Origin of the sequence: Eggerthella sp. 1_3_56FAA (assembly GCF_000185625.1) — a bacterium.
Lineage (GTDB): Bacteria > Actinomycetota > Coriobacteriia > Coriobacteriales > Eggerthellaceae > Eggerthella > Eggerthella lenta.
Genome location: NZ_GL622580.1, coordinates 602,482 through 644,196 on the forward strand (window position 1 = coordinate 602,482; position 41,715 = coordinate 644,196).

26 protein-coding genes, 1 tRNA gene and 1 pseudogene are annotated in these 41,715 nt (G+C 63.2%); 22 read left to right on the forward strand and 6 right to left on the reverse strand.

The window, feature by feature from the left end; all coding sequences use genetic code 11:
* From HMPREF1023_RS07960 to rlmH, 3 genes are all read left to right on the forward strand, one after another.
* Positions 1-655, forward strand: a 655-nt coding sequence (locus HMPREF1023_RS07960) for a 4Fe-4S dicluster domain-containing protein (protein WP_083802133.1), incomplete at its 5' end; no start/stop codon positions are given.
* Between the two features lies 1 nt (position 656).
* Positions 657-1,613: a 4Fe-4S binding protein gene (locus tag HMPREF1023_RS07965; RefSeq protein WP_009305700.1), complete on the forward strand. Its 957-nt coding sequence runs from the start codon at positions 657-659 to the stop codon at positions 1,611-1,613.
* Positions 1,614-1,703: 90 nt separating this feature from the next.
* Positions 1,704-2,174, forward strand: coding sequence for a 23S rRNA (pseudouridine(1915)-N(3))-methyltransferase RlmH (gene rlmH / locus HMPREF1023_RS07970; RefSeq protein ID WP_009305701.1), 471 nt, complete (start codon positions 1,704-1,706; stop codon positions 2,172-2,174).
* 68 nt (positions 2,175-2,242) lie between these two features.
* Here the strand turns inward: rlmH and HMPREF1023_RS07975 are convergent, their stop codons facing one another.
* Entirely contained in the window at positions 2,243-5,587 is a 3,345-nt protein-coding gene (locus tag HMPREF1023_RS07975; protein ID WP_009305702.1) for a peptidase M6, read from the reverse strand.
* 243 nt (positions 5,588-5,830) lie between these two features.
* Here HMPREF1023_RS07975 and HMPREF1023_RS07980 point away from each other — a divergent pair, with 243 nt between their 5' ends.
* From HMPREF1023_RS07980 to HMPREF1023_RS07995, 3 genes are all read left to right on the forward strand, one after another.
* Positions 5,831-6,688: an exodeoxyribonuclease III gene (locus tag HMPREF1023_RS07980; protein WP_009305703.1), complete on the forward strand. Its 858-nt coding sequence runs from the start codon at positions 5,831-5,833 to the stop codon at positions 6,686-6,688.
* Between the two features lie 509 nt (positions 6,689-7,197).
* Positions 7,198-7,767 (forward strand): GTP cyclohydrolase I FolE, encoded by a 570-nt coding sequence (gene folE, locus HMPREF1023_RS07990; RefSeq protein ID WP_009305704.1) that lies wholly within the window; start codon positions 7,198-7,200, stop codon positions 7,765-7,767.
* A 91-nt stretch (positions 7,768-7,858) separates the two neighbouring features.
* Positions 7,859-8,128, forward strand: a complete 270-nt coding sequence (locus HMPREF1023_RS07995) for an ACT domain-containing protein (protein WP_009305705.1) — start codon at positions 7,859-7,861, stop codon at positions 8,126-8,128.
* 234 nt (positions 8,129-8,362) lie between these two features.
* On the opposite strand, the gene HMPREF1023_RS08000 is transcribed toward HMPREF1023_RS07995, so the two are convergent.
* On the reverse strand, positions 8,363-9,841 hold the full coding sequence (locus HMPREF1023_RS08000) for a helix-turn-helix transcriptional regulator (RefSeq protein ID WP_009305706.1): 1,479 nt from the start codon (positions 9,839-9,841) through the stop codon (positions 8,363-8,365).
* Between the two features lie 316 nt (positions 9,842-10,157).
* Here HMPREF1023_RS08000 and HMPREF1023_RS08005 point away from each other — a divergent pair, with 316 nt between their 5' ends.
* A complete protein-coding gene (locus tag HMPREF1023_RS08005) occupies positions 10,158-11,651 on the forward strand; it encodes an FAD-dependent oxidoreductase (protein ID WP_009305707.1) in 1,494 nt (497 codons plus the stop codon).
* A gap of 218 nt (positions 11,652-11,869) precedes the next feature.
* On the opposite strand, the gene HMPREF1023_RS08010 is transcribed toward HMPREF1023_RS08005, so the two are convergent.
* Positions 11,870-13,594 carry an FAD-binding protein gene (locus tag HMPREF1023_RS08010; protein ID WP_009305708.1) on the reverse strand — a complete coding sequence of 575 codons (1,725 nt, stop codon included), beginning with the start codon at positions 13,592-13,594 and terminating at the stop codon, positions 11,870-11,872.
* 256 nt (positions 13,595-13,850) lie between these two features.
* On the opposite strand from HMPREF1023_RS08010, the gene HMPREF1023_RS08015 reads away from it, so the two are divergent.
* The 6 genes from HMPREF1023_RS08015 to HMPREF1023_RS08040 all read left to right on the forward strand — a co-directional run bounded on the left by HMPREF1023_RS08015 (position 13,851) and on the right by HMPREF1023_RS08040 (position 22,348).
* Entirely contained in the window at positions 13,851-15,305 is a 1,455-nt protein-coding gene (locus HMPREF1023_RS08015) for a helix-turn-helix transcriptional regulator (RefSeq protein ID WP_035578721.1), read from the forward strand.
* 218 nt (positions 15,306-15,523) lie between these two features.
* The gene (locus tag HMPREF1023_RS08020; protein WP_009305710.1) at positions 15,524-16,855 is read left to right on the forward strand and encodes a DNA-binding protein; all 1,332 of its coding nucleotides are present in this window, start codon (positions 15,524-15,526) and stop codon (positions 16,853-16,855) included.
* A gap of 252 nt (positions 16,856-17,107) precedes the next feature.
* Positions 17,108-18,661 (forward strand): catalase, encoded by a 1,554-nt coding sequence (locus tag HMPREF1023_RS08025; RefSeq protein ID WP_009305711.1) that lies wholly within the window; start codon positions 17,108-17,110, stop codon positions 18,659-18,661.
* 250 nt (positions 18,662-18,911) lie between these two features.
* Positions 18,912-20,609, forward strand: coding sequence for an RNA-binding domain-containing protein (locus HMPREF1023_RS08030; RefSeq protein ID WP_009305712.1), 1,698 nt, complete (start codon positions 18,912-18,914; stop codon positions 20,607-20,609).
* A 105-nt stretch (positions 20,610-20,714) separates the two neighbouring features.
* The gene (locus HMPREF1023_RS08035; RefSeq protein WP_009305713.1) at positions 20,715-20,936 is read left to right on the forward strand and encodes a hypothetical protein; all 222 of its coding nucleotides are present in this window, start codon (positions 20,715-20,717) and stop codon (positions 20,934-20,936) included.
* A gap of 74 nt (positions 20,937-21,010) precedes the next feature.
* Positions 21,011-22,348: a serpin family protein gene (locus HMPREF1023_RS08040; protein WP_009305714.1), complete on the forward strand. Its 1,338-nt coding sequence runs from the start codon at positions 21,011-21,013 to the stop codon at positions 22,346-22,348.
* Between the two features lie 717 nt (positions 22,349-23,065).
* On the opposite strand, the gene HMPREF1023_RS08045 is transcribed toward HMPREF1023_RS08040, so the two are convergent.
* A tRNA-Leu gene (locus tag HMPREF1023_RS08045) sits at positions 23,066-23,148 on the reverse strand.
* A gap of 58 nt (positions 23,149-23,206) precedes the next feature.
* Positions 23,207-25,816, reverse strand: a complete 2,610-nt coding sequence (locus tag HMPREF1023_RS08050) for an immune inhibitor A domain-containing protein (RefSeq protein WP_009305715.1) — start codon at positions 25,814-25,816, stop codon at positions 23,207-23,209.
* 217 nt (positions 25,817-26,033) lie between these two features.
* Between HMPREF1023_RS08050 and HMPREF1023_RS08055 the strand changes: the two genes are divergently transcribed.
* From HMPREF1023_RS08055 to HMPREF1023_RS08070, 4 genes are all read left to right on the forward strand, one after another.
* On the forward strand, positions 26,034-29,549 hold the full coding sequence (locus tag HMPREF1023_RS08055) for a S8 family serine peptidase (protein WP_009305716.1): 3,516 nt from the start codon (positions 26,034-26,036) through the stop codon (positions 29,547-29,549).
* Positions 29,550-29,766: 217 nt separating this feature from the next.
* Positions 29,767-31,188, forward strand: coding sequence for a Sapep family Mn(2+)-dependent dipeptidase (locus tag HMPREF1023_RS08060; protein WP_009305717.1), 1,422 nt, complete (start codon positions 29,767-29,769; stop codon positions 31,186-31,188).
* Positions 31,189-31,367: 179 nt separating this feature from the next.
* A complete protein-coding gene (locus tag HMPREF1023_RS08065; protein ID WP_009305718.1) occupies positions 31,368-32,255 on the forward strand; it encodes a tyrosine-protein phosphatase in 888 nt (295 codons plus the stop codon).
* A gap of 139 nt (positions 32,256-32,394) precedes the next feature.
* Complete coding sequence (locus HMPREF1023_RS08070; RefSeq protein ID WP_009305719.1) at positions 32,395-33,108, forward strand: LytTR family DNA-binding domain-containing protein; 714 nt, start codon at positions 32,395-32,397, stop codon at positions 33,106-33,108.
* Between the two features lie 561 nt (positions 33,109-33,669).
* On the opposite strand, the gene ngr is transcribed toward HMPREF1023_RS08070, so the two are convergent.
* Positions 33,670-34,461 carry a nigerythrin gene (gene ngr / locus HMPREF1023_RS08075; RefSeq protein ID WP_009305720.1) on the reverse strand — a complete coding sequence of 264 codons (792 nt, stop codon included), beginning with the start codon at positions 34,459-34,461 and terminating at the stop codon, positions 33,670-33,672.
* A gap of 242 nt (positions 34,462-34,703) precedes the next feature.
* Between ngr and HMPREF1023_RS08080 the strand changes: the two genes are divergently transcribed.
* From HMPREF1023_RS08080 to HMPREF1023_RS08100, 5 genes and pseudogenes are all read left to right on the forward strand, one after another.
* The gene (locus tag HMPREF1023_RS08080; RefSeq protein WP_009609026.1) at positions 34,704-36,422 is read left to right on the forward strand and encodes a glucose-6-phosphate isomerase; all 1,719 of its coding nucleotides are present in this window, start codon (positions 34,704-34,706) and stop codon (positions 36,420-36,422) included.
* Between the two features lie 96 nt (positions 36,423-36,518).
* Positions 36,519-39,281: a carbamoyltransferase HypF gene (locus HMPREF1023_RS08085; RefSeq protein ID WP_009305722.1), complete on the forward strand. Its 2,763-nt coding sequence runs from the start codon at positions 36,519-36,521 to the stop codon at positions 39,279-39,281.
* Positions 39,272-39,529, forward strand: a complete 258-nt coding sequence (locus HMPREF1023_RS08090) for a HypC/HybG/HupF family hydrogenase formation chaperone (protein ID WP_009305723.1) — start codon at positions 39,272-39,274, stop codon at positions 39,527-39,529. Before HMPREF1023_RS08085 ends, HMPREF1023_RS08090 begins: the two co-directional genes overlap by 10 nt.
* On the forward strand, positions 39,526-40,707 hold the full coding sequence (gene hypD, locus HMPREF1023_RS08095; RefSeq protein ID WP_009305724.1) for a hydrogenase formation protein HypD: 1,182 nt from the start codon (positions 39,526-39,528) through the stop codon (positions 40,705-40,707). Before HMPREF1023_RS08090 ends, hypD begins: the two co-directional genes overlap by 4 nt.
* A gap of 548 nt (positions 40,708-41,255) precedes the next feature.
* A pseudogene (locus tag HMPREF1023_RS08100) lies at positions 41,256-41,715 on the forward strand (serine/threonine protein kinase); the annotation flags it as partial.

Sequence of the window (41,715 nt, forward strand, 5' to 3'; positions counted from 1 at the left end):
GGTGTCGCGCCAGGCCGACGCCGCGTTCGTGCGCCCGCCCGGCGCGGAGTCGAACGCGCAGCTGGTGGCGGCGTGCGACCGCTGCGGGCGCTGCCTGCAGGCGTGCCCCTACGGCATCGTGACGCCGGTTCCGCTGGCCGAGAACCTGGTGGCCTACGGCACGCCGACGCTCGCCTTCGATCACGGGTGCTGCGACTTCTGCATGCAGTGCGTTGACGCGTGCCCCACCGGCGCGCTCGCCTACGGCGGCCCGCGCGAGCGCGACCTGGGCGTTGCCGTGGTGGTGAAGGACGCGTGCGTGGCCTGGGACTGGGCCGGCTGCACCGTGTGCAAGGACGAGTGCCCGGTGGAGGGCGCCATCACGCTGGACGACCACGACCGGCCGGTGGTGCATCCCGAGTACTGCGACGGCTGCGGCAAGTGCGAGCAAGTATGCCCCTCGGCCTCGCTGCGCGCCTACGATGCGAGCGTCGAGGACAAGGGCATCGTGGTGGTGTCGCGCTCGAGCGAGGCGGCACAGGCGACGGGCGCCGTGTCCAGCGAGGAGCTTGCGTCCAAGCGCACGGTGGCCGTGGCGCAGGCGAACGCGGCGAGCCCCCACACCAAGGGCGTCCATCCCGACGGCCCCGACGCGACGCGAGAGGCGGGAGCCTGACATGAAGACGCGCATCAAAACCATCCGCATCCTCGTGGCGACCGGCGTGCTGGCGCTGGCCGTCGTCGCGGCGCATCTCGGCGGCAACGCCGCCATCGGCACCCTGTGCGCGCTGTGTCCCGTGGGCTTCGCGCAGATCGTCGTCGCTTCGGGCACCGTGCCGTGGGGTCTCGTGCCCGGCGTGCTGGCCGTGCTGGTCATCGTGTTCCTGCTGGGCCGGGCGTTCTGCTCGTGGCTCTGCCCCTCGCAGCTTCTGAAGAACGTGTTCGGCGGCCATACCCCGCGCGGCGTTCTCGGCCGCAGCGGCGAAGCGGTGCCCGTCTCCCGCGGCGGGTCGGAGGCGAACGGCCCGTCCGAGCCTCCCGCATCGGTTGGAAAATCCTCCGGCTCCGGCTGCTCCACCTGCTCGTCCTGTGGTACTTCCAGCCTCAAGACCCAAGGACTCGTCCTGGTCGTTCTGCTGGTTGTGTCTTTCGCCGTGGGGTTCCCGGTGTTCTGCCTGCTGTGCCCCATCGGTCTCGTGTTCGGCACGCTGTGGGCCCTCAACCGCGTGTTCGTGCTGCTGCAGCCGGGCTGGGAGCTGATCGTCTTCCCGCTCATGCTGCTGGCGGAGTTGTTCCTGTTCAAGCGTTGGTGCTCGTCCATCTGCCCGCTCGGCTTCTTCTTCGGGCTCATGGGCAAGCTGCGCGCGAAGCTCGGCTTCGGCGCCCGCCCTCAGGCCGGCTGCGCCACCTGCATCTCGAAGGAGGGCTGCCGAACCTGCTCCACCGTGTGCCCCGAGGGCATCGACGTGGCGGATCCCGGCAAGGCGACGCTGGAGGCCTGCACCTTCTGCCTCGACTGCGTGGAGAACTGCCCCACGAAGTCCATCAAGGTCAAGGCGAGGGCGGGGAAGCCGATACCCGGCTCTTTCGACGAGCTTTCCGACGTTGAGGAGGTCGAACCGTCCGTCAGATAGCGCACGAGTCCGATCTCGTTTCCGTCTTGGCAAGTCGGGCTTCCGCTATCATGAGTGCGAGCCATGATAGCGGGGTCGAAGGGACGGCGTATGAAGTTCACCATAGTGGCGGTGGGAAAGCTGAAGGAAAAGTTCTGGACGGCTGCGTGCGCCGAGTACCTGAAGCGCATGCAGCCGTACGGTAAGACCGAGGTGCGCGAGATCGCCGACATCGATCCTGCGCGCGCGGGCGGCGTGGATGCAGCGCGCGACCGCGAGGGCGCCGCCATCTTGGCCGCGCTCGGGCCCTCGGAGCATGTGGTGCTGCTGGCCATCGACGGCAAGCAGCGTTCGAGCGAGAGCTTCTCGCAGCGCATCGACACGCTCAAGCTGAACGGCGCGAGCGATATCGCGTTCGTCATCGGCGGCTCCGACGGCGTGAGCGCCGCGGTGCGTCAGCGTGCCGACGAGACGCTGTCGTTCGGCCCTATCACGCTGCCGCACAACCTGGCTCGTGTGGTGCTGCTGGAACAGCTCTACCGCGCCCAGAAAATCTCACGCGGCGAGCCATACCATAAATGAGACAAAGGGACGGGTTAATGTCTCGTCGTCGCAAGAGCGCCCGTCCCCTTTGTCCCCCGAATGAGTCATCAACCCCATTCCTTTGCCTCATTTTGCCTCATGAGTGCGAGGAGCGCGGTGGCCAGCGCTGCCGTTGCCAGGGCGGCAAGCGCGAGCGCATTCGCGCGGTCGCCGGTAGGCGCGAGCTTGCTTGGGCTGTCGGGCTGGTCGTCGGCTGGTTGCGGGAGCGGTTGCGGTTGAATGCCGGGATCGGCGGGGTCATCGCCTGGGTTTGCAGGAGTTTTGTCAAGTTGCGTCGTTACCACGTATCGGGCGCGCTTGGATTCGTCGACCTCGCCGCCTTCGGTTGCGCCGCCGGATTCCGTTGCGACGGGCGACCCCTTCGGCCCGTTTGCCGCTGCAACGCTCATTCCCACGTCGAGCCAGCGTCCGTCGTCGAGCCATGTGCCCAAGCCGGTGGATGCTGTAGTAAGCACGGAGAGCGGTTGCAGGTTCACATCGCAGAACAAAACGTCGCTGCGGGAGATGGGCGGTTTCGTCATGTCGATGCGCCGCGACAGCGCCACGGTGCCGTGGCGAGCGACCCGAAGTTGCATGTATACGTCGGATCCGTCCACCTCGATAGGAGATCGCGCCCGTTCCGCTCCCGTGCTGTCGAACTCGATCAGCAGGTTCGTCAGCTTCGCGGGATCCAAGTAGTCCGAAGAAAGCAGCGCGTAGAAGCCTTCCTTCGCGCGCTCGACGGCCAGCAGCATGCGGCTGGCGCGCAGAGGCAGCGTGGCCGCGGCGCGCTCGGGCGTGCACAGCTCGCCATTGTCGGCGGCATGCTCGAGAAGGGTTGCGCCATCGCGCAGCGCCGCGACGATGGCGTCGGCGGGCAGGATGCGCGCTTCCTCCGTCAAAGCGCCTGCGTCGTCCATGAACCCGAAGGCGAACGCGTCGGCGTCGACGGGAACCACGGTTTCGGCCTGGGTCCATCCGTAGCGCGCTTCCACGGTTCCGTCTTCAAGCGGGGTGAGCGCGGCGATCGTTCGGCCGCCGCCTGGATAGAAAGACGCCGCTAATACGGTGGACCCGCTGCCTGCAAGCGAGAGGGAAGCGGCTTGGTCGAAGGGATAGGACGCGATAACGGTTCCGCGCTGGAGATCGATCCAGTATCCCGCGCTTTCGCCTCCCGCTGCAGGCATGAGCACGAACGCGGTCTCGTTCGATAGCGGCACGACGCGAAACGAAGGGCGGTAGTCCAAGACGGCAGGAACGGGAACGCCCTCGACCGTGCGCGAGGATACGCGTGCGACATCGGCGGGGTCGATGGCGTGCAGCTTGAGCTGGCCGTCGGCTATCTGGAAGAACCGTTTGCTTCCGTCGGGGCAGGCGAACACGTTGCTGAGCACCGTGGAATCTTCGGTGTACTCGGTGCCCAGGTAGCCGCCCGCGCAGTCGACGGGGGTGAGCAGCGGGCTTGCTTTCAGCTCGAGGCGCACTTCGGGAGAATATGCAGTCGTGCCGCCTGTTTGAGCCAAGACGAACATGCCGGCAGGGAACACGATCTCGCACGTTGACGAGGGCCCGATATCGCCGGCATCGAGAAAGTACGGAAGGCTGACCGTGGTGCCGTCCGTCTCGATGTTCAGCAGGGCGTGGGGCTGGCCGTCCACGATGAGCTGCGTTGCCGCGGGCAGCGGCGTGGCGAGGGCGGGCTTCGTGGACGCTTCGAACGACAGCGTCCCCGTGTTCGAGACGCTGTCGAACAGGGGCGTAAGCGTGAAATCGTCGGGCGGTTCCGGCTTGCCGGCGTTCGAGTACGAGATGTTCAGCGTGCCGCCATCCGCACGGCTTTCGGTGACGGCGATGGTCAGGCCGGTGAATCCGACGTTGGCGTTTTCGAAAAAGTTGGTTGAAGGGTAACCTCGGGGAGACACCTCGTCGCCTGCGTACAGCATGCAGCCGTATTCTCTCGAGCCGATTGCGGCTGGGACGAGGTCGGTGCTTTCCGCGTGCGGTTCGTTCATATCAGGGTCGACCAGCTCGATCAGCTGGTTGTGCACGGTTCCGTACGTGTTCGAATGAACGAAATACGGTCCGCCCGATCCTAGGTCGGCCTGAACTCTGAAGAGGCGAAATCCCGACGGAAGCTCGGCGGGTTGGCCATCTTGCTCGTAGCGAACGCTTTGGTTGCCGGCGAAGCGGTCGTACTGCAGCAGGTAGTAGGACGAGAACATGCTTGCGTCTTGGTTCGCCACCACGACGATACCGCCGGTTTCATCGATGTCGTTCGAAGCGAACGCTTCTAAAGCTGCTTCTACGGACGAGCTGCCGTCGGCGGTTGCGTCCACGTGTTGCACCACCTTGCCGTCGCGTTTGACGTCGATGCCCGTCTCGTTCGCGAAGATGCGGGTGATCTTGCTGTCGGGCAGCCAGCCCAGCATCCATTTCGAGAATCCATTGTGATCGCCCTGGTTCTGCATCATGATGTCAAAGGTGAGGATTCCCGTGCGGTCGGTGGAGCCTCCTTGCTGGCTGGCGTACTGGTAGTAGTCGGGCAGGCCCAGCACGTGACCCGTTTCGTGGATGATGGTCTGCGCGGCCCACGGCTGGTCGCACGGATTCGACAGCGCCACGGCGTTCCATAGGCGCACTGTGCCGTCAGCGTACACGGCGTCGGGGACGTCGAGCACCTGCTCGTTGCTCCACCAGACGCTGCCCCAGCCGGTGTCGCCGCCGGCGAAGTGCAGGTAGACGGCATCGATGCGCCCGTCGCCGTTCGCGTCGAATCGCGCGAGATCGATGCCGGATGCCTCGAGGTGGTCGAGCGCCTCCTTGTACAGTTGCCCGATGTTCGCCGTGTAGAAATCGCGCTCGTGCTGGGCCGCGTAGTCGAACGCTTCGCCGGTGACGGTAAGCGCGCCGTACGACGCGCGGAGGTAGTAGTCGTGCAGGTTCTCGTAGGGAAAGCCGCCGGCGCTCGGCAGCGCGGCCTCGCCGACGGCGCGCGGGCCTATGAGCGTCTGAAGCGCTTCCAGCGTATCTCCTTCCGCGAAGGGGCGGTCGGGGAACGACACGCGCAGCGCCACCACGTGTGCGTTGCCGATAGCGGCCATGCCGCCGTCGTCGCCGGGAACCGCGTTCGGGGCGATGCCGTTTTGTGCCTGCTCGCGCGCGAGGGCCTGTTGGACGAGGCCGGGGGAGGGCTCGTCGTTGCCGAGGCTTTCCTGGAAGGCTTCTCGTTCGTCCAGCGTGCCGTCTGCGGCATAGGCGGCGCGTTGCTCGACGGTGGCGATGCAGGGCGAGTGCGCCGCGTCCTGCGCATGAGCCGACGCGGGCGCGAGCGCACCTGCGAAGGCCGCTGCTAGAAGCGCGGTCAGCAAAAACGCGGCCCAGCGCGCGGCCTTTGAACGAGCGAAGCATTGCATGCGGTTCCCTTCGTCTTCCGGTGTGATGGAACCATACTACCCGCTGCCGCCCCGCTCGACACGTGCTTTTTGAGAATGAGGCAAAGGGGCGGGGTTAACGTCTCGTTTGGGGATATGGGGGACGGGCGCTCTCGCGACGACGAGACGCCAACCCCTCCCCTTTGCCTCATTCCGCCCGTCATCCGTGTTGGTGATCTGCGCGGTATAATGACCGAGTCGTTGGCGAATCGGGAAAGGAACTATATGCGCTTCGTCTCGTGGAACGTGAACGGCTTGCGCGCCGTGCTGAAAAAAGGCTTCGAAGACATCGTGTGCGAGCTGGACGCCGACATCGTTGCCTTGCAGGAAACGAAGCTGCAAGAGGGCCAGGCCACGCTCGACCTGCCGCAGTACCGCGAGTACTGGAGCTATGCCGAGAAGAAGGGTTACTCCGGCACGGCCATATTCTGCAAAGAGCAGCCGCTGCAGGCGCTGCACGGCCTGGGCTTCCCGCACCTGGATACCGAGGGGCGCATCGTGGCGCTGGAGTTCCCGAAATTCTGGTTCGTGGACGTGTACACGCCGAACGCGCAGAACGAGCTGGCGCGCATCGACCATCGCATGGAGTGGGACGACGCGTTCCGCGACTTCTGCAAGGGGCTCGAAGAAGGCGTGCTGCCCGCCGGCGTGCCGGTGGAGCGGCCGGCGTTGGGCGAGGGGCACGTGGCCATTTCCGAGCTGCCGCTGACGCAGCCGGGCGAGACGGCCGACCCGAAGCCCGTCGTCATGTGCGGCGACTTCAACGTGGCTCACCAGGAGATCGACCTCAAGAACCCGGGTCCGAACCGCGGCAAGGCCGGTTTCTCGGACGAGGAGCGCGGCAAGTTCACCGACTTGCTGGAGGTCGGGTTCGTCGACTCGTTCCGCCACCTGCATCCTGACGTGACGGGCGCGTACTCGTGGTGGAGCTACCGCTTCAAAGCGCGCCAGACGAACGCGGGGTGGCGCATCGACTACTTCCTGGTCAGCGACGAGTTGGCTCCGAAGATCCAAAGCGCCTGCATCTACGACGAAGTCTACGGCAGCGACCACTGCCCCGTGGGGATAGAGCTGGAGCTGTAGGATCGCTTGCAGCTCGAATGCTCCGTCTGGGGCGTTCGAGCTGCGGCCGGTGACGCCGAAAATGCTTCCGTATGGTAAAAGCGGGGGAGTTTGGTAATCCTATGAAAACCGTGGGATATCTCTCGGCTCTTCTTCACCTGGGGATATGCAGGATGCTGCGTTCGGTCCTTGGAAATTCGGGTCGGAAGGCAGGCGGGAGATTGCCAAACCGCCCCGTTTCTGCCGCCGAGCTTCGATTTCTCCGTCATCCTCCGCCCCGCCCCCGCTCCCCCCGCCCCCCGCTCCCCGTTTTCCACTTTCCAAGAAGCTGACTGTCCGAAGGATCCTTGTCTCTCGAGGCGGCGGGGAGCTTGCCGATCTTGACGTCGCGAATGACGGGGCGCGCGGCAAGCGGTTCTGCAACGGCGTTCGCGGACACCGCGTCATCTAGAGTCCCTGTGGCGTGTGCCTCAGCGGAAAGAGCGCTCATGGTATGATGCTTCTCGTTGTATGACGGCAGAAAGACGGTTATGGATAGAGCGAAAATCGAAGAGGGCGTGCGGCTGATCCTCGAAGGCGTGGGCGAGGATCCCGGCCGCGAGGGCCTGGTCAAAACTCCCGAGCGCGTGGCGAAGATGTACGAGGAGGTGTTCGCGGGCCTCACCGAGGATCCGGCGCAGCATTTCGAAACCACGTTCGACGAGCACCACGAGGAAATGGTTCTCGTGCGCGACATCCCCTTCTATTCCATGTGCGAGCATCATCTCGCGCCGTTTTTCGGCGTGGCGCATGTGGCGTACATTCCGGCATCCGATGGACGCATCTGCGGATTGTCGAAGCTCGCGCGCCTGGTGGATGCTTTCGCGAAACGACCGCAAGTGCAGGAACGTCTGACCTCGCAAATCGCCGACACGCTGATCGAACAGCTGCACCCGCAGGGCGTGATCGTGGTTTTGGAGGCCGAGCACATGTGCATGAGCATGCGCGGTGTGAAGAAGCCCGGCACGACCACCACCACCAGCGCCGTGCGCGGCGCCTTCGAGAAAAGCCAGGCGACGCGCGCCGAGGCACTGTCGCTCATCTTCGCGCGACGGAACTAGGGCGCCCCCCCGAAAGGGCCATCGCGAATGTTTCACGTGAAACATTCGTTCGCAATCAGGTAGCGCAGCAGGCAAGGAAAGGAACCAGCCAATGAAGTGTGTAGTCTCCGTTCTGGGCAAGGACCGCAGCGGCATCGTCGCGGAGGTTGCCACCGCGCTTGCCGAGTGCGGCGCGAACATCGACGACATCAGCCAGACCATCCTGGACGACATCTTCTCGATGACCATGCTGACCACGCTCAATCCCGAGGTGGCCGACTTCAACACGGTGCAGGAGAAGCTGGAAGCTGTGGGCGAATCCCTGGGTGTCCAAATCATCGTCCAGCGCGAAGACGTCTTCCAGATGATGTACAAGATCTAACGTCCTAAAAGGGGCAATTCCCATCTGGGGCGTTTTCGTGGGCATCGGCTAGGGCTCTATAGCGAAAGGCGGCCTTTGGATGTTAGGGATGGAGCGAGGCGGGCGGTTCTACCGGCTGTTCGACGCGCTTTTTGGTGCACGCGAACGCGATGTTCAACTTGACGGTCGAAGATGCTTCGACGCTACGGATGTCCTAAAAGGGAACAGATTCCTTTTAGGACATTTTCGTGAAGGTCAAGCGGTGAACAGATCGATTATCTCCTGCTTGGAGTGTACGCCCAGCTTCGCGTAGATGTTCTTGATATGTCCTCGCACGGTGTTGGGAGACAGGTACAGAGCCTCGCCGATATAGGTGGAGCTCCTGCCGCGAGCCAGCAGCAGGAGGATTTCCGATTCGCGGTCCGTCAGGCCATGCCGAACCGTCACTTCGGTGCCTTTGGCGTCGAATGCGTCTTCGCCTCGGACGGGCTCGCCGGACGCGGCCGGCCGTTGCTCGCGTTCCGAGCGCTTCCTGATGCGCAGCATGAATAGCAGGACGATGGAAAGCAGGTACAACGCGATGCAGAACACCAGCATCGTCTTGAACGACGGGTTGAGATCGAGCCCCGCGATAACCGTGCCGCCTACGATCCCCGACACCGATGCAAGCCTGATCAGCAGCACCGACGCACCCATGAACGCATACGGGTTCAAATCGCTTTCGTGCGCTTCGCGAATGATGAGGTACATCACGCTGGTGGAGATCAGGCTGTGGCCGGCGACGAACGCCGCGCCCACGAAGTAGCTGTACTGGAAGTTCGCGAACGGCCAAATGATCAGCACGCCGGTGAGCAGGGGGAAGAGCGCGCGATAGGCGCGGGAGGCGCTGAACGTCTTCGGAAAGCCGTACGCCATGACGAAGAACGCCATCGAGGCTGCGGCGATGCCCATCGCCGATGCCAAAGACGAGCCGTCGAAGTCGTAGTGCTGCACCACCATGAATCCGTTGATGATGCCCACGACGCATCCGAGCACCAGCAGCGACAGCAGGCCTTCCCCGATGGACACGAATCCCCGAAGGTACGGTCGCAGGGAGGTTCGATCCCTCTTCTGCTCCGCACCCGCCGCCGCCTCGTCGCCTCCCATCGTCTTGCCGCTGGCAAGCGCGTTGCCCGCTATGCCTTTCGCGCGTCGATAGAGCAGTGCGCTCGCCACTAGCGTCGCAACGACGCAGGGAAGCATGACCAGCGAAGGGCTGTTCTGCAAGGCCAAAGTGACCGCGGCGGCCAGCAGCATCGACGAGGCCAGCGTCTTCATGCTGATGGTGGGCTCCATTTCCGTCATGATTTCTACCCAAGCCAACGTGAGCATGACCGTGGCGGTTCCCTGCGCGAAAGCAAGCGCCATCAGCGAGACTACTGGATCGACGGACGAGAGAGCGCCGCTGTACGACAACACCGCGGTGGCCGCCAGCACCAACGAGGGCGCGATCACTGGCATGGATAGCCTGGGCAGCCGACCAAGCAGGGCCAGCGCGACGATGACCGCTTCCGTGAGGACGACGAAAGCCGCCGACGCGATGCTGAAGTCCAATCCCGCTATGAGGACGGTGGTCGTTTCCGACGTCAGCATGGCCGTGGAGTATAGGGACGACTGGGCGACTTTGAACGAGGCGAATCCAAGCGCGCAGCACGCGACGAACAGACGGCGCTTGTCGAAGCGCGAAACATCCATCGGCCGACCCCTCCCCTCGATACGTCGCCGAATCTGCGCTCATTGTCCGATAGTATCGTCTCTCTGCCAACCCCTGTTCGTGCAAAAAAGCCCTGTTGGAGGCAATTCAACCCAAAATGAGGGAGGGGTCGAGTCGCCGATTCGACCCAGAATGGGAGATGCGTCGCGCCTGTTCTCCGGCCTATGCTGAGCGGGTCGTCAAGTAGGGCGGGAAGAGCTCCGACGACAAGGATAGCAATCGAAACTGAACGGTCGCCAGGGGAGGGCATTGTGCCCGCAGGAGCGGCGGTTCGGCCCGAGCAACAGGAGGGATGTCATGAACGAAGGAATTTCACGGCGCAACTTCATCGGCGGTGCGGCGCTGGGCGGCGCAGCGCTCGCATTGGGCGCGCTTGCGGGCTGCGCTCCGCAAGGCGACAAGCCCACGGGTTCCGAGGGCACCTGGGATGCCGAGGTCGACCTGCTGGTGTGCGGCTGCGGCGGCGCCGGCATGGCGTGCGCGGTCGAAGCCAAGGACAATGGCGTGGAGAACGTGCTGATCATCGAAAAGGGTGACCAGATCGGCGGCACTACGGCCATGTCCCAGGGCATGATCGCCGGTTGGGATACCCAGCTGCAGAAGTCGCAGGGCGTCGAGCTCACCTACGACGCGATGTATGCGAACCTGATGAACAACGCGTCGTATCATCTTGACCCGGCGCTCACTAAGATCACGGTGGAGAACAGCGGCAAGACCATCGACTGGCTGATCGACCGCGTGGGCGTCAAGTTCACGGATCAGATCGACATCTACTACGGCCCCCTGCAAATGATGCATAACGTCGACGGCGCGGGCGGCGGTTTCGTCGCGGCTTTCACCGCCTGCCTGGACCAGCTGGGCGTGGAGATCCAGAAGGGCACGAAGCTGGTGGAGGTTCTGCTGGACGCCGAGGGCAAGACGGAAGGCGCGGTGGTCGAGGCGAAGGGAAAGACGCAGCGTATCAAGGCGCGCGCTATCATGATCGCCACCGGCGGCTACGCCTACAACGCCGAGCTGGCGGCGCGCTTCGATCCCGAGAAGGCGGGTACGTTCGGCATCGGGCACCCGAATTGCGAGGGCGAGGGCCTGGTGGCCGCTTCGAACGCAGGCGCGCTCCTGTCGCACACCAACGACATGATGTGCGTGGTGAAGGACTACACCATCATGAGCGAGCACAACGGCACCTCGGCCAGCGCTAACCTCAACGGTTTCACGAACCTTCCCAACATGATCTTGGTGGGCGCCGACGGCAAGCGCTTCGTCGACGAGGGCAAAAAAGGCTTCATGAGCCAGAACCTGAACGGCCCCATTTTCGACAAGATCCATCGCGACGGCATGGGCTACGTATGGGAGATCTCCGACGAGGCCACGGTGGCAGCAGCCGGCGGCAAAGTGAAGCGCGGCGAAGGACTCGAATACATCAAGGGTGCCGATGCGACTGAGCTCGCGGCCAACATGGGCGTGGATGCCGCAGCGCTTGCCGAGACCATCGAGGCCTACAACGCTGCGGTGGACTCGGGCGTGGACCGCGAGATCGGCGGCTTCCCCACGGCCAAGCTGGAGGCTCCTTTCCTGGCCGTGCCCGTCGTGCCGTGCGAGATCATCACGTACGGCGGCGTGGCTCGCACCGAGCAGGGCGAGGTCATCCGTGCTGATGGCGAAGTGATGCCGGGCCTGTTCGTGGGCGGCGAGGCTAGCTGCAACTCCGCCTACATGGGATTCACGCTTTCCAACTGCTTCACGTGGGGTCGCATCGGCGCCCAGAGCGCGGCGGCGTACCTGAAAGCCTAGACCCTTTCCTCCTTCATCCCCTCCCTGATGCGGGTGCGGCGCAAGCGCGTTGCACCCGCATTTTTTTCGCGTGCGCAGCGTTGCCTCGCTTTCGGCCGAAACCTGCCAGAAACGGCAAGCCTTTTCGCACGGGCGCCGTCGAACGCACGCAGCAAAGCGCGTCGACCCGATCCAGCGGGACCCGGTCGACGCGCTTCGGGAGGAGGGGTGCGTACGGGTTAGTTGAGCTTGCCAGAACCTAGATCCTTGCCCAAAACGTAGGGCAGCGTAATGCAGGTGGCTCCGTAGTTCATGCCTTCCATCGCGAACGTGTAGGTGCCGGAGTAGAAGTTGCCGATCATGCATCCGGCGTTGAACAGGCCTTCGATCGGCTGGTCGTTCTCGTCGAGCACCCGAAGATCGCTGTCGGTGCGCAGGCCGCCCAGAGAAGTCAGGAAGCCGGGAGAGAAGGATGCGCCGTAGAAGGGACCGTCGTCTGCCCCAATGGAGATGAGCTTGTCGGCGGTCTTGTAGAAATCAGTGTCCACGCCTGCTTCGCACATCTTGTTGTAGCGCTCGACGGTGTCGATAGTCGCCGCCGGCAAGCCGAGCTTCGAGATGACCTCTTCGCGCGTGTCTGCCTTGACGATGCCGAAGCCGTCGGCATCCGTATCCCAGCGTTCGATAACCTCTTCCGTCGTGAAGTATTCGCCGTGAGGGTAGTTGATGGCGCCCCAGGGCCCACCTGCTTCGGCGCGATTAGCGCCCCAGATGCAATAGGCGGTCTTCTCGGACAAATGCATGATGGTCGCGCAGGCGAGGCCTCCCAACGCGTCCTCGTTCATGAAGCGCTGTCCCATGTTGTCCACCATGAGGCCGGTGTGGCTCGTGTAAGGTTGGTCGCCGGGAAGGTTGGGGCGGCCGAGCATGATGTTGTTGGGCTCCTTTTGCCAGGCGCCGCCCACCCAAAGCTCCATTTTGTGGCCGTCTCCGGGCATGAGCCCGCCCATCCAAATGCCCTGATCGTAGTTGATGTCGGTTGTGAAATCGCACAGCTCGACGGCCTGGGGGCAATAGCGCTCCATCATATCCTTGTCATGGGAGAAGTCGCCGGTTGCCATGATGACGGCTTTGGTGCCGACGTATTTGGTGTAGGCGCCGTCGGCATCGGACGCGATGATCGCGTCCACGCGACCTTCCTTGCCGTTGGCAACGCCGCCGCGAACCAGCTGCTCGCCTTTGACGTTCCAGCGCACGTCTACTCCCAGGTCTTTGGTCACGTACCTCCCCATCTCCGCAGCGATATGCCCTTCGCCGTTTCCGATGGAGCCTTTCAGCTCGCTGTCGTCAACGTAGAACGCGTGAGCTGCGGGCGGGGTGAACATCGGGTCGCCTTCTTTGTATTCCGGACCCGACTCGATGGTGGTCTTGATGCCGGCCTTGGCCGCGATGTCGATGATCCAGTTGATGGCCTCCTCGGAGTTGTTGTAGAACTTGTACCACAGAGCCGGTTTGAAGTTGCCGCCGTTGGCGAGGTACTCCTTGCGGTAGAACCACGTGGGATCCATGCGGGGGATGCCCATCTCTTCCATGACCTTCGAATACACGCCGTTGTTGGATCCGCCGCGGCTCACAGGAGCCTTCGACGCGCTGATGAGCGTCACCTTCAATCCGTTTTCAGCGCATGATGCAGCTGCGACCAGACCGCTCATGCCGCCTCCCACCACCACGACATCGGTTTCAACCGTTTCGGTGACGAGGTCGTCGCCGATAGGATCGGGCGCGATCTCGAAGCTCCACCGCTGTTCGGCGTTGTTCGCGCCCGTCGTTTGGGCGGAGTCGGACTTGCTTTCGGATGTTCCTGCTGCGGGCGAGCATGCGGCCAGCGCGCCTCCCGCAATGAGGCCTGCAGCGCTCAATGCCGCCCCTTTGACGAAGCTGCGACGGTTCAGATTTCCCTCCATGATGAACTCCCTTTCCTAGCTTATCTCACCAAGGCGCTGCTTGCCTTGCGGGCGCTGTTTGCGCCTTGGACTGATCGCAGCCTAATCGATCAGGGAAAACAAGGCCTCACCCAGCCTAGGTGGTTTTTCGTCCAGAAGGTCGGACGTCGCGAGCGTCCGCTAAGGAGGTCGAGGGGTGCGGTACAATGGGCGCGCGGACAGCTGGCGCGGAAGTTCGAGCGCATGCTGTTCGCGCGCGGAGGGGAGGTGCGGATCCATGAGATTCATTCTGAAAAACATGAAGCGAGAGCAGGTGCTGGCCGCGCTCGCCTACGGGTTCTTCCTGGCGTGCACCTCGGTGACGCTGTGGGGAGGGTATGTGCGGTTTCTGACCGGGCAGGTGGATCCGGGCTCTTTCATGCTCGAGTATTTCGTGCGAAGCGCGACCCTGCCTCTCTCGCTTGCGGTTTCCGGCTTGGCCGCCTTCTATTGGCCGAAGGCTCGGCTGTGGCGTTCTCCGATACTGGCGCTGGGGTTTTTTCTTGCGGGTTCGCTGCTGGTTGCCTTGCAGCATGGCGGCGTGGTTTCGTCCGAGTGGTCGCTTGTCGTGGTGGGCGCGTGCTTCGGATGGGGAAGCGGGATCATGTTCGGCGCCTTGCAGGAAATCGTGGCTGCGCAAAAGGTGTTCACGGCCGGTATCGTCGTGTTTGCCGCCGCTGGGATTTCGGCGTTGCTGTTTTTCGCTGTTGAGGTTTTGCCCGCCGATGCAGTACCGTGGATGTCGCTGTTCGTGTTCGTCGGCGCGGCGGTGGCGCTAACCTGTGCTGCATGGAAATGCGCTCCGAAGGTGCATCCCATGTTCGACACGGTTCCCGATCAGCGGCGCGATCGGTGCCGCGAAGCGGTTTCCGAGTTGTGGCGCCCTTTGCTCTGCGTCGCTTTCTCCGCGTTCATTGTGGGTATCGTGCGCGTCGGTTCGGCTTCGGGTGGCGGGTCGATAGGGCAAACGAATGAAAGCAACATGATCGGGCTGCTTGCCGCTTCGGTCGCGCTGCTGGCAACTTGGAGGTTCTTGTACGAGCGCGTTACGCTCATGCGTTTGTATCAGATTCTGTTTCCGCTTACGGCGACGGCGTTTCTGCTGTTGCCGCTTCTTGAGGGAACGTTTCGCCAGGTGGTGTACTCCCTCGTGTTCCTGGTGTTTTCGGTCACGTCTTCGCTCATGGTAGTGTCGTGCGCTCGGACGGCGCGCAACCAATCGCTCACTCCCGTGCTCGTGTACGGCACCTTCGCCAGCATCGTGTATGCAAGCTCGCTGGCGGGTTCCGTCGTGGGCTTGTTCGTGGGCGCGGGTCGAGGCGTTGGGCTGGCGGAGCTGTCCGTGGTGGCATTGGTGGCGGTGTACGCGCTGTCGGTAGCGATGGTGGCGCCGCATGGGAGGAAGGCGGGTAGCGTGAAAGCCGCTTCGGGAGAGAAGCTGGCTCCTGTAGTCGGAGCTGTAGGCGATTCCGTGACTGCAGGCTGCGCGGTTGCTGTCGAGCGTTACGGTCTGTCGCGTCGCGAGGCCGAGGTTCTCGACCTCCTTGCCCGTGGCCGCGATGTGCCGTATGTGGCCGAAGAGCTGGTCATATCGAAGAACACCGTGCGGACCCACACGAAGAGCATTTTCGCAAAAACAGGGGTTCATTCGCGCCAGGAGCTTATCGACTTGGTGGAGTCCATCGAAGCGTGAGCACGTTCCTGCCGAACGCGAACTTTGCATCGCGAAAGGTCCTGCGCGCCCCATTAGCCATATGTCCCGCAGCGCAGAGGAATGCTTCACGTGAAACATTCTTGCATTGGATTTCCCCTGTCGAAAATACTAGTTTTTAATATAGTATTTTATGCAAATTGCAAATCGTATAAAATACTATACAAGAATATAGTATTAACGATAGCACGGAGGCGACGATGTTCAACTTGACGGTCGAAGATGCTTCCAAGCGCCTTGGCGTGGGGCGCGCACGCGTCAACCAGCTCATCCGCAGCGGCATGCTGGCTGCCGAGAAAGTGGGCGGGATATGGCTCATCGACGAGCAGAGCGTGGAAGCGCGTCGCAACGCCGCTCCGAAGGCGGGGCGTCCTCCTGCAAGTTCCAGCAAAGGGGATGTGGGGCGCTACGTGCTGATGAATCGCACGCACGAGGTGCTTTCGTTTCGCTACGATGAGGCGGCCGGTGCGTTCGTCGACGCAGGGGACATCGTCGATCCTGCGCGAGCCCCGCTGGGCATGATCTCCCCCCGAGGTCGAAAAGTCTCGAAAGACGCGCTGTCGTTCTGGTGGAAGCATCGCTGCATCCCCGGAACTAGAGAAGGCATCGACGCGAAGCTGGCCGAGCTGGGCGTCGATTCACCTGCGAGGATTCCCTTCAAGAGCCTTGGGCTGTCTTTGTCGGATCAGTATTGGATTCGTCCCGAAAACTGTGAAATCGCCTGGGAGGACGTGAACTATTTCGACAACGATTTCTGCGAGATGCGAAGCGGCAGAGGCTGGCTCGACGGGGTGGGGCTCGACTCCCCGGACAACACCTCGGAAGGCGAACTCCCGAAAAAATGGGTATGCGACGGTGCGAAGCGCTTGCTGGTGAAGGGCGGATCGGTTCTCAACCAGGAGCCGTTCAACGAGGCGGCAGCGAGCGCTCTATACTCACGGCTGCTTGCCCCGGACGAGTATGTGAAATATCGCTTGGAGAGCCGGGCGGGCGGTGCCGTCTGCATCTGCGAAAATTTCGTCGGCTCCACCGAAGAGTACATCCCGTCCTACTATGTTCGCCAGACTATGCGTCAGCCGAACCATCGCAACGATTACCAACACTACCTGGAATGCTGCTCGGCGCTTGATGCGGAGCACGTCGAGATCGCGTTGTCCAAGATGATCGTGTGCGACGACATCTTGGGAAACTCCGATCGGCATTGGCGAAACTTCGGGCTTGTGCGAGACGTGGAAACGCTGCGCTACCGTATCGCGCCGCTGTTCGATACGGGCGGCAGCCTCTGGTGCTCGTCGACGCTCGAAAGCCTGCGAGCGCACGATTTCTCGTTCACGACCAAGCCGTTCTACGAAGACGCCAACCGTCAGCTTCGGTTGGTGAACGACTACTCGTGGTTCGATCCGGCTGCGCTCGAAGGGTTTGCAGACGAGCTTTCGGCCATCCTTTCGGACAATCCCGCGTTGGCCGAGCGCGTGGACTATATCTGCTGCGCCGTCCAAAAACGCATCGATCGCATTGTAAGGATGCTGTAGTCGGCGGGGCCGTGAGGGGCGTTTCACGTGAAGCATTTGTACGATGGCCTCTTTCCGGCGCATCTTCGCTCCAAAAACACGCCTCAGCGCCGGGAGCGTGTTTTCCGAGCGAAGATGCTCCTCCGAACTGTCAAATTGTGCCTTTAATGAGAATTAATATCAATTAGTATTCCATTTCGAAACGGATTGCCGTATCGTAGCCCCCATCAAACAGAACGCCGCCAATGCGGCTAAAGGGAAAGGCTCGATACCATGGCCGACCGAATCGACACCACAAGGCTCACGAACGAGGTGGGCAACCCCGTCGCCGACAACAACCATACGCTGACCGCGGGCGAGCGCGGCCCCATGATGCTCCAGGACAACTGGATGATCGAGAAGCTGGCGCACTTCGACCGCGAGGTCATCCCCGAGCGACGCATGCACGCGAAGGGTTCGGGCGCGTACGGCACCTTCAAGGTGACCGGCGATATCAGCAAGTACACGAAGGCGAAGGTGTTTCAGCCGGGCGCCGAGACCGAGGTGTTCGTCCGCTTCTCCACCGTGGCGGGCGAGCGCGGCGCGGCTGACGCCGAGCGAGACATCCGCGGCTTCGCCATGAAGTTCTACACGCCCGACGGCAACTGGGACCTCGTGGGCAACAACACGCCCGTCTTCTTCCTGCGCGATCCCAAGAAGTTCATCGACCTCAACCACGTGGTGAAGCGCGATCCGCACACCAACATGCACTCGGCGCAGAGCAACTGGGACTTCTGGTCCAGCTTGCCCGAGGCGCTGCACCAGGTGACCATCGTCATGTCCGACCGCGGCATCCCGGCCAGTTACCGGCACATGCACGGCTTCGGCAGCCACACGTTCAGCCTGATCAACGAGGACAACGAGCGCGTGTGGGTGAAGTTCCACCTCAAGACCAACCAGGGCATCAAGAACCTCACCGACGCCGAGGCCGGCCAGATCATCGCGGGCGACCGCGAGAGCCACCAGCGCGACCTGTTCAACGCCATCGAGCGCGGCGAGTTCCCCAGCTGGCGCTTCTGCGTCCAGATCATGGACGAGGCCACGGCGAAGAACTACAAGGAGAACCCGTTCGACATCACGAAGACGTGGAGCCAGAAGGAGTTCCCGCTGATCGAGGTGGGCACGCTGGAGCTGAACCGCAACCCCGAGAACTACTTCGCCGAGGTGGAGCAGGCCGCGTTCGCGCCGACGCACCTCGTGCCGGGCATCGGGCTGTCGCCCGACAAGCTGCTGCAGGGCCGCCTGTTCGCGTACGGCGACGCGCAGCGCTACCGCCTGGGCGTGAACCACAACCACATCCCGGTGAACCGGCCGCGCTGCCCCTACGCCGAGTTCCATCGCGACGGCATGATGCGCACCGACGGCAACTTCGGCGGTACCATCGGCTACGAGCCGAACAGCTACGGGCAGTGGCAGCAACAGGCCGACGCGGCCGAGCCGCCGCTGGACCTGTTCGGACCGATGGACGCGTGGGATCCCGCCGACGACCCCACCGACGACACGTTCTACCAGCCGGGCGACCTGTATCGTCTGATGGGCGAGGATCAGCGCGCTGCCCTCATCGACAACACGGCGCGCAACATGGACGGCGTGACCGAGAACATCCGCCTGCGCCATGCGGCGCACTGCTACAAGGCCGATCCCGAGTACGGCGATCGTTTGGCCGCAGCGCTGGTCGTGGACGTTGAGCGCGTGCACGAACTGGCCGCGATGACTCACGAAGAGCGCATGGCCGCCACCGGCCAGCAGGTTCCCGCCCGCAAGATCGGCGGCGAGGTGCGCGCCTAGCGCTACGCGCCTGAAAGGCGCCCGCCATGTTTCGGGCGCCACCTAACCAAGCTATTCCGTTGACGGTCGCTTCTGCTCCTCCCTCTTGCAGAAGCGACCCGTTTTGTTTTCCGGCTTATTGGAGAAGTTATTAGGCGCAAAAGCTCAAAAATAGCTTTAAGTAAACATTAATGATTTGATAAAAGCTATTAATTGCTTTTATATGCTATTCTTCAAGGAAAAACAAAGCGAATCAAAACGGAGGCGTCCAATGGATATCCCTTCAAAAGAAAGCCTCACGGTTGAATTCAAAAGCGACACAACGGGAAACGCCTCGAAACACGGGGTTGATGAAAGTTTGCTTGTTGAAGCAGTGGTTGCGATGTTCAATTCCGAAGGAGGGGTCCTGTATCTCGGAGTCGAAGATGACGGAACTCCTACCGGACTGAACCGAAAGCATGCCGACCCAGTCGGTCTGGCGGCTTTGCTTGCCAACAAAACGATGCCTCCCATCAGGGTCGAGTCTGAGCTCAATACGATGTCTGGCGTCGAAGTCCTCAGGATCGTCGTTCCGAAGGGCACTGTCGTGGGCGCTACCTCGGATGGGCGTATTTTGAAAAGGGTCGTGAGGGTTGATGGTTCTCCCGAGAACATTCCAATGTACCCTTTTGAAATAGCAACGCGACTTGGCAACCTTGGCAAGCTCGATTTTTCAAACGAAGCAGTTTCAGATGCAAGCGTGGAGGATTTCGATCCTGTAGAAGTAAGCCGTCTTCGCCGGCTCATCGGAAGCCTGCCCGATTCCGACAGAACGCTGTTGGATTTGGACGATGCAGAACTGTTCAAGGCTCTTGGCCTCGTTCGATCCTTCGGAGACCGCATGTATCCCACCGTTGCAGGCCTTCTTATGGTGGGCAAGGAGGACGCCCTTTCTCGTCATGTGCCGACGGCAAAAAGCAGCTTTCAAGTTTTGGAGGACACCGAAGTGAGGTTGAACGTCGAGACGGCGCTTCCTCTCCTCGCCGTTTTCGAGAAATTCGAACAGTACTTCTCTGCGCAGAATGCTTCACGGGAGGTCGACCGAGGTCTTTTCCGCTTGTCTATCTCTGATTACGATGCACGTGCATTTCGCGAGGCTCTGGTGAACGCCTTTGCCCACCGCGATTATACTATTCTGCGGCCGACCCGCGTGCTTATGGACTCCGAGGGGATGACCATTTCGAATCCTGGAGGTTTTGTCGAAGGCATCACGTACGAGAACCTTCTTACGGTGCCCCCTCATGGACGAAATCCCCTGCTGGCCGAAGCGCTAAAGCGCGTTGGGCTCGCGGAAAAAACGGGCCGCGGTGTGGATCGTATATACGAAGGTTCCCTGCGGTTTGGCCGGCCGCTTCCCGATTATTCTGCTTCTACCGTGAATGACGTCGTCCTCTTCACGCCTCGTGCTCCTTTCGATGCGGCGTTCACAACGATGATATTTGACGAGGAGCGTCAATCGGGGCGTCCGTTCACGGTGTTTGCCTTGATGGTGCTCTCGGTCATTCGCGATGAGCGCAAGGTGAATTTCGGGGCTTTGCGAGAAGCGACCCATATCGATCAGGGGCGATTGCACCGAGTGCTTGGAGAGCTTGTGGAGCGAGGGTTGATCGAGTCGCACGGTACAGGGCGAGCTACCACCTATCTTCTCTCGGCGCGCGTTTACAGAGAAACGGGTCATGCGCTCGGGTACGTGAGGCAAAAAGGAATCGATGATGTTCGCCATCCGGAACTGGTCATGGAGTTGGCTCGCGTTCAGGGCTCTCTGATGCGCTCCGATGTGGCGGAGTTACTTCGCGTCTCGCCCTCGAAAGCTGGATCGATCATCAAAGAAATGACTGCGTCGGGAAAGCTGCGACTTGAGGGGCATGGGCGAGGAGCGCGCTATTACCCTGCCGACCCTGATGGGGAACGTCGAGAATCTGCAATCTAAACGAATGGAAGCCATCCTGCATCAGCTGCGTCACAAACGCCGTTCCTTGCATTGCGCTCCACGCACTCGGTATACGCTCGTCCTTTCAAGCGAAAGGAGCGTCTCATGCGCGAGATATCCGGTTTGGCAAAATTCGGCTACTTCTGCGTCGGCCTCTTCGGCGGCCTGTTCGGCGTGTTGGCCGCATGGTTCATGGGCAAGGATGGTTGGGGTTGGAGCGAGGGCGGCAAGCTGTTTGCCTGGTTCGGCTGCCTGTTCTGGCTCATCGTGTGGGTTGTCATGGTCGTGACGGGAGGCATCGCGGCGTTTCTGGGCATGCTGTTTTAACGCGTTCCCGACAATTCGGTCGCTTCGATCGTGTTACCCTTTGACGGATCAAATAGCCGAACGGAGGGAACGCCATGGATGGACGGGCGAAGCGGGGCGAAAGCCTTGCAGGAAAGACGATCGCGTTGGCTGCAGTGCTGGTGACGCTGCTGGCAGCCGGCACATTGTTGAGCGCATGCGCGCAACAACGTGCGACGAGCCAGTTCGCCGTGGCGCAGCCTGCTATTCCTCAGAAGGCGTCTGAGAACAATCCCGAAGCATGGCTGGACGCGCTCGAGCAGAACCCGATCGATCAATCCTTCGTAGACTCGCTTGCAGCGTTCGCCTACCGCAGCACCGCTTCGGTGTTGGGCGACGGCGCGGACGGTGCCAAGGCGAACCGCATGTATTCTCCGCTCAGTTTGTACTACGCCCTGGCGCTTGCGAACGAAGGCGCTGCTGGTCAGACACGCGACGAGATCGCCTCGGTGTTGGGTGCGCCCAGCACCGTCGACGTGCCCCAGCAGTGCGGCAACCTGTTCCGCGTGCTGGCAACCGATCCTTTCTCCACGGTCGATCTGGCGAATTCCATATGGATGGCGAAGGACGCCTCCTTCGAGCAATCGTTCATCGACACGGCGATCGGCCAGTTCTACGCCACGCCGTTTTCGGTGGAGTTCGGCACTGACGCTGCCGACCAGGCCATGGCCGCATGGATTTCCGAGAATACGGGCGGCACCATCGACCCCCAGGTGAAAACCGAGAGCGACCTTCTGCTGTCCATCATCAACGCGGTGTACTTCAAAGGCGGTTGGATGGATACGTTCGATGCGGCGAACACCGCGCCCGCCGTGTTTCACGCCGCATCGGGCGACGTCGAAACCCAGTTCATGACGCAGCGTATCGACTCGCTGCAAGGCTTTCGCCAGACCGACGACTTCCTGCGCGCACGTCTGGCGTTCACGGGCGGCACGATGATGACGTTCGTGCTGCCGGCCGAAGGCGTGTCGGTGGACGACCTGCTTGCCGATGAGCAGCGCTTGGCCCAGGCTTTTGCCGTTGACGCGAACGAGGACGAGTACGGCTTCATAACCTACGTGGTGCCCAAGGTCGCCTTCGATACCGAACTTGATCTGATTCCGGCTCTCGAGCGCTTGGGTATGAAGACGCCGTTTAGCGACAAGGCGGATTTCTCGAACCTTACGGCCACCCCGGCCTTCATCTCGATGGTGAAGCAGGAAAGCCATATCTCCTGGGATGAGGAGGGCGCCGAAGCCAGTGCGTACACGGATATGGGAATCAGCGCCACATCGGCGATGATCCCCGAAGGCGAGGAAGTGGAGCTGCGCCTCGACCGCCCGTTCCTGTTCCAGATCACGTCGTCGCAGGGCATCCCGCTGTTCATGGGCGTATGCGGCAACCCAGCTGCGTAGCCTGACAGGTTGCCGTGCAGTCGTCCATCGGCTGCACGGCGCCTGGCAGAGCGCCCGTCCCGTCCCGTCCCGTCCCGTCCCGTCCCGTCCCGTCCCGTCCCGTCCCGTCCCGTCCCGTCCCGTCCCGTCCCGTCCCGTCCCGTCCCGGTGGGATCCTTCGATGCCGATGTTTCACGTGAAACACTCGTTCGGTTTACTATTCGAAACATGCTTTGCCCGCAACGCCGCCTCAGCGGCGCACTGCGTGCGGCGCTTCTTGCGAGCCGGCTCGTGTGCAGTGACCCGTTAAGCGCCCTTGCGGAAGCGGCGGGGGAAAGCGCGTTCTTTGCTTGATAGCTGCTTTCGGTAGTCTGTCGGTGGAGACGGCCTCGCTGATTCTTCAAGCGCGGTCGAAAGAAGAACCCCGATCGTCCCAGCAAGGGGACGAACCGGGCCCAAAATAGAATCCGAACCGCCAAAGCGGGTTCGAGAGCCGTGGGGAGTAAGCAGTTCCCTGCGGCTCGCCTGCTATTGTAGACAAAACGCCGTTGCCCGCAAGGCGCTCCCGGCTTTCGCGCACCCGGGCCGATGCCGTTGCGTCTCGTCTGCGTCAGCCGTCGGGCGTGTCGCAGCTGCCGTACTGCCGCTGCGGGACGACGTTGCCCCGCTCGTGCTTGAGCCGCGATGCAAAACGAGCTCCTGAAACGCAAGGTTTCAGGAGCTCGTTCATCTGCGAAGTGGTGCCCGAGGCGGGATTTGAACCCGCACGTCTAGGACAACGGTTTTTGAGACCGCCGCGTCTGCCATTCCGCCACTCGGGCGCAGGATGACAGTATACCGGAAGTCCACGAAAGCTTCGAGCAAAAATATCGTCGAGTCTTACCGGTTGAGCGAATCGTGGCGGCGGCGAAGCTTTGTCTGCGCGATCATCGCCGCAACGGCGGCGGCTATCGCCAGCGCGAGGGCAGCGGGTGCCGCCGCGCTGTCGCCGGTGGAGGCGAGCGCCTTGCCGGGCAGCGGTTCGACCTGCGTGTCGCCGGAGGGCTCTTCGCCGCCAGGGCTGCCGGACGGGGGCACGTTCCCGTCGTCGCCGGGAATGGCTGCCTTTTGCTCGAACACGGCGAACGGCGACAGCTCATCGACGGTCATGCTCGCGAGACCTCCTTCCACCGCAGCCTTCGTCGCTTCGAGCGAGCCGTCGGCTTTCCGGTGGACCATCCAGACGCTCTTCCCCTCGTAGCGCTTGTCGACCGAGAACGACACGGAGAGCTTGCCCTCGTGCGCGGCCTTCTCGCTGGTCGCCGCGTCCACCACCGACGCGTCCGCGCTGACGATGAGCGCGCCCAGCTGGTCGGACGCCTTTGCCATTTCGGCCTTCTGCTCATCGGTCAGGGCCGAGAGCGCCAAGGAGAGCTCGGCGCCTGCGGGGAACGATCCCGACACTTCCACGCGCGATCCGGCGATCTCACCGACGTGCGAGCTCTCCTCGTAGCCGCCGCCCGGCTCGTCCGGCTCGGGCAGGTCCACCGTCACGCTCATGACGTCGCCCACGGTGTCGCCCACCGAAAGGACGATACCGGAGTCCACGCGCTCGTCGGGTGTGTCGCAGCCGTTGTACTGCAGCAGCGGGACGACGTTGCCCTCCATGCCGAACGTCTCGCAGGCGCTGGTGTTGAAGAACGGGCGAGTGTAAAGCGCCTGGCCGTCCCGGTACTCCGTATTCTCCGGATAGACGGGCATGACGCCCGGACGGTGGTCGACCGTGTTCACGGTGTTGCTCAAAAGGGGATCGTCGGTCATGCTGCGCGCGTCCGCGATTCCCCGGTCGATATGCCAGATGACGATGCCGCCCGTTTCGTTGTAGTATTGCGGCTTTTCTTTATTGTGGTCGACCCGGTACCCGGATGTCAGCCCTAGGTCGAAGCTCTCGTACTGGCGGTTCTCCACCAGGTAGTATTCGCCCTCGGTGCTGGTGGGGACGCGCAGGCATTGGTAGCCCTTGCCGCTCCAGAACGTGGACGCGTCGTGCGTGCCGTCGGCGGCTACCTCGACGGGCTCTATGTAGCCGAGCCGTTCCAAACAGTAGGGGTCGAGGCTGACGGGGACGAAGACGGTATCGCCGCTATCGGTGATGTATCTGCCCCATGATCCGCCTGCCATCAAGCTGAGTTCGCTCACGTCGTAGGCCAACCAGGGGAATTGATCGACGGTCGCTTCGGGGTCGTTTGCCGTGTAGTTGATGTCGTACAGGTCGGGCAGTCCCAGATAGTGTCCCAGTTCGTGCGCGACGGTGCTCGTGGGCATGGGCTGGGCGGGGATCATGTCGTTCATAAGGGTTTCCCCTATGGAGATGTAGTCGTTGACCTCGATTTTGCTGCCCGTTTCGGGGTTGACGATTTCTTCGGGTTCGAAGTTGTCTCTGTCCATGCTGGACAGCTCCCATCGGCAGGCCCAGGTTGACGGTGTGCCTCCGGCCCCTGAGGCTTCGTAGCCCGCCACGATGAACAGCAGCCCCGCCTCGGTCGGTTCGAGCACGCCGTTGCGGTTCGTATCGTAGGTCGCGAAGTCGATGTACTGGGAGGCTTCGTTGAGCGCGTCGACGTACGCGTCGCGCTGGTCCTTGGCCGCGTCGCTCAGGTATTCGACTGATTCCCAGTTGCCGTGGTCGCGCTTGAGCGTCACGTGGATCACGCCGTCGCCCGCCTTGTCGTGCAGGTTGGTGTTGCCGCCCGTGCCGTACGCGCTGGTCTCCTCGGTCGCCGGCGTCCAGGAGAACTTGCCGTTCGACATGGTTGCGTAGTAGCTGGTGATGCTGTTCTCGCCGCTGTAGAGCAGCTTGTTCCAATCGTAGCCGTCGCGGTAGCGCTGATCGGCGGCGTTCCAGCTCGCGACGACGTTGCCGTCGTCGTCCTTCTGCACGACCTCGGCGCCGGGGTCCTCCGGGTTCTCGAACCCGATGACGATGGTGATCAGCGGAAGCGACGTCTCGGTCTGCGCCGCCGACCGCGCGCCGAGGGCGTTGGCACCGGACGCGGCCTGGGCGGCCTCGATGTCGGAGAGCGTCACCGCCTCGCCGACGCCCCGGTCTCGGGGAACGTAGGCGCCTCCGCCCAGCGCGGAGTAGGCCATCTTGCCGGTATCGTTTGCCAGCACCGAGGGCGTCAGAGCGTTCGCCGGTGCGGCCTCGTCGGCGCGCGGCCCGAGCGCGAGGCCGAAGCCCTCGCTCGTCACGTAGTACCACGTCTGGTCGGCGGGGCTCTTCTGCACGAGGCGCCCCTCGGCCGTCCGAACGTAGTGGAAGAACTCGTCGCCGCGCTGCCCGGCCTGGAAGGTGGCGCCGTCGGGCTGGACGTAGCCCTGCTCGATCTCCAAGGCCGGACCGGCGTAGGCCGCGCTGGGCGCGAGGCACAGCGCGAGGGCCAGCATGAGGAAGGCGAGAAGCGGGGCGCGCTTTGCGCGGCGGGCCGTCTCGCGGGTCTTGTGCTGCATAGTTCCCTCTCTTCAATGGGGATTTCTACGTTTCGCATTAATAATGTCAGAATACCATAGCGTATTTCCATTCGACGGCCGCGCCCGCGAAGGGGCTTGGCGCTCGTTGCGCGTTTTCGCGCGTTCGTGCCTCCGGGTTTCCAACGCGCTTTTGCCGGGTCGTTTCCCTGATACAATCAAAAGCAATCGCGTTCGTTTTCGCAAAGGATGGAGTGCCATGAAACGCTTCCTTTCGATCCTTCTCGCCGCGGCCCTTTCGCTTATGGCCGTGCCCGCGTCCGCGCTCGCGGACGAGGTTTCCGAGACCGCGGGTTCCGACAACCCGACGGTCGGATCGGGAGAGGAGGCGCGTTCGCTCGACGAGTTGCTACAGGCGGGCGACTACGTTCCGGGTCGCGTGCTGGCGCACGTGAACGACGACTTCGCTCCGGTGAGCGCCTATTCTTCCAACGGGGGAGGCTGGTCGGCCAGCAACCTGTACACCTTCGACCCCCAGCCCGAAGCCGGGGCCGAAGCCGATGTGCCGCTCGCTCGCTCGATGCCAACGCCCGAGCAGGTGATCCTCATCGAGTCCGGAACGCAGTCCACCGAGGATCTGCTGCGCGATCTGGCCGATACGCCGGGCGTGCTGGCGGCCCAGCCCGACTACGTGCGTTATATCGACGACCTGGAGACCCAGGCGAAGCCGGTCGAAGAGCCGGCTGCCGCCCTGTCCGCGGATACCGCCCCTACGGACGACCCGTTGATCGGCCTCCAATGGCACCTCGCCCCCACGGACGAGATCGCCGGCGCCGCCAACGTCGAAACCCTGTGGGGTGACGAGGGCATTCCCGGCAGGCCGTGGCAAGGGAAGGAAGAAGTGGTGGTGGCCGTGGTCGACACGGGCGTGGATTGCACCAATCCCGACTTGAAGGACGTCATGTGGGAGAATCCGGGTAACATCGGCCTGGAGGGCGAGCATGGCTACGACTACGGCATGGGCGACGACGACCCGATGGACAATGACGGCCACGGCACGCATGTGGCCGGCATCATCGCGGCCTCCGTCAACAACGGCGAAGGCGTTGCCGGCGTGGCTCCGAACGCGAAGATCATGGCGCTGCGCGTCGCCAATGAAAGCGGCGGCTTTCTCACGTCTGCTGTGCTCGGGGCGTACTCGTATATGAAGAAGGCGGCGCAGGCCAGGGTGAACTTGGTCGCGGCGAACAATTCGTGGATGGGCGCGGGTGAGAGTCCTCTGCTGACCGAGGTGATGGACGATCTGTACCGATCGAACGGCGTGCTGTCTGTCTGCGCATCGGGAAACTATGCCGCCGACCTCGACCAATCGCTGAACCTTCCGGCCGGCGCCCCCACCGACGGGGCCATTGCCGTGAACGCCGTCGATCGAGAGGGCAGGCTGGCTTCCTTCTCCGATTACGGCGCCGCGGCCACCGATCTGGCGGCTCCGGGCACGGACATCCTGTCCACGGCTCCTCAGGGCCAGGGGATAGTTGATGGGGACGATCCGGAGCTGACGGTGGCGTTCGACGATTTCGAATCCGAGGACAGGATGTTCTCGTTCCAGGCGTCCGGCGATGCGGAGCCTTCGGTTTCGCGGGCGGAGGTCCCGCAGGTTGTGGGCGACGCCCCAAGCCAGGGCGTGCTTATGTCCATCAAGCAGGCGAAGGCGGGGCAGAAGGCGTCCGTCGTGTTCACGGCGAAAAAGGGCGCGGTCAAGCAGGGCCTCGCGGCGGCGGACAAGACCGTCGACGACCTGCAGTGCCTGGCCTTCGATGCCGGCGTCGCGGACTCCAAGGAGAGCGATATGGGCCGTTTGCTGCGCGTCAGCGTGCACGGCATCGACGGCAGCTGGATCGACCTGACGCCTGAAAGCTTCGGCACTGGCGGCGCCATCCCGCTTTCGCTCAGGGTTCCCATTCCAAAAGACAAGCGGGACGAAATCAACTGGGACGAGTTCTCTTTCAAATTGGAGCGCACGTTCACTTCGTTCGACGACGGGATGGACCTGGACTTCTTTTTCGACAACGTGGCGCTTGTCAGCGACGTCGCGCCGTACGTCTACATGGATGGAACGTCCATGGCGGCTCCGGTGGTGACGGGCTCGTGCGCCCTGCTCGCGGGGCTGTTCCCTAACGACGGCGCCGAGCAACTGCGAGCGCGCATCCTGGGAGGCGTCAAGCGGGCGGACGCTCTGGCCGGGACGTGCACGTCCGACGGGCAGCTGGACGTCGTCCGCGCGGCAACCGACCCGTACCCGGTGGTGGACGCGCTGGAGCCCGCGGCCGACGGCACGCTCGAGGCGACGGTGCGCGGCAGCTGGTTCGGCGAGGATCGCGGCCGCGTCACGCTCGACGGCGCCGACCTCGAGGTGAAGTCGTGGGGCGCGAACGAGGTGCGCGTCGTCCTGCCCCCGTCTCTGGAGTCCAAGCAGCGCTACGTCCAGGTGGAGCGCGCCGACGGCGACACCGGCCGCCGCAAGGTGGCCGTCGGCTCCGAGGAGGGCTTCGACTTCTTCGAGAGCCTGCCGGCCCCCGACTTCAAAAGCCTGGGCCTTCCCGAGCCTACGCTGTACAATGCGTGGTCGATGGCGGCGGCTGCTGGCCGCGTGTACGCGGTGCCCCACTTCGAGTCGTCCGATGGCAGGGAAAGGAGCGCTTTGCTGGCATACGACCCCGCCTCGGCATCGTGGTCGGTGCAGCATCTTGTCACGGATACGCTTGATGCCGTTTTCCGCCTGACCTCGAGCGGGGGCGTTCTGTATGCGCTCACTTCGGATCAGGTGCTGTATTCGTTCGATCCGTCTACCGGCACGTTGGGGGATCCTGTGGACTGCCGCGACTCCTTGACCGCGTGCGGGTTCGGCGGGTTTGATTTCATGGGCGTTACCCTTGCAAGCGACGGCCGCTCTCTTTGGGTGTTCGCCGGCCTTGACGCCAGCGGCGCGTCGTCGCCGCTTGTCGCTCGCGTCGACATGGCGACGGGCGACGCGACCGCGCTGCCCGATTTGGGCGAGGGGCGCTTTACTCCCTTCGCCGACATGGTGAACGGGGTGTTGACGGTTGCCGCCGGCAACGTGAATTGGATAGAATCCCGGATTGTCAATTCGGTTGCGGCGTTCGAGGGCGACGAGTGGAACTATGCTCCTTTCCCGCAGGATATCGTGTTGAACCAGTATGGTGCGGTGGCCGGAGGCGTTCTGCCGGCAGGATCCACCATCGCCGGATCGACGGCTTCTCACGAGCGCATCATCTTGTCGGGCGCGGTCGAGGCTGGCAACCAAGGCAGCGACACGTTCGTGTACGATCCGAAAGCCGGCACGTGGCTGGCCGTTCCCACGCGCCTGTCGGCATCGAAGGTGTCGCTTGCCAGCGGCGCCGTGCTGGGCGACGCCCTGTACGTGGCGGGCATGGACTCGCTCACGAAAGAAATGGTCTTCAAGCGCTTGAAGTTCGAACTCGCGCCCGACGAGGAGGGCGGCGGTGGCACCCCCGACAAGCCGACCACCGATCCCGGCGAGGAGCAGCCGAAGCCGCTTCCCGACGCGCCCGACGCGCCGGCCTCGCCGCAGGAGGCGTTGAAGCCGTCCGCCGAGGCGGCGAAGCCGAAGCCGCTGACGGCCACCGGCGATCCCCTCGCGCCGCGCACGGCCGCCCTTGCCCTGGCCGCGGTCTCGGCTCTGGCCGTAGCGGGCCTGGTCGTCGCCGTCAGGCGCTCGCGCTCGAGGCGTTAGAGTTAGATTCTGGGCGCGCGGCGGGCTTGAAGCCGCCGCGCGCCGGCGTCCGCGCTGTCTCCGTTGATTTTTCGACGTTCGGTCAACATATGGAACTGCATCTGGCGCAGGTATCCCGCAAGGATCATAATAGGCTCAATTGCCGCCGGGGCGAGGCATGCGAACGGCTTTCCCGTCCCGGCGTGGTCGCACGCGTATCAAGAGTCGGGAGGCACCTATGGAGCACGAAGAACTGACCAGGAAGATCGACGCGTATCTCGAGGAAAATTGGGAGACGATGGTCGAAGACATCGAGACGCTCGTCCGCATCCCCAGCTTCGAGGAATCGGACAAGGCGACCGAAGGCGCTCCGTTCGGCCCCGGCCCGAAGGAGGCGCTGGAAGCCGCGCTTGAAATGGCCTCCGACATGGGATTCAAGACGCACGATGCCGAGGGCTACATCGGGTTCGCCGACTTCCCCGGCAAGAGCGACACGCAGCTGGGCATCATCGGCCACATGGACGTGGTTCCCGCCGGTCCCGGCTGGAACTTCGAGCCGTACGCGGTCACGCGCAAGGAAGGCTACCTCGTCGGTCGCGGCACGCTCGACGACAAGGGCCCCAGCGTGGTGGCGCTGCACGCCATGAAGTTCTGGAAGGACTTGCAGGACGCCGGCGAGGCTCCTCAGTTCCCCTACACCGTCCGCTTCCTGTTCGGCGCGAACGAAGAATCCGGCATGGCCGACGTGGCCTACTACCACAAGCATTACGACGATCCGGCGTTCCTGTTCACGCCCGATGCCGAGTTCCCCGTGTGCTACGGCGAGAAGGGTGGCTACGACGGCGAGCTGATCAGCAAGCCCATCGCCGACCGCATCGTGCTGGAGTTCACGGGCGGCGCGGCCACGAACGCGGTGCCCGGCATCGCCGAGGCCGTGGTGAAGGCCGACGCTGCCGACCTGCCGAATACTGATCGCATTACCGTTGCGGCCGACGGCGAAGGCCGCGCGAAGATCACTGCGGCCGGCAAAGGAGCGCACGCCTCCATGCCCGAAGGAGGCGTGAACGCCATCGGCCTCATCGTGGACTACCTGCTGGAGCACGACCTGTGCACCGCCGACGAGCGCGCGTTCTTCGAGCTCGACCAGAAGCTGCTCAATCATACCGACGGCAGCGGCATCGGCATCAAGAGCTCCGACGAGTACTTCGGCCCGCTCACCGTCATCGGCGGCACCATCAAAATCGAGGACGACCGCTTTGTGCAGACGCTCGACAGTCGGTTCCCCACGTCCATCACGGCCGACGAGATCACCGAGCGCCTGCGCCAGCTGGCGAGCGAGATCGGCGGCTCGTTTGAGAACACGCTGCTTATGGAGCCGTTCCTCGTAAAGCCCGACAGCCCTGTGATCCAGGCGCTGCTGAACGCGTACAACGAGGCCACCGGCGAGGACGCGAAGCCGTTCACCATGGGCGGCGGCACGTACGCGCGCGAGTTCAAGAGCGGTGCCAGCTTCGGTCCCGAAAAGCCGTGGGTTGAGGATCCCGAATGGGTTGGCATGATGCACGGTCCGGACGAGGGCGTCAGCGAGGACCTGCTGAAGCAGTCCTTCAAGATCTACGCGCTCACGCTGGACAAGCTCATGCAGCTCGACCTGCAATAGCGAAGGGTGTGTCAAGGGGACGGGTGATTTGACGCGCTCCGCCCCGGTCGTCATCCTGAGCGCAGCGCGAAGCGCGGAATCGAAGGATTCCGTGAGGCGCTAGCCGGAAGCCCCCCCGGCTAGCGCCGACAAAACGCTTCCGGCTGCGCGCTCATCATCGTCGTCGAAAGGCTTTTCCCATGTCCCAACTGGATACTGTCCCCACCGATTTCGCCCCTGCTATCGGCATTGCTCCGGCCGAAGGCCTCGAGAGCGAAGAAGGCGGCCGCATCGTGCTTGAGGGTCTGCCAAACACGCGCGACGTGGGAGGCCTGCCCACGGACGACGGGCGCTACGTGAAGCATGCGCGCCTGCTGCGCTCGGGTGCGCTCGACCATGCCACCGCCCGCGACCTCGAAGTGCTGCTTGACGACTACCAGGTGCGCACGGTTATCGACCTGCGCACCGAAGAAGAGCGCAAGGAGCATCCCGACCCACAGGACGGCCTGGTGGGCGTTCGGTTCGCGGATGCGCCGGTGCTGAGCGCCTCCACATTCGGCGTCACGCGCGAGGGCGGCATGATGCAGGCGCTCAAAATGCTGCGCACCGTGCAGAAGAACCCTGCCAGCATCATGGAGGAAGTGTACGAGCGCATGATGTTGGACGAGCAGAGCCAGCGCGGCTTCGCGCAGTTCTTCGACGATGTGCTGGCTGCCGAGGATGGCTCCGTGCTTTGGCACTGCACCATCGGCAAGGATCGCGCTGGCTTGGCCGCCGCGCTCTTGCTGCACGCGTTGGGCGTAAAGCGCGAGGCCGTCGAGCAGGATTATCTGGCCACGAACAAGTACGTCCAATCCGAAACGCAGAACATCATGGACGCGCTTTCCTCGTTCGGTCTGGGCGACAAGCTGGATAAGAGCATTCACGTGATCAACTCCGCCGATCCGCGCTTCCTGCACGCCGCGCTCGATGCCGTGGAGAAGCAGTACGGCAGCCTCGACGCTTACGTGCGCGACCAGCTGAGCGTCACCGACGAAAAGCGCGAGGCCCTGCGCGCTCGCTACCTCACGGACGATCCCCGCGGGTAACGGCGGATTTACCGATGGTCAGCGGTGGTTGATGTTCTTTCGTCGGTTTGCTTGCTCCTATCTTTCGGCTTTTGGCCGGTTTCGGTGATCCATGATTTATAATGGTCGAAAGCAAACGTACGGAGGGTAGGAGGCTTAGGTGTTGAAAGCGATGATCGTCGATGACGAGGCTCCTGCGCGTTCAGAGCTGAAGTTCCTGCTTGACGAGCTGGGGCAGACGGAGGTTGTCGCCGAAGCTGCCAGTGTGCGCGAGGCTATCGAGAAGTTGAAGGAATATCCGTGCGACGTGATGTTCCTCGACGTGAACATGCCCGAAGCCACGGGCTTGCAGCTGGCTGAGGCGCTGCAGCACCTCAAGTTCCCGCCTGCGGTGGTGTTCGTGACGGCGTACAGCGAGTTCGCCCTCGATGCGTTCAAGGTGAACGCCATCGATTACCTGGTGAAGCCGGTCGAAACCGAGCGCCTGTCGCAAGCTATCTCGCGCGTGCGCGAGCACGTGTCGCTGCACGTGCAGGCTCAGAAGTCCGAGCGCATTCCCGTCGAAAAGGGCGGCAAGAAAATCCTCATCGGCATCGACAAGATCCGCTTCGTCATGGCGCGCGACGACTACGCGTACCTGCAAACGGATACGGATCGTTACTTCTCCACGGTCAGCTTGGCTCAGCTGGAGAAGCGCCTCGACGGTCACGGTTTCTTCCGCGTGCACCGCGGCTATCTGGTGAATCTCTCGATGGTGGAGGAGATCGAATCGGTGTCGGGCGGTACGCTGCTGCTCACGCTGAACGCCGTGGACGAGAAAATTCCCGTGTCCCGTCGCCGAGTTTCCGCTTTGAAGAAGGCGCTGGGGCTGTAAGGCGCGTCCGCATAACGAACCTCGAAGGGCCGGAGAATCGTCGGCCCTTTTCTTTTTGGCACGAGCGCCATCAGGAAAGCGGCTTTTCCCTCCTGCGTCCCCGCGTGAGTGACCCCGTCATCCCGAGCGGCGCTGCCCCCCCCTTTGTCATCCTGAGCGAGCGAAGCGAGTCGAAGGATCCCGTGCGGCGTCGGCCATAAAATCATCTGCAATAATCGCACGGATCTTCGGTTCCGGCATCTTCTGCCTGTGCTCAAGACGGCAGTCCCAGCGATGTTTCACGTGAAACATTTGTTCGCTTGTCGCATGGCATTACGACAAGTGTTTCACGTGAAACACTTGTTCGCGCAAACCGCGGACAGTCGCGAAGCCCGCAAGCGGCAGACGGGGACGCATCGGCACCAGACAGGCGAGAGGTTCGCGCGCAGCGGGCGGCGCGAGGTTCGCGGGCGGCGGACAGGCGCGAAGGTGGGAAATCGCTCCAATCGCATGCGAGAATGCGAAAAGCGCCCGAGAGACGAACCCTCGGGCGCTTCCGACAGAGAAATGTGGGGTAATGGCCTAGTAGGCGGTGAAAGACGACTTCGGAGCCAGGCAGATGGGGCAGGCGGTGAAGTTCTCGCCCTTGTGGATGTAGCCGCAGATGGGGCACAGGTAGTACTTGCCGTCGAACGGGGTGTCGATGGTGGTGTACGCATCCATATACAGCTTCGCATGATACGCCTCGGCAAGCTTGGCGCGCGTGAACACCTGCACGGCCTTGTTGTTGCCCTCTTCCTGGGCCTTCTTGATGAAGGAGGGATACATGTCCGAGGTCTCGTAGATCTCGCCGTTGGCGCCGGAGATCAGGTTGATGTCGCTCTCGTGCTCCTCGACCGCGGGCGGCTCGGGCTTCTCGGTTGCGGGGTCGATTTCCTTGGCCAGGTCGTACTCGAGGCCGATGTGGATTTTCTCGGCGTCCGCGGTGCACTGAAACAGGCGGGCCAGCACGTCGAAGCCCTCGTTCTTGGCGACCTTCGAGAACGCCTCATACTTGGTGGTGGCGCCCGTCTCGCCCGCGATGGCCGTCATAAGGTTTTCGTAGGTGGTGCCGACGGTGGTCTTGCTGTCGTAGATGATGTTGAAATTGCTCGCCGTCGAGGCATCGGGCATGGATGTGGGTTCCAGCACCTCGGCCATATACTCGCTGTTCGTCCCGCTGCCGGTTCCGGCGCCGTCGGCGGACGGATCGGTCGTGGTTTCGGCCTTCGGCTCGCTCGGGGCGGCGCAGGCGCCCAGCAGGCCCATCGCGGAAATGGACACGGCGCTGACGGCGGCACCCTTCAACAGGTTCCTTCTAGAAATATCGGACATGGTTCCTCCCTCGGCTTCCCGATGAGCTCCTCTCCAGCCCATCTGATAATCGATACTATATATCAATTAATATAAATGATCAATAGTAAATACTACGGACATGCTTAGGATTCGCACGCCGTTTTTCGTTCTCGGGCGCGCTCCCACACGCTTTGTCCACAACTCCGTCACAAGCGCAAACACGATGGTCAGCCTCGTCACCGTTTGCTAGAATGGAGCGAATTACGCTGAAAGAAGGTTGTATGCTATCCGGTGATGTAGAAAAACTGTATCCTTCCGCGAAAGCCCTCGTGAAGGACTGCGTTGCCAGCCGTATCCATGCCAAGGATGCGAGCCTGTACGACTTCTCGGAGGAAGCGCGCGCGTGCTCCGAGCAATACATGGGATGGACGGACCTTGCGAGCAATTCGCCGTACTCCCTGCGCGACATCCAGAATTTCGCCGACTCGATCATCGCCCAAGGGCTGAAGACGGTCGTGCTCATTGGCCAGGGCGGCTCCACGCAGGCGCCCATGACCATCACGAAATACAACAAGCCCGATTCGTCGAAGATCACGTTCAAAACGTTGGACTCCGACTCGCCCGTGCGCGTGCGCGCCATTTTGGCCGAAGCGAAGCCCGAGACCACGCTGTTCGTGATCTCGTCGAAGAGCGGCGGCACCATCGAGCCGCGTCTGGCCTTGCGCGCCGTGCGCGACGCCGTGGCCGACCGCATCAGCGAAGAGGAGCTGGTGCAGCACCTCGTGGCCATCACCGACCCCGGCTCCATGCTTGAGCGCCAGGCGCGCGAAGAAGGGTGGGCCGCGGTGTTCTCCGGCCAGCCCACCGTGGGCGGGCGCTTCTCCGCGCTGTCCGTGTTCGGCCTGCTGCCGGCCGCGCTCGTGGGCATCGACCTGGAAGAGTTCATGGCGCACGCCATCGACGCCGAGCGCCAGTGCAGCGAGGACGCCATCGACAACCCGGCCATCGGCCTGGCATCGTTTTTGTACGACAACTACCTGCAGGGACGCAACAAGTTCACGTTCCTCACGCAGAAGCGCGGCCGCGTTCTGGGTCTGTGGATCGAGCAGCTGGTGGCCGAGAGCCTGGGCAAGGACGGCCAGGGCATCCTGCCCAACATCGAGGTGGACTCCCTGCTGCTCAAGAAAGACCCGGGCGATCGCAGCGCCATCGTGTACCTCACGCGCAACGACCTGTGGGACGAGCGCCGCAACTTCGAGATGAGCCTGTCCTACATCGACCCGGCCATCCCGCGCGCCAACTACAAGATCGACTCCGTCGAAGAGCTGGCCGAGCACTTCGTGATGTGGGAATACGCCATCGCGATGTGCGGCTACCTCATGAAGATCTGCCCCTTCGACCAGCCCGACGTGGCGTCGGCGAAGGCCGTGGTGCTCGACATCCTCAAGGAGGGCCAGCCCGAGCCCGACTTCGTGCAGGATTTCATCGACGAGGTGCACATGGGCGAGGTGGAAGTGCGCCTGTCTCCGTGCTTCAAAGATTGCACCGATGTCCGCAGCGCGCTGCGTGCGCTGCTGGGCAGCATTCAACCGGGCGATTTCTTCGCGCTCAACGCGTTCTTGCCGTTCACGGGCGAGGGTCGACGCGAGGCGCTGGAAACCATCCGTCACGGCGTGGCTGAGAAGCGCGGCGTGGTATCCTGCCTGGAAGTGGGTCCGCGCTACCTGCACTCCACGGGCCAGCTGCACAAGGGCGGCCCGAACTGCGGCGTGTTCCTCATCCTGTCGGCCGACGAGCTGAAGGACATCCCGCTGAAGCAGGAGGCTGAAAGCCTGGGCTCGCTGGCCAAGGCGCAGGCGTCGGGCGACCTCGTTACGCTGGCCGAGCGCGGGCGGCGCGTGGTGCACCTGCACCTGCCCGACAACTCGGGCGTTACGCTGCGCCAGCTGGCTGAAGTGATTTCCGACATCCTGGAAACCATGACGGTGCCGACGGCTTAGCGGGCGGCCGCGCGACACGATAGCGTTACACCCCGAGGGCGGCCGTCGAGCCGCCCTCGTAGATTGAAGGCCACAGCACAACGCGGAGGCGATCATATGAAGGAAGCGCTGGACATTCAAGTCAAAGGCATCGTGCAGGGCGTGGGCTTTCGCCCCTTCGTCTACCGTTTGGCGAAGAAATACCTGATCGACGGATGGGTGCTGAACGCCACCGACGGCGTGTTCATCCATGCCGAGGGCGAGACGAAGCTGCTCGACGAGTTCGTCATCGAGCTGTCCGAGAACCCACCGGCCGCCTCGCGCGTGGAGGAAGTGACGCTGAAGGAAGTGCCGCTGGAGGACTTCGACTCGTTCGAGATCCGCTTCTCCGACGCAGGCGCCGTGGAGAAGACCACGCTTGTGTCGCCCGACCTGGCCACCTGCGACGATTGCGCCCGCGAGCTGTTCAACCCGAACGACCGCCGCTACCGCTACCCGTTCATCAACTGCACGAACTGCGGCCCGCGTTTCACTATCATCGAGAAGCTGCCCTACGATCGCAAGAGCACGTCGATGAAGGACTTCCCCATGTGCGAGCGCTGCGCCCGCGAGTACGGCGACCCGCTGGACCGCCGTTTCCACGCGCAGCCCGACGCGTGCTTCGAATGCGGCCCCCATATCAGCTGGCGCGAGCACGAGGGCATGCCCGGAGCGCTCGCCGACGTTCATGCCCCCGGCGTTCCCGCCGACGTGCCGGCCGCCCCTGACGTCCCCGCTGGCGCTTCCGCTCCCCTTGGCGCGCAAACAAATGTTTCACGTGAAACAGTGCGCGCTTCCGATGCTATTGACGCACCCCTGGGACCCATCGCCTGGGGAACCACGTGCGAGGAGAGCGATGCCATACTTGCGCGCGCCGTGGAACTGCTGCTGGCGGGCAAGATCCTGGCCGTGAAGGGCCTGGGCGGCTTCCATCTGGTGTGCGACGCGTCGAACCCCGAAGCGGTGGCGCTGCTGCGTGCGCGCAAGCGCCGCGAAGGCAAGGCGTTCGCCGTTATGATGGCCGATATGGAAGCCGTGCGCGCCTATTGCGAGGCGGGCGAAGCGGAGGAGGGCATCCTCACGGCCACGCAGCGCCCCATCGTGCTGCTGCGCAAGCGCCCCGACGCCGTGTTCGCCCCCGGTTTGGCCGACGCCCTTCCCGAGCTCGGCGTCATGCTGCCCTACACGCCCCTCCAGCATCTGCTGCTGCACGACTTCGCGAAAGCGAGCGGTTGCGCCGAGCGCAGCTCCCAGCGCGAAGCCGAGGGGTCCCGCGCAGCGACGGCCGTCCCTATGCTGGTGATGACCTCGGGCAACATCCACGACGAGCCCATCGTCATCGACGACGAGGATGCCTACGAGAAGCTGTTCGCCGTGGCCGACGCGTTCCTGGGCCACGACCGCGCCATCCGCGCCCGCTACGACGACTCGGTGGTGCGCGTTATCGAAGCGGGCAGCGCCGGCGAAGCCGTCCAATTCATCCGCCGCGCCCGAGGCTACGCGCCGCTCCCGTTGGCGATGCCCGCGAAGGCGCGCGAAGGAGAAGATGTTTCACGTGAAACATCCGTTCGCGAACAGGGTTGCTCCATCTTCGCCACCGGGCCCGAGCAGAAGAACACGTTTGCGCTCACGCGCGACGCCGAGGCGTTCGTGTCGCAGCACATCGGCGACCTCGAGAACGCCGAAACCTACGACGCGTGGTTCCAGGCGAAGGACCGCTACGAAACGCTGTTCGAGATCGAACCCGACCGCATCGCGTGCGACCTGCATCCCGAGTACCTCACGTCGAAGTGGGCCCACGAGCAGAGCCTCCCCGTCACCGAGGTGCAGCACCATCATGCGCACGTCGTGTCGGTGATGGCCGAGCACGGCCTGGCCGGCCCCGTGTGCGGCATCGCGTTCGACGGCACGGGCTACGGCATGGACGGCGCCATCTGGGGCGGGGAAGTGCTGCTCACCAACCTGACTGCGTTCGAGCGTTTCGCGAACTTCGCCTACGTGCCCATGCCGGGCGGCGCGGCGGCCGTAAAGCATCCGCTGCGCATGGCCTACGGCGTGCTGTGGGCGTTCGACCTGCTCGACCATCCGGGGGCTGCGGCTGCGCTCGAGGCTCTGGGCGAGCAGGCGGCCGTGTGCGACCAGATGATCGACCGCGGCATCAACACGCCCATGACCTCGTCCGTCGGCCGGCTGTTCGACGCGGCCAGCGCGCTGTTGGGCATCTGCGCCGAGCCTGCGTACGAAGGCGAGCCCGCCATCCTGCTGGAAGCCGCAATCGGGCGAACAGATGTTTCACGTGAAACATCTGCCGCCGACGCAACCGATGCGACCCCTGCTGACACCAACCGGGATCCTTCGACTCCGGCGCTTCGCGCCTCCGCTCAGAATGACGATGCCGGGCTTAGCGCCTCCGCTCGGGAAGCCGCGTCCCGTTACGCCATCGCGGTAGTGAAGAACACCGCCACTGCCGCCAGCACGGCGCAGGACACCTCGGTCGTGCTGTTCGATGCCGCGCCTGCGTTCGCCGCGCTGCTCGACGACCTCGCGGCCGACGTGCCTGTCGGCGTCATCGCGCGCCGCTTCCACGACGCGTTCGTGCAAGCCATCGTCACGGCGGCCGAGCTCGTGCGCAGCCTGTACGACATAACGACGCTTGTCCTGTCCGGCGGCGTGTTCATGAACCGCTACCTGTTGGAGCACGCTCTGGCGGCGCTCGAACAGGCGGGTTTCACGGTGGCCGTCAACCGCGATCTGCCGCCCAACGACGGCTGCATCTCCTTCGGCCAGGCTGTGGTAGCATGGGCTTCGAGCAAAGAAGAAGGAGAACAGCCATGTGCTTAGCCATACCTGCAAAAGTGACTGAAATGAAGGACAACCGTCTGGCTACGGTGGACATCCTCGGCGTCACGCGCGACATATCCCTCGACCTCACGCCGCAGGCGAACGTCGGTGACTTCGTGCTGGTGCACGCCGGGTTCGCCATCGAGGTGGTGGATCCTGACTACGCGCAGGAAACCATCGACCTCATCAAGCAGTTCCCCGAGCTGGCGGGCGACGACATCCCCGCAGCCGACGAGGTAGCGCGATGACCTCCTCGACCGGAACGGATGTTTCACGTGAAACATCCGCCGCGCCGGAGGATCGGCCCGCGCACCTCGCGCGCACGGTCGACGCGGCCACGATGGAATCCGAGTTGGCGGCCTTCAAGGATCCCAAGCTCGCGCGCGGCCTCATCGAGTCCATCGCGAAGCTGTCGCCCGCAGGCGGCGCCACGCTCATGGAAGTGTGCGGCACGCACACCGTCGCCATCGCGCGCAACGGCATCCGCAACCTCATGCCCGAGGGCACGCGCCTCGCGTCGGGTCCCGGCTGCCCCGTGTGCGTGACCTCGAACAAGGATATCGACACGGTCATCGCCCTCGCGCGCGTTCCGGGCGTCACCATCGCCACGTTCGGCGACATGACGCGCGTGCCGGGCTCCACGTCCAGCCTGCTGGCCGAGCAGGCGGCGGGCCGCAGCGTGCAGATCGTGTACTCGCCGCTGGACGCGCTCACTCTGGCCCAGCAGAACCCCGATCGCGAGATCGTGTTCGTGGGCGTGGGCTTCGAAACCACCACGCCGCTGGTGGCCATGGCCATCAAGCGCGCGGCCGCGGCGGGCCTCAAGAACTTCAGCGTGTTCGGCGCGCATAAAAACATGCCCGGTGCGCTGGAAGCCATCATCAACGACCCGCAGCTCAAGGTGGATGCGCTCATCCTGCCCGGTCATGTCAGCACCATCATCGGCGCCGAGCCGTATCGGTTCTTGGCCGAGAAGTACGGCATACCCGGCGTCATCACCGGGTTCGAGCCGGTTGACGTGCTGCAGGGCATCGCCATGATCATGCGCCAACTGCACGAAGGCCGTGCCGACATCGAGATCGCCTACGCGCGCGGCGTCATGCCCGAAGGCAACCCCGTGGCGCTGGCCGCCATCGACGAGGTGTTCGAGACGTGCACCGCCCTCTGGCGCGGCCTGGGCGAGATCCCCGGTTCCGGCTACCGCATCCGCGAGGAGTTCGCGCAGTTCGACGCCGTGCGCCGCTTCCAGCCCGACGTCGAGCCCACGCAGGATCCGAAGGGCTGCCGCTGCGGCGACGTGCTGCGCGGCATCATGGCGCCCAACGAGTGTCCCTTGTTCCGCAAGGTATGCACGCCCGAGAACCCCGTGGGTCCTTGCATGGTGTCCAGCGAAGGCAGCTGCGCCGCGTACTACCGGTACTACTAAAGAGAAAACAGGCGCCGCAGCATCCGAAGGACCCCTCGTCGAGGGGTCCTTCGGACTGTCTTCGAATGTTTCACGTGAAACATTCGTTCGATAGACTCGGATACGTCGATCCAGCGGCAAGACGACGCGGGAAATTTCCCAAAAGATATTCTTTTCAGTTGATTGTGCAGTCCCTATGCTCAGCGGCGCGCTCATGTTCGGTGCTGTGCGTGCATGAGTTACCCTTTTGTTTCCATCGCTATACAGAACGAGAGAATTAATTGCGGATAATATCCAATATTGGGTCAAAAACTGCATAAAGGGGAAAACGCCGTCGTTCAACATTTTTGTGCATTTGAACAATTTACTTATTCGTTTTGCTCAAATGTCTATGTAATTTCATGTTGCAGTTGAACAAAAAAGATGGTATAACTGGCTCATCGGCAAATCTGGAAGGACTTGCCACGACGGGGTCTAAGCCGTGGCGCTCTCTCCAGCGAAGCTGCAGTTTGTAGTTGTGCCATCCAAATAGGCGGCGCCGGAAGCGCTGCCGGAGAAAGGAGACTGTCATGGCGAAGATAGTCAATTCTTGGAACGACTGGGATCCGCTGAAGCGCGTGATCGTCGGCCTGTGCGACAACTCGGTCATCCCGCCCGAGGAGCCCGCGACCTCCGAGAAGGTGCCGGTCGACTCCGAGATGCGCGGCATGTGGGGTCTCCGCCCGCTGCGCACGGTCGAGGTCGGCAACGCCTGCCTCGAGAACCTCGTGAAGGCGCTCGAGGAGCGCGGCGTGGTCGTCGACCGCCCGACGCCCCTGCAGTGGAACCAGGCCATCGGCACGCCCGACTTCCGCAACGACTCGATGATGACCTGCATGCCGCCCCGCGACATCCTGCTCACCATGGGCAACGAGATCATGGCCTCCGCCAACTCCTTCCGCTGCCGCTACTTCGAGTACCTGGCCTACTGGCCGCTCATGAAGCAGTACTTCGACGAGGACCCGGACTTCCTGTGGACCCAGGCCCCGC

Bases quoted from the DNA above. Each gene is read 5' to 3' on its own strand.
- HMPREF1023_RS08050 (WP_009305715.1), bottom strand. From the start codon at position 25,816: ATGCAGCACAAGACCCGCGAGACGGCCCGCCGCGCAAAGCGCGCCCCG.
- HMPREF1023_RS08020 (WP_009305710.1), top strand. From the start codon at position 15,524: ATGTTCAACTTGACGGTCGAAGATGCTTCCAAGCGCCTTGGCGTGGGG.
- HMPREF1023_RS08035 (WP_009305713.1), top strand. From the start codon at position 20,715: ATGCGCGAGATATCCGGTTTGGCAAAATTCGGCTACTTCTGCGTCGGC.
- HMPREF1023_RS07980 (WP_009305703.1), top strand. From the start codon at position 5,831: ATGCGCTTCGTCTCGTGGAACGTGAACGGCTTGCGCGCCGTGCTGAAA.
- HMPREF1023_RS07995 (WP_009305705.1), top strand. From the start codon at position 7,859: ATGAAGTGTGTAGTCTCCGTTCTGGGCAAGGACCGCAGCGGCATCGTC.
- HMPREF1023_RS08080 (WP_009609026.1), top strand. From the start codon at position 34,704: ATGCTATCCGGTGATGTAGAAAAACTGTATCCTTCCGCGAAAGCCCTC.
- HMPREF1023_RS08025 (WP_009305711.1), top strand. From the start codon at position 17,108: ATGGCCGACCGAATCGACACCACAAGGCTCACGAACGAGGTGGGCAAC.
- rlmH (WP_009305701.1), top strand. From the start codon at position 1,704: ATGAAGTTCACCATAGTGGCGGTGGGAAAGCTGAAGGAAAAGTTCTGG.
- folE (WP_009305704.1), top strand. From the start codon at position 7,198: ATGGATAGAGCGAAAATCGAAGAGGGCGTGCGGCTGATCCTCGAAGGC.
- HMPREF1023_RS08000 (WP_009305706.1), bottom strand. From the start codon at position 9,841: ATGGATGTTTCGCGCTTCGACAAGCGCCGTCTGTTCGTCGCGTGCTGC.
- HMPREF1023_RS07965 (WP_009305700.1), top strand. From the start codon at position 657: ATGAAGACGCGCATCAAAACCATCCGCATCCTCGTGGCGACCGGCGTG.
- hypD (WP_009305724.1), top strand. From the start codon at position 39,526: ATGACCTCCTCGACCGGAACGGATGTTTCACGTGAAACATCCGCCGCG.
- ngr (WP_009305720.1), bottom strand. From the start codon at position 34,461: ATGTCCGATATTTCTAGAAGGAACCTGTTGAAGGGTGCCGCCGTCAGC.
- HMPREF1023_RS08010 (WP_009305708.1), bottom strand. From the start codon at position 13,594: ATGGAGGGAAATCTGAACCGTCGCAGCTTCGTCAAAGGGGCGGCATTG.
- HMPREF1023_RS08040 (WP_009305714.1), top strand. From the start codon at position 21,011: ATGGATGGACGGGCGAAGCGGGGCGAAAGCCTTGCAGGAAAGACGATC.
- HMPREF1023_RS08015 (WP_035578721.1), top strand. From the start codon at position 13,851: ATGAGATTCATTCTGAAAAACATGAAGCGAGAGCAGGTGCTGGCCGCG.
- HMPREF1023_RS08065 (WP_009305718.1), top strand. From the start codon at position 31,368: ATGTCCCAACTGGATACTGTCCCCACCGATTTCGCCCCTGCTATCGGC.
- HMPREF1023_RS08090 (WP_009305723.1), top strand. From the start codon at position 39,272: ATGTGCTTAGCCATACCTGCAAAAGTGACTGAAATGAAGGACAACCGT.
- HMPREF1023_RS08055 (WP_009305716.1), top strand. From the start codon at position 26,034: ATGAAACGCTTCCTTTCGATCCTTCTCGCCGCGGCCCTTTCGCTTATG.
- HMPREF1023_RS08005 (WP_009305707.1), top strand. From the start codon at position 10,158: ATGAACGAAGGAATTTCACGGCGCAACTTCATCGGCGGTGCGGCGCTG.
- HMPREF1023_RS08060 (WP_009305717.1), top strand. From the start codon at position 29,767: ATGGAGCACGAAGAACTGACCAGGAAGATCGACGCGTATCTCGAGGAA.
- HMPREF1023_RS07975 (WP_009305702.1), bottom strand. From the start codon at position 5,587: ATGCAATGCTTCGCTCGTTCAAAGGCCGCGCGCTGGGCCGCGTTTTTG.
- HMPREF1023_RS08085 (WP_009305722.1), top strand. From the start codon at position 36,519: ATGAAGGAAGCGCTGGACATTCAAGTCAAAGGCATCGTGCAGGGCGTG.
- HMPREF1023_RS08030 (WP_009305712.1), top strand. From the start codon at position 18,912: ATGGATATCCCTTCAAAAGAAAGCCTCACGGTTGAATTCAAAAGCGAC.